Source organism: Bradyrhizobium sp. NBAIM18 (genome assembly GCF_020193825.1).
GTDB classification, from domain to species: Bacteria; Pseudomonadota; Alphaproteobacteria; order Rhizobiales; family Xanthobacteraceae; genus Bradyrhizobium; species Bradyrhizobium yuanmingense.
This window is the reverse complement of sequence record NZ_JADYVO010000026.1, coordinates 1-57,205: the sequence shown is the minus strand read 5'-3', so window position 1 is coordinate 57,205 and position 57,205 is coordinate 1. Positions and strand designations below refer to the sequence as shown.

The window sequence follows — 57,205 nt, the reverse complement described above, 5'->3', positions numbered from 1 at the left end:
CCATAATGCTCGATCGCGGCGATCTTCTCCGCCGAGGTCGTGCGCGGCATCACGGCGTAGAAGGGCACGCCGATCATCTCTGCGAAATAAGCCTCCGACACCGCGGTCGATCCCGACGAGGCCTCGACCACAGGCGTGCCTTCGCGGATGTGGCCGTTGCAGAGCGCATAGAGGAACAGCGAGCGCGCGAGGCGATGCTTCAGGCTGCCGGTCGGATGCGTCGACTCATCCTTCAGGTAGATGTCGATGCCCGATAGCGCCGGCACGATCAGCCGGATCAGATGCGTGTCGGCGGTGCGGCATTGGTCGGCCTCGATGGCGGCCACGGCCTCGTCGACCCAGCCGCGCCGATAGGCCGGCCCGGCCGGATTGTGCTGGCGGAAGGGGAATGTCTGCATCGCACGAATCTCTCATGATGCGGATGGCGCATCAAGAGCTGACGCCTAGAACTCCAGCGGCGCGTTGTCGACGACTTCCTTCATCACGAAGAAGGTCCGGGTCTGGCGCACGCCGGGGAGCGCGATCAGCTGCTCGCCGTGGATGCGGTTGAAATCCTCCATGTCGCCGACGCGGATCTTGAGGAAGTAATCGAAATCGCCGGCGACGAGATGGCAGTCGAGCACGAATTTCAGTTTTGCAACGGCCTGCTCGAAGGTGGCAAAGCTTTCCGGCGTCGAGCGGTCGAGCACGACCCCGACCATCACCAGCGTGCCCTTTGCCACCTTCTTCGGCGCCACCATGGCGCGGACATTGGCGATGAAGCCGTCCTCGAACAGGCGCTGGGTGCGACGATGGCAGGTGGCGGGGCTGATCGCGACGGTTTCGGCCAGCTCGGCGTTGCTGAGCCGACCGTTATTCTGAAGCAATCTCAATATCTTGAGGTCGGTGCGGTCGAGCCGAGCAGCCATGAAAGAAGCTTCCGCAAATAGGTGTTGTTCTGGAAGGAATATTAGCAATCATCAAGACTTCCGCAAGAAGTCGTGCAATATGGCCGCAATATTCGAGAGCACATTTTTCCGACGCGATGCTAGGGAGCCGCCAACATCAACGCGAATCGGGATGACCCATGAATCTGGACAAATTTCCGCGCTATCCTTTGACCTTCGGCCCGACGCCCATCGAGAAGCTGGAGCGCTTGTCAAAACATCTCGGCGGCCAAGTCGAGGTCTATGCCAAGCGCGAGGACTGCAATTCCGGCCTCGCCTATGGCGGCAACAAGCTGCGCAAGCTCGAATACATTATCCCCGATGCGATCGCCTCCAACGCCGATACGCTGGTCTCGATTGGCGGCGTGCAATCCAACCACACCCGCATGATCGCGGCCGTTGCGGCCAAGCTCGGCATGAAATGCCGCCTGGTGCAGGAAGCCTGGGTGCCGCACGAGGACGCCGTCTATGACCGCGTCGGCAACATCATGCTCTCGCGCATCATGGGCGCCGACGTGCGCCTGGTCGACGACGGCTTCGATATCGGCATCCGCAAGAGCTGGGAGCAGGCGATCGAGGAAGTGAAGGCCGCAGGCGGCAAGCCTTACGCGATTCCCGCCGGTGCCTCCGTGCACAAGTTTGGCGGCCTCGGCTATGTCGGCTTTGCCGAGGAGGTGCGCAAGCAGGAAGCCGAGCTTGGCTTCAAGTTCGACTACATCGTCGTCTGCACCGTCACCGGCTCCACCCATGCCGGCATGCTGGTCGGGTTTGCGGCGGACGGCCGTGCGCGAAAGGTGATCGGCATCGATGCCTCCTTCACGCCCGCCCAGACCAAGGCCCAGGTGCTCGAAATCGCGCAGAACACGGCAAAGCTCGTCGAGCTCGGCAAGGACCTCGTCACTGACGACGTCGTGCTGATCGAGGACTACGCCTATCCCGCCTATGGCGTGCCATCGGAGGAGACCAAGGAGGCGATCCGCCTCACCGCGCGCCTCGAAGGTATGATCACCGACCCCGTCTACGAGGGCAAGTCGATGCAGGGCCTGATCGATCTCGCGAAAAAGGGCTATTTCGAGAGGGGCGCGAAGATCCTCTACGCCCATCTCGGCGGCGCGCCGGCCCTGAACGGATATGCGTATGCGTTCAGGAATGGGTGAGTGAGGGCGTAGCGCTCGCGTCTTGCATCGCTGTCGTCCCGGGGCGCGACGAAGTCGCGAGCCCGGGACCCATACGCCGCAGCAATCGTTTTGCGAGGACTGGCAGTTGCCAGCCTGCCGTCATCACACCGGCCTGTGGTTATGGATCCCGGATCTGCGCTTCGCTTGTCCGGGATGACAGGGGAGTTTTTGGCTCGCCCTACCTCGTCCTCACGATCTGCAGCAGCTCGTCGCCGTAGTGCTCGAGCTTCTTGTCGCCGATCCCCGGCACGTTGCGCAGCTCGTCCAGCGTGGTCGGCCAGGCCCGGACGATGCCGTCGATGGTGGCATCGTGCAGCACCACATAGGCCGGCACGCCGCGTTCGCGCGCGACCTCTGACCGCCAGGCGCGCAGGCGCGCGCGCAATTCGGGATCGACGTCGCCTTGCGGCGCGCTCGCCGCGGGCGCGAGGTCACCGCGGCGTGACGTGGCCCGGCTGGCGCGAACCCGTGTGCCGGGCGCCTCCTCGCGCAGCCAGACCTCGGTCTCGCCGCGCAGCACGCCGCGCGAAGACTCCGTCAGCTTGAGCGCGCCGTAGGCTTCGCTGTCGCTGCGCAAATGGCCCGTCGCCACCAATTGCCGCAGCACCGTGCGCCACTGCTTCTCGTTGAGCTCGCGGCCAATGCCGAACACCGACAGCTTGTCGTGACCGAACTGCGTGACCTTCTCGGTCAGGCGTCCGACCAGCACGTCGATCAAATGCATGGCGCCGAAACGCTGCCCGGTGCGATAGACGCAGGACAGCAGCTTCTGCGCCAGCACCTTGCCGTCGCGCATCTTCGGCGGCGTCAGGCAATTGTCGCAATTGCCGCAGCTCTCGCCCATCACGATCTCGCCGAAATAGGCGAGCAGGCGCCGGCGTCGGCAATGCGGCGTCTCGGCGAGGCCGACCAGCGCGTCGAGCTTGCCGATCGAGACCCGCTTGAAATCCTCCGATCCGGCCGATTCGTCGATCATGCGGCGCTGCTGCACGATGTCGGAGAGGCCGTAGGTCATCCACGCCGCCGACGGCTTGCCGTCACGGCCGGCGCGTCCGGTCCCCTGGTAATAGGCTTCGATGCTCTTGGGCAGGTCGAGATGGGCGACGAAGCGCACGTCGGGCTTGTCGATGCCCATGCCGAAGGCGATGGTCGCGACGATCACGATGCCGTCCTCGTTGAGGAAGCGATCCTGGTTGCGCGAGCGCAACGCCCCGTCGAGCCCGGCGTGGTAGGGCAGCGCCGCAATGCCGGCCTGGGCAAGCGCGGCGGCGACCTCCTCGACGCGGTTGCGCGACAGGCAATAGACCACGCCGGCATCGCCCATGTGGCGCTCGCGGATGAATTCTTTCAGCTGCGACACCGCATTGCGCTTGTCGACGATCTCATAGCGGATGTTGGGCCGGTCGAAGCTGGAGACGAACTGCGGCGCGCCCGTCAGCTGCAGCCGCTCGACGATCTCCTTGCGCGTCAGCTCGTCGGCGGTCGCGGTCAACGCGATGCGCGGCACGTCGGGAAAGCGCTCGGCGATGACGGAAAGGCCGACATATTCGGGCCGGAAATCGTGGCCCCATTGCGAGACGCAATGCGCCTCGTCGATCGCGAACAGCGCCACTTTCGCCTGCGCCAGCAGCGATAGGCAGCGCGGCGTGACCAGCCGTTCCGGCGCGACATAGAGCAGATCGAGATCGCCGGCGAGCAGGCGGCGTTCGATGTCGGAGGCCTCCTGCGGCGTCAGCGACGAGTTCAGCGCGGCGGCATTGACACCGGCCTCGATCAGGCCGGCGACCTGGTCGCGCATCAAGGCGATCAACGGCGAGACCACGATGCCGCAGCCTTCGCGCAGCAAGGACGGAAGCTGATAGCACAGCGACTTGCCACCGCCGGTCGGCATCAAGACCAGGCAATTGCCGCCGTTTGTGACGTGCCGGACGATCTCTCCCTGGGCGCCGCGAAAGCCCGGCAGGCCGAACACCGAATGCAGCACCGACAGCGCGTCGCGGCCGTTGGCCGGCGCAGGCAGTGGGGCGTTGGAGGGAGCGGACATGGGCGGAGCAGATCAGGCCGTGGGATTCGTCACAAGGCCAGTCGCATGCTGGTGTGGCTGTGGCAAGTCCATCCGCCCCCCTCTCCCCCCAAGCGATGGAGGTTTCGAAAATGGGGGGCGCGGAGAGGACCCACAGCGTCATGGCCGGGCTTGTCCCGGCCATTCACGCCTCCACGCACCACAAAGAACGTGGATGCCCGGGACAAGCCCGGGCATAACGACTTCTGCTGAATGGTCGAATACGACTGCCGCCCGCAAGCGAAGAGGCGTGAGAAAGAGCTACGCCCCGATCCGTCGCAGCGCTTCTGCGACGGTCACGATCGGCATGTTGCGTCTGCCGGCCGCCTCAAGCGCATGAAGCATCAGATGCGGCGTGCAGCCATAGGGGCTCGGCCTGTCGCTGACGTCGTGGCCGTAGAAGATCAGCCAGCCGCCGCTCGCGACCGCCTCGTCGAAATAGCGATCGACCCCGGCCTCGTCGATCTCGCAATCGACCAAGGGCGAGGCGCGCAGAAATTGGAGGTCGATGACGCCGCTGTTGACGCCGGGAAGAATGCCGCGCGCGGAACGGAAGGCTTTTGTCAGCTGCGGCTTGCGCCACACCGAGGCGATGCCGTAGGGATAGGCGAAATTCTCCAGCGTGATCGAGGCATCGATGCCGCGGAGATGGCTGCGGTTTCGTTCGATCTCGCGCGCCATGGCGGCTTCGTCGAGCGTCGCCGAGCTCTGATGCGAGAAGGTGTGGCAGGCGATCTCGTGCCCGGCGCGGTGAAGCCGGACGATGGCGTCATCCGAGAGGCCATGCCAATGCTCCGACGGCCGACCGATCAGGCTGCCGGCGAGGTAATAGGTGCCGCGGCCGCCATGCCGCTCCAGTAGCTCGGCGCCCTCGCCCGCGGCGCTATCGGGGGCATCGTCGAACGTGAAGCTCACCATCGCCGCATGTGCGGCCAGCCGGTGCGGCGCGGCGCGGAAATGCCGGGCCAACCGATTGCTCACGCGTCCCTGGAGTGCCGACCACACGACTGCGTTTCCTGTGATGCCTTCTTGCTCTACTGAAACATTCGTGCGCAGGTCGAGGCAAGCCTAACGCCCGGGTAATCCTAATGCCGAACCAAGACCGCTTCGGCTAGCGCACCGACATCGACGCGTCGGCGTCCGCGCCGAGATAGCGCAGCCAATTGCGGAAGAGCACCGCCGCCGCGTCGCCAGCGCCGATATCGGCGCGCAGGTTCAGCGCGGGCAGCTCGTTGCTGAGCGCCGGATGGCGCTGGTGCGCCGCCTTCCTCTCGAAGCGCGCCAGCTTCTCTTCCGTCGCTGCGTCAAAATAGCTCACCGGCAGGCGCGGATAGGTCTCCCGCTCCCGCGCGAGGTAGCGGCCGATGTCACGCAGATATTCGCGCTGCAGCGACAGCGCGTCATATTCGGGGTGACCCTGGAAGAACACGAAGCGGCTGGCGTATTGGCGAACGAAGACGTCGACGCCAGCCTCCTGTGAGCGTGTCAGCACCTGATAACCGGCGTGCACGAGGTCGCTCTCGGCGATCTCGTTCAGACGTGAATGCGAGACCTTGAGCGGTGCGGGCGCAGAGCGGGTCAGCAAATCGTCCGTGACGACGCCGCAATCGAAAATGCCGTGACATTTGGCCGGCAGCCGCCGCCGTTCAATATTGTCGAGGTGCAGCACCGCGGCATGCGCGGCAAGGCAAGACCAGATCGTCGAACGCGTGTTGATCTTGGCCCAGTCGATCAGGTTCGTGAGGTCGCGCCAGTACGGCTCCCCGTCGAGCTCGGGCGCGATCGGCTCTGCGCCCGTCACGATCAGCCCATCGAACTTGCCGTGCTCGAGATCGGAAAGGTTGGAATACTCGCTCTCGACGTGCCACTTGGCTTCCGGCGACCGCTTCACGCTGGGAAGCGAGAAGCAGTGGAAGCGGATACGGTGCGAGCCCGCCGCGGCCTGAAGCAGCTTCATGAACTGCCGCTCGGTCGCCTTCAACGCGGCATCCGGCATGTTGTTGACGAGGCCGATGGTGAGCTCGGCGCCAGCATCGCGTGCGAGATCGTGCGCGGCCGGCACCAGCGTCGGGCCCGCGATAACCTGATCCCTGTCGATCAAGATCGTCATGGCCGGCGCCGCCTACTCTGCGGCCTCGCGGCGCGCCGACGGGCAGGCCTTTTCCAGCGCCTGGTCGATGTCCTCGATGATATCAGAGACATGCTCGATGCCGATCGACAGACGGATCGTCTCCGGCAGCACGCCAGCGGCGCGCTGCTGCTCCGCCGACATCTGGCGATGGGTGGTCGATGCCGGATGGCAGGCGAGCGACTTGGCATCGCCGATATTGACGAGGCGCGTGATCAGCTTCAGCGCATCGTAAAACGCCTTGCCGGCCTCCATGCCGCCTTTGATGCCGAAGGTGAATAGCGAGGAGGCGTTGCCGTTCAGGTACTTCTGCACGAGGGGATAATAGGGGCTGGCCGGGAAGCCGGTGTAATTGACCCAGGCCACGCGCTGATCGCCGCGCAGGAATTCGGCGACCTTGCGGGCGTTCTCGACATGGCGCTCCATGCGCAGCGCCACGGTCTCGATACCCTGAAGCAGCAGGAAGGCGTTGAACGGCGACAGCACCGAGCCCATTGTGCGCTGATAGACGCTGCGCGCGCGCTCGATATAGGCGGTCTTGCCGAAGCGCTCGGCATAGACCAGGCCGTGATAGGAGGCGTCGGGCTTGTTGTAGGCCGGGAAGCGATCGGCGTGCTCGGCCCAGGGAAAGTTTCCGGAATCGACGATGGCGCCGCCGAGCGTGGTGCCGTGACCGCCCAAGAACTTGGTCAGAGAATGCACCGCGATATCGGCCCCATAGTCGAACGGCTTGAAGAGGATCGGGGTGGCGACGGTGTTGTCGACGATCAGCGGCACGCCATGCGCGTGCGCGACCTTCGCCAGCGCCTCGATGTCGCAGACATTGCCGGCGGGATTGCCGATGGTCTCGGCGAACACCGCACGGGTGTTCTCGTCGATCAGCTTCTCGACCGCCTCGGGCTTGTCGCTCTCGGCGAAACGGCCGGTAATGCCTTGGCGCGGCAGGATGTGGGAGAGCAGCGTATGCGTGGTGCCGTAGAGCTGCGGCACGGAGACGATGTTGCCGCCGTGATCGGCGACGTTGACGAAGGCGAAATGCAGCGCTGCCTGCCCGGTCGCGACCGCGAGCGCGCCGACGCCGCCTTCGAGCTGGGCGATGCGTTTCTCAAGCACTGCGCTGGTCGGATTGGCGATGCGGCTGTAACGAAAGCCTTCGGTCTCCAGATTGAACAGGGCGGCGCCATGATCGGCGCTGTCGAAGGCGTAGGCCGCGGTCTGGTAGATCGGCACGGCCACTGCGTGCGTGGTGGCTTCAGGCTCGTAGCCGGCGTGAATAGCGATCGTCTCGTTGCGCATCGTGCCACCTCCGCGTGGAGCGGGCCGCACTTATTGGCCTAAAAGAGGCATGTGCGTTGTCCGCCGTCCCTCTGTTAGAGGCGGGTGGTAAAGCGGACAATAATTCGCTTAGAGATCGAGGAAGTAACCCTAATGCTTGCTCGCGGATTGGCTGAAAACCGAGTTAAAGTCGATTAACGAACGCGCGGCGCCACCCTCGCCCACGAGGACGAGGGGCTGCCGTCAGCGCTGCGGTAGCTCGCAGCGTCAACCCATCTGCTCCCACAGCCGATGTGCCAGCACGCCGACGCGTTTCTCGATTGCGGCCGCGGCATCGAGTGCGAGATCCTCGCGATAGCGCCCGGCGATCAGTTGCACGCCGATCGGCTTGCCGTCATGCAGCGCCACCGGCACCACCGCGCCGGGCAGGCCCAGCACGTTGATGGCGGAGATGAAGCGGATCTCGCCCCAGAAGATCTCGCGCACGCGCTCGGAGCTGATGGTGTCCTCGCGCGGGCCCGGCGTCGGCTTCACCGTGGTCGGCGCCAGCACCACCGGATACTCCTCGAAGAACAATTGCCAGGCGCGGATGTGGCCGTTGCGCGCGGCGGTCGCCTGCATCCAGCCCTTGAGATCGAGCACGTTGGCCTTGGCCTTCATGCCGCCCCAGGACTTGTGAAAATCCTCGGATGTGACCTTCAGCATGGCGGCCTCCTGCATCATCACAGTCTCGTTGGTGATGATGTCGCACCAGGTCTGCCAGACCCCGTTGATATCGGGCACCTCGACCTCGCTGACGCGGTAGCCGGACCGCTCGAGATGATCGGCAGCCTGGCGCAGCGCCGCGGCGACAGAGGGATCGACGTCCATGTCCTCGGGGATCTTTGCCAGCGCAACCTTGATCGGCCGCTTCGGCCGCTCGCCGATCAGCGGCGCCGGCACCCACCAGGGGTCGCGCGGATCGCGCTGGCTCATCACCTCCAAAGCGAGGCGCACGTCGGCGACATGGCGCGCGAGCGGCCCCTGCGCCGACATCAGATGCGCCAGCATCGGCCGCTCCGACGTTGCGCTTCCGTTGAAGGCAGGGATGCGGCCCTGCGTCGGCTTGATGGTGGCAACGCCGTTGCAATGCGCCGGCCAGCGCAGCGAGCCGCCGATGTCGTTGCCGTGGGCGATAGTGCCGATGCCCGCAGCGACCGCCGAGCCCGCGCCCCCGGAGGAGCCGCCGCAGGTGATGTCGGGATCCCAGGGGTTGAGCGTCAGCCCGTGCAGGGGATTGTCGGTGAAGCCGCGAAAGGAGAATTCGGGCGTGTTGGTGAGACCGATGACGATCGCGCCTGATTTCTTCAGGTTGCGCACCACGGGCGAGTCGGAGGGTGCAATGAGGTCCTTGTTGGCGGGCACGCCGTTGAAATTCGGCCGGCCCTCGTAGTCGACATTTTCCTTGATCGTAATCGGCACGCCGTGCAGGAGGCCGAGCTCGCCGCCTTTGGCGCGCTGCTTGTCGGCCGCGTGCGCCGCTTTGAGTGCTTCCTCCGAGAGATCGACGACGACCGCATTCAGCTTCGGATTGACGGTGCGCATTCGTTCGAGATGCGCTTCCACCGCCTCGACCGCGGAGATGGCGCCGGAGCGGATCGCAGCCGCGGTCTCGACCGCCGACCATTGCCAGGCCGGCCCCTTCGGGCGCCGCGGCTTCGCCGATTTGCCGGCAGCGACCTTTCTGGCCGGCTTGGCGACGGCGCTCTTGCGGCCGGAGCCCACCTTCTTCAAAGTCTTCGCCGTCTTCTTCAACACACTTTTCTTCTTGGTCGCCGTCTTCTTCGCCACGCCGCATCTCCTAAATTTGCGCGGCGGAGGTTAGGGATGACATGGGACCCTGTACAGGCGCGATTCTGCATGGCGCATTGTCGCGACGCTCTGTCGCAATCGCAGCCTTCCGTGAGCAAGCTCCTACACCAACGGTGGATTGAGCCGCGCAAAGCCCTCCTGGACGCGATAGGGATAGTACGGATAAGGCGGCATCACCCCGCTGACCTCATCGAGCCGCTTGATCTGGTCCGCGCTCAGCGACCAGCCGACGGCGCCGAGATTGTCGCGCAGCTGGGCTTCGTCGCGCGCCCCGATGATCACGGAGGAGACCGTGGGACGCGACAGCAGCCAGGCAATCGCGACCTGCGGCACGGTCCGACCGGTCTCCGCAGCAATCGCATCCAGCACGTCAACGACGGCGTAGAGGCGCGCATCGTCCACGGGCGGACCGAACTGTGCGGTGGCATGCAGGCGGCTTCCTTGCGGCAGCGGCTGGCCGCGCCGGATCTTTCCGGTGAGCCGGCCCCAGCCCAGCGGGCTCCAGACCAGTGCGCCGACGCCCTGATCGCGCGCGAGCGGCATCAGCTCCCATTCATAGTCGCGCCCCAGCAGGGAGTAATAGACCTGGTGCGCGACATAGCGCGGCCAGCCATGCCGCTCCGCGATCGCGAGCGACTTCATCAGCTGCCAGCCGGCGAAATTCGAGACGCCGACATAGCGCAGCTTGCCGGCGCGCACCAGAGTATCGAGCGTGGACAGCACCTCCTCCATCGGCGTGAACGCGTCGAAGGCGTGGAGCTGAAGCAGATCGATATGGTCGGTGCCGAGCCGTCGCAGCGCAGCATCGACCGAGGCGAGCAGTCGCTGCCGTGACGAGCCGACATCGAGCGGACCGTCGCCCATTGGCAGGCTCATCTTGGTCGAGATCAGCACCTTGTCGCGGCGCCCCTTGATCGCAGAACCGAGGATCTCCTCGGAGGCGCCGTTCGAATAGACATCGGCGCTGTCGAACAGATTGACGCCGGCATCGAGGCAGACATCGACGAGCCTGCGGGCTTCATCAGTGCCGCTGCGGCCCCAGGCGGAGAACAGCGGACCTTGTCCGCCGAACGTGCCGGTGCCGAAGCTGAGGACGGGGACTTTGAGCCCGGAAGCGCCGAGATTGCGGTATTCCATGATCGCTCTCCTATTCCGCCGGGCACGCCGCGGCGGTGGCCGGCGCGCGATCGAGCCGGAGACTCCACAGCGCCAGAACGAGACCGATGGCCGTGATCCCGGCCGCGACCAGCGGCAGCGCCGAGAGACCGAGCCCGCGATCGATGGTGACGCCGCCGGCCCAGGCGCCGAGTGCGTTGCCGAGATTGAACGCGGCGATGTTGAGGCTGGAGGCGAGCGTCCGGCCGCTGGGACCTGCGGCTTCCAGCACGCGAAGCTGAAGCGGCGCGACGGTTGCGAAGGCGGCGGTGCCGAGTAGAAGGATTAGCGCGACGGTGAGGATCTTGATCGGCAGCACGGCCGCCAGGCCGAGCAGCACGATCGCAAGCGCGGCAAGCGTGCCGGTCAGGGCCCGTGCGAGGCCGCGGTCCGCAAGCTTGCCGCCGGCGATATTGCCGATCCCAAGGCCGACGCCGAACACCAGCAGGATCGGCGAGACGGCAGCCTCCGAAAAGCCGGTGAAGCGCGTCAGGATCGGCTGGATATAGGTGAAGACGACGAACAGTCCGGCGAAGCCGAACACGGTCATGGCAAGACCGAGCAGCACCTGCGGACGGCCGAGCACGGCCACTTCCTCGGCAAGCGAAATCGGCTTGTCGCCATCGCCGACATGGCCGGGGACGAGCGCGGCGACGACCGAAAACGCGATCACGCCGATGACAGTCACCGCCCAGAACGCCGCGCGCCAGCCGAGCATCAGGCCGAGCCAAGCACCGAAGGGCACGCCGAGGAGCGTTGCGACCGTCAGGCCGATGAACATGGTGGCGATCGCAGACGCACGCTTGTCCTCGGCGACGAGGCTGGTGGCCACCACCGAGCCGACGCCGAAGAACGTGCCGTGCGCGAGGGAGGTCAGCACCCGCGCGGCCATCAGCAATTCGTAAGTGGGTGCGAGCGCGCAAGCCGCATTGCCGAGCGTGAAGATCGCCATCAGCGCCAGCAGCACGGTTTTCCGCGGCATCCGCCGCGTCGCCAGCGTCAGCACCGGCGCGCCGACGAACACGCCGAGCGCATAGCCTGATATCAGGAGGCCCGCGACCGGCACCGAGACGTGCATGTCGGCGGCGACCTGCAGCAGCAAGCCCATGATGATGAATTCGGTGGTGCCGATGCCGAAGGCACCGGCGGTGAGCGCGAGGACGGCAGGAGGCATGCGTTGCTCCAAGGGATGAGACGAGCCACGCAGATAGCGGCGCTGCCGCCAAACCATTAGAATGTCCGCAATCCAATCATTTGTGACGTGAATTCAACATGGCCCGTTTCGACACCAACCGCTCGGCCGAGATGGAGGTCTTCGTCCGCGTCGTGGACCTCGGCGGCTTCACCCAGGCCGCGCGAAAGCTGCGCCTGACGCCATCGGGCGTCAGCAAGCTGATCTCGCGTCTGGAGGCGCGCCTCGGCGCGCGGCTCGTCAACCGCACCACGCGCAAGCTGACGCTGACGGCGGAAGGCCAGGCCTTCTACGAGCGATCGTTGCGCATCCTCGCCGAGATGGAGGAGGCCGAGCGCGAGGCGGCCTCGGGCGCGGCGCCGCGCGGCCGCCTCACGGTCAACTGCAACATCCCCTTCGGCATGCTGCATGTGATGCCTTTGATCCCGCGGTTTCTGGCGCAGCATCCCGACGTCACGCTCGATCTCGTGCTGACCGATACGGTGATCGACCTGATGCAGGAGCGCGCGGACGTCGCCATCCGCGTCGGTCCGCTGCGCGCCTCGCGGCTGGTCGCGCGAAAGCTCGGCAGCAGCCGCATGGTCGTGGTCGGCGCGCCGGATTATCTCGCCCGTTGTGGCATGCCGAAGATTCCGGCCGATCTCGCCGACCACCGCGGCATCGGCTGGACCTTTCCACGCAGCATCCGCGGCTGGCCGTTCAGGCGTGGCGACCACGCCGAGGAGGCCCTGCCGCCGCCGGTCGCGCGCGCCAGCGACGGCGAGGCCGCCCGCCGCCTCTGCCTCGGCAGTGTCGGTCTCGCGCGCCTCGCGCTCTTCCACATCGGTCCCGACATCGAATCCGGCCGCCTCGTCCCGGTGCTGCAAAGCTACAATCCCGGCGATCGCGAAGACATCCACGCCGTCTATGTCGGCCACACCGCCCCACTCCCGGCACGCGTGCGCGCGTTCATCGACTTCCTCGCCGACCACGTGCAGGTGAGCGACCCCGCGTTGAAGCGGACCGGGGATGGGAAGTGGAAGCTGGTGGGGTGAAGCGGCCGCGCAGGGCGCAGGAGAAGCTTGCCCCCGACAGGCTTGCCGAGCCGAAGCAAACGGCACCGAGTCCACCTTCGCCTTGCAGGCTCCGGCGCGCCAGCCTTGCGCAAACGTCGTTTGCGAAGGCTGGCGAGGAGAGTGTCAGTCCAGGGATGCCGGGCGAGCCAACGCCGGCGAAATAAATTGCTTCAGCATTGTGGCCGCGCTTCCTAGGGTCGGCCTGTGCTTGGCCAATTCCAGCGTCCGCACGAGCACGGTCAAGTGTGCGATTCCGAAAAAGAGGCGACCACGATCATGAGCAATGCCATCACTGCCACCGGAGAGAAACCGCTGCCTCCGGCCATGCTGCGCGAGTTGTCGGTGCGGTCCGATTGGCAGGGTCTGGCCCGCGCGGCCAGCCACTACGGCGTCATCGTCGTTGTCGGCGCGCTGATCTGGCTGGTCTCATCGCAATACGGAATCGTTTGGGCGTTGCCGCTGGTGGTCGTCCAAGGCTACTTTGTCGCATTCCTGTTCATGGTGGTCCACGAGACGGCCCACAAGACGGCGTTTCGCAGCCGGGCGCTTAATCTCGCCTTCGGTCATATCTCCTCGTTCGCGGTCGGCTTGCCTTACGAATATTACTGCTTATTCCACTGGGATCATCATCGGTATACGCAGGATCCAAAGAGGGATCCGGAACTGCTGTCGGTTCCGATCCCGACCTCGGACGCGCAATTGGTGATCGTCTACAGCGGCTTGCGGCAGGTTGCCTTCCGGGTGGGGCTGATGCTTCGCCATGCGTTGACCGGCAACGCCACGTCACCCTGGATTCCCGAAAGCAAACGCCACATTGTCGTGACAGAAGCGCGTCTCCATCTGGCAGGCTACGTCACGCTGTTGCTGGCATCGATCGCGTTGCACACCTTGATCCTGTTGTGGGTCTGGGTGGTCCCCGTGATCGTCGGTCAATTGTTTCTGCGTCCGTATCTGCTTGCCGAACACACCGGCTGCGATCGCACGCGCAGCGCCTTCCAGAACACCCGCACCACCTATACCGCCAGGTTCGTGCGCTGGTTCGCATGGAACATGCCCTATCATGTCGAACACCATGCCTATCCTTCGATTCCTTTCCATGCGCTGCCGAAATTGAACCGGATCGTCGCCGATCGGATCGTCTATCGGGGCCCGGGCTACATCGCAGTGACGCGGCAGACGTGGGCCTGGTTTCGCCGCGCACGCAACGGTACCGAACGCCCGATCGGTTCTGATTGAGTCGAGATCAGGACTTGGCGGAAGCCAGCAGATTGCCGTTGCCGCAGGCCATGCTGCGCCCAAGGTGTGAGCAGCTTGATGAATTTATTGCCCCAATCACGGTTGGAAGCTGTTTGCTTGCGCAAAAAGTGGACAGCAGGACCTTGTCGATTAATTGCTTCATGGTCTTCGATCTTCAGACGATCCTGTCGTTAAGGCCGATCACCTCCGGTCGCCGGCATCACAGGAGTTTGGCATGCGATCAACAACTGCTCTTCGCTTCGCCGTGTTCGTGCTATCTGCGTCCTTCCTGTTTGCGCCGTCCGAGCGTGCGACAGCCGAGGAATTGCTAAAGGCGCGGCTCGCCCAGAATCTTGGGCCGATCTCGGGACTGGCGATCGTTGCCCATGCGAAAGGCATTTTCGCCAAGCAGGGGCTCGACATCTCGGTCTCCAATTTCACCAGCGGGAAGCAGTGCCTCGATACGGTGCTTGGGGGAGGGGCGGATTTCGCGACAACAGCCGAGGCGCCGGTCACGGCGGCCGCGATGGCGCAACAGCCGATCGCCTTCGTGGCGGGAATGGAATATTCGGATCTCAAGACCATGACCGCAGCTTCTGCCGGGATCAAGACGAAGGCCGATCTGCGTGGAAAGCGAATCGCCTTCACGGCCGGAACCGGCAGCGAGGTCTACACCTCGGTTCTGTTGAAAGCGGCGGGCCTGACGTCGAAGGACGTGACGCTCGTCAACCTGCGACCGCAGGAGATGCTCCCTGCCATGGCGGCCGGCAGCATAGACGCATTCGACACCTGGGAGCCGCACGTCGCGAATGCGAAGAAGGCTCTCGGCGAAGGCGCGATCCCGCTTGATACCAAAGGTCTCTACTCGGAGACTTTCAATATCGTCGTGACGCAGTCTTACCTCGCCGCCAACCCCGCGATCGTCAGCAAGTTCCTGGCGTCCCTCATCGAAGCCGAGGGCTGGCTCAAGGCGAATCCGGGTGAAGCAATCGACGTCATCGCAGCGGCGACGGGGATGAAGCGCGATGAATTGGCGTCGATCTGGACGGACTACGTCTACCATGTGCGCCTCGACGACAGGATTCTCACGACTCTGAAAACCCATGCCGCCTGGCGCCTCGAGACCGGCAATCATCCCCCTGGAGCGAGCATGCCCGATTTCACGAAAGTCCTGGTGACGGCGCCACTGAAGGCGCTCGATCCAGCTCGCGTCACGCTGGAGGCGCGCCCGTGAGCGTCGGCAGACGCAGCAGCGCGACCGAACGGCTGAGCGTACTGGTCGCCGTCCTCTCCGTGCCCGCCTTCACAGGCATGTGGGAACTGGTTGCGCGCTCCGGCATCGTGAACACCGTGCTGTTTCCGCCGCCATCGACCGTCGCCGTCGCCGTTCTCGAATGGATTCGCAGCGGACAATTCTTCGCCGACCTGATGGCGAGCCTCGCGCGCGTGGCCGCGGGATTTGCCATCGGGGCCGCGGGCGGAATCGTGCTCGGCATCCTGACCGGCCGGTTTCGGCTGGTGTCCAGCCTGCTTTCGCCCTTATTTCACATCCTTCGCCCAATTCCTCCCATCGCCTTCGTGCCGATCGTCATCCTTTGGTTTGGCCTCTCGGAAACAGGCAAGCTTTTCCTCGTCGTTTGGGGCGTGTTCTTCACGGTATGGCTCGCGACCCACATCGGGGTGCAGAAAGTCGACCACGGACTTATCCGAGCCGCCCAGATGCTCGGCACGCCGCAACCGCAGATGCTGTGGGAGATCGTCCTTCTTGGCGCGCTGCCCTATATCACGGTCGGTCTTCGGACCGCGGTGAGCATCTCCTTCTACACGCTGGTCGCCGCCGAACTGGCGGGAGCGTTCGCCGGTATCGTTTATCGTATCGAAATTGCGCAACAGAACATGCAAACGGGTCAGGTCATGGGCGGGCTGGCGGCTCTCGGGCTGCTTTCCTTCGTCGCCGACCGTTCCTTCGCAATTCTTGCCGAACGTGCCGTGTGGTGGCGATGATCCCGAGCCTGCTTCGTCCAGACCAGCCGCTCAGGCTCGTGGATACGTACCCGCCGTCCGCCGCGGCGCGTCAGGCGATCATCCGGGTCGAGGATTTGAGCATCGTCTTCGATGCGCCGAGCGGGCAGGTCATCGCGGTCGACCGCGTATCCCTGGCAGTAGCCCAGGGGGAATTCGTCTCGATCGTCGGTCCATCCGGCTGCGGCAAGTCCACGCTGCTGAATGCAATGGCCGGCCTCGAGCGGCCGTTCGGAGGCCAGGTGCTCATGGCCGGCGAAGCAATGCGCAAGCCACGGCCCGAGATCGGAATGGTCTTCCAGCAGTCACATCTGTTTCCGTGGAAATCGGTGCGCCGGAATATCGCGCACGGGCCCCGCGCCCTCGGCAAGCCGAAAGCGGAGGCGCTGCGGATTGCCGACGGCCTCATCGAGATGATCGGCCTGACCAGATTTGCGTCGGCATATCCGCACACGCTATCCGGGGGCATGCAGCAGCGGGTTGCGATTGCCCGTGCCCTTGCCAATCAGCCGAGTGTCCTGTTGATGGACGAGCCGTTCGGAGCGCTGGATGCGCAGACCCGGGCGGTCATGCAGGACAATCTGCTCGAGCTCCGTGAGCGGATCAACGCAACAATCGTCTTCGTCACACACGACATCGATGAAGCGATCCTTCTCTCTGACCGTGTGCTGATCATGAGCGCCGGACCTGGCCGCATCCTCAGGGATCTTCAGGTGAGCCTGCCGCGGCCGCGCTCCAGCGCCATCGTCGCGGAGGCCGCCTATCTCGCCCTCAAGCGGGATTGCCTTGACCTGATCCGCTCGGAAGGCCGCAGGGCCTTCGAGCAGATGGAAATCACGACGTAGGCGTTTGACGACAGGTCTGGCATGGCTCTTGAATGGTTTTCCCCTGCGGCGGCAGGGGAGCGAGCAGATGTCAGCGGCAAGTCTCAGGAATGCGACCGGCATCATGCTGGCGGGATCGGATGCTCTGGTCGGGTCGCTGCCGAGCTTGTTGGATCCGTTGTGTGAGGCTGACCGGCGTCGTGTCCTCGCCATCGGCCGCGAGGAGGTTCTACAGGCAGGCAAGCATGTCTGGCGTCAGGGCGATCTGCAGAACGGCATTTATCTGATCGAAGAGGGGCGTATTCGCAGCTACTACGCGGCGCCTTCCGGACGCGAGGTGACGCTGGCCTACTGGTTCGCCGGCAATTTCGTCGGCGGCCCCGATCTGTTCGGTACTGGTGCCCACGTATGGTCTTCGGTTGCAGTGGAACGAAGCCGAGTGACGTTCTTGCCCGGCCCAGCCCTGCGCGCGCTGGCGCTTCAATCGGCAAGTATCGCAGTCGCGCTGCTGGATGCGCTCGCCTTCAAGGCACGGTGCTACTCGGCCATGGCGCAAATGCTGGGGACCCGCTCGGTGACCGAGCGGCTGCATCGTCTGTTGGTCTTCCTCTCGAAGATCTACGGTTCGCAGCAGGGCCGCGAGATCGTGATCGGGATCCCGTTCACGCATGGTGATCTCGCCAATCTGATCGGCTCAACCCGCCAATGGGTGACAGTGCAGCTTTCCCGCATGCAGGCAAGAGGCGTCATTCGTTATCACCGGGGCCTGATTGTGATCCTCAATCTGCGCGCTCTCGATCTCGAAGTGGTCTAGGAGGCGGCCTTCGGATATTCCTTTAGATCGAACAGTCTAGCCTTCGCATCGGGCAGCCATCGTTCGGCAAGGTCGAGAACAACATGGTCGCGCCACGCAGGTGCCAGCAAAGTGATACCCATCGGCATGCCGTTGCCGAGCGTTGCATTGGGAACCGACACCGCGCACAAGTCCACGAGATTGGCAAAATAGGAGTAGTAACCGAGGCGGTTGTTGAGCGTGATGGGATCTTCCATCATCTCCGCAATCGTGAAGGGGCGTGGCGCGGTCGGTACCACCAGAACATCGATCTCCTCGAAAAGCGTTTGGATCTGGCGTCGCAGCTTCCAAAGTCGATGTTGCGCGGCGAATGCATCTGTTGCGGAAAACCGGGCAGCTCCGCTCAGAACGTTGCGGATGACGTCAAGCAGGTCTCCATGATCGATGTTCAGGAGCTTGCTGATCGCCGCATGACGCTCGGCAATCCAGGGCCCTGAAAAGAGCATTTCACCGGCTTCGGCGAAAGGCGCGAAGTCAATGTTCCTGGCTTGACCTCCCAGTCCCGAAAGCCTCGTGCAGGCCTGCCTGTAAAGGTCATCGCATTCCGGCATGCCGAATGAATTGAGATGACCGACAGGGACCTGGCCGAACCGGAATTTGCGAGGAGATGGGAAGGACGAGGCAATCCGTTGGCGGCTAAAGGGATCACTGTCGTCGAATCCTTCGATCAACCCGAGCAGAATTCGACCTTCGGCAATGGAATTGCAGAAGATCGAGGGACAATCGAGCGTCGGACAGTTCGGCACAAGTCCCCGGGACGAGACGAGGCCGACGGTTGGCTTGATCCCGACGATTCCGTTGAAACCCGCGGGAATCCGGCCTGAGCCGCCGGTATCTGTGCCGAGAGCGAAGGCAACATGGCCGGATGCTACGGCAGCAGCCGAGCCGGAGCTCGAACCACCGGAGACATACTGATCGTCCGCCGCACTGGAACAGGCGCCGTAGGGGGAGCGGGCGCCGGACAGTCCGGTTGCGAACTGATCCAGGTTGGTTTTGCCAAGACAGATCGCACCCGCGGCCGCCAATTTCTCGACGCATCTAGCCGATTGCGCAGCCCTATATTCGAATGACGGACAGGCTGCTGTCGTTGGCATGGCCTCAACGTCAATATTGTCCTTGACGCCGAATGGCACGCCAAGGAGCGGCAGGACTTCACCCTCTTCCGCTCGTTGCACAAGGGCATCAACCTCAGCCAGCGCTTCCTCCATGGGCCGCACATAGATCCAGCAATTGCGGTGCCGGTCCCGCTCGATGCGCTCATAGGCGCTTATGATGATGGAGGCTAACTCGGCACGGGAACGGAGGGGTCGGCTCTGCGCGGATAGGATCGCTTGCGGCACGGAATAAGCTCCTGAGGGCATGACCCCACGAATATGAAGCCGCTGCCCAGCAATTAAAGCAACTAAGCGCCTCAACCGCACCGGCGGGACTCGAGCCTGCAACCAAACCGTTGTGAGCGGCAGCAAATGGCGGAGAGAGTGTCAGTCAATCCTGATTGACGTATAAGCTGTTTTCATTCCGAAGGGGTGGCAATCAACGGTCCTGGCTACTGGGCGCTTAGACACGCCTCGTAACATGACGAGGTAATGAAGATGGCGACGAAACGGCTCTTTGACGACTTCGACTTCGAAGGCTTCTGGGACGACTGTCCGTATTCCCTGGAGAACTATGTCGAGCCTCCGCCGACCGACGAGCTGATCGCCTCCATTGAGCATGAAATCGGTGGGTATCGGCTGCCGGCGGCCTATGTTGACCTCGCACGGCGCCACAATGGCGGAATGGTCAAGCGCAACTGCCACCCGATGAAGGAGCGTACAGGCTGGGCGGAGGACCACGTGGCGATCGAGGGGCTGTTCGCTCTTGGCCGCACGTCCACATATTCGCTCGCCGGGAAGTTTGGCGCCAAGTTCATGATCGAGGAATGGGGCTACCCGCCGATTGGCGTCGGAATCGCCGACACGCCGGCCGGGGGCCACGAACTGATCATGCTGGACTACCGGACCTGCGGAAAGCGGGGCGAGCCGCAGGTCGTGTACGTCGACCAGGAGGATGACTACCGTATCGTCGTCGTCGCGCCGGACTTCGAGACCTTCATTCGCGGCTTGGTCGAGGAGTCCGAGTACGACACTGCTGAGGAGGATCGGGCCGCTGCGATCGCGACCGCCGAGCGGGGAACGTTATCGCCAATCGTGGTGCGAGCCTTGGCCGCCGTCGGCGACCGTCTGCCGCACGGCGAGCGAATGTTGCGCACCTTGGCCCGGCAGATCGTGGACGAGAAGGGTTTCTTTGCCCTGCACGACGACGAGCGCTCGCACCTGATGTATGGACTGATATTCTGGCTTTATTCGAGCCTCTGTACGGCCAGATCCTTCGAAGCTTTCTTGGGCCGTCCCGAGACCGGCACCTCCTACGACTCGCCTTGTTACGAGCTGATGATCGCTTTCGACCTTGTCACCGAACCTTACGGCTTCAAGACGCGCGGGTACGCCGAGGGCTTCGTGAGGGATTGGTGGGACGGATGCGTCGCCCGCGGCGACATGGTCGAGATGGCGGAAGGCTACCGTCTGACTTCCAGGACCGAGGCGGCCCTGCTCGGACGCTTGGCGACGATTGCTGGCCCCGAAGGCAAATAAGCCGGCGCGATTGATTTGAGTGGGTGGCGGAGAGAGTGGGATTCGAACCCACGGTACGGTTTCCCGCACACACGCTTTCCAAGCGTGCGCCTTAAGCCACTCGGCCATCTCTCCGGAGCGCCCTCTCTTGAAGGGGCGCCGACGATTTTGCAAGGGATCGCGGAGATATCGGGCGATTTTTCCGCAACTTATTGTATTTACAGCACAATATCCGGCTTCACAGGTGCCTGGAGCGGCTGCGGGGCTGAACCGCGGGCGGCTCTGGCGCGACGATTCACGGCAAGCCGCCACGCACGACCGGGGACGCCATGACCATCCGCAACACCATCGCCGCCCTTGGCCTGATTTCGACCCTCGGCTCCGCCCTTGCCGCGCCGGCCCTGGCACAGGTCTGCACCCGGCAGGGGGTCGACGTCAGCTGCGACGACGGACGGCGCGGGGTGCTTTCAGGCGATGCCATCCTCTGGCCGGACGGCACGCGCTCCAGCTCGGCGCCGCATCAGAGTGTGATCATCGGCAACAAGAGCTCGGTGCAAGTCGGGCCCGGCGTGTTCGTCGGCCAGGGCAAGGGCGTGGTGCCGCTGGATAATCCGAACGCGCCGAACAAGCGGCAATGCGCGATCCTGGACGGCGTGTCATATTGCTATTGAGGGGCGCTCTTGCCTTCTCCCTTGCGGGAGAAGGTGGCGCGAAGCGCCGGATGAGGGATTGCATCCACGAATCTTGCTGCGAGACGTCCACGCGTGGAGAGACCCCCCCCACCCGTCTCGCCGCTGTCGCCATAGCCGATGCAAAGCATCGGCGTTCTTAAGAACGGCGGCCAGAGGCCGCCTATGCCACCCCCTCCCACAACAAGGGGAGAGGGTGAGATCGAGCCAAGCTGAGATTAGATCAACCGCACGCCTGAGATCGCCGACTTCAACCAGCGCAGCGCCTGCGGCGGCTGGGCCGCGAGCGGCGCCACGGCGGCCTTCTCGGTGCGGCACTTCTCGAGCTCGGCGACGAAATCGGCGGACCATTGCTGGATGGTGTGGCCGCGCAGCTTCTTCATCATCGCGTCCCAGCGCATCTTGCGCTCGGTGAGCGGCATCGAGGCCGCGACCGCAATCGCGCGGGCCATGCCGTCGACGTCGTGCGGATTGACCAGCAGCGCGGCATCGAGCTCGTTGGCGGCGCCGGCGAACTTCGACAGCACCAGCACGCCGGGATCGGCGGGGTTTTGCGCGGCGACGTATTCCTTGGCGACGAGGTTCATGCCGTCGTGCAGCGGCGTCACCACGCCGACCTGCGCGGTGCGGTAGAGACCGGCGAGCACGGCCTGGCTGAAGCCTTTGTTCAAATAGCGGATCGGCGTCCAGTCGACCTCGCCGTGGCGGCCGTTGACGTCGGTGACGAGGCGCGCGACCTCGTTCTGGAGATTGCCATAGGCCTCGATGCCGCCGCGCGAGGGATTGGCGATCTGGAGCAGCGAGATGCTGCGCGCAAACTGCGGCTGCTCGGTCCAGAGCCGGTCGAATGCGCTGATTCGGTTGACGAGACCCTTGGAATAGTCGAGCCGGTCGACGCCGATCGCGAGGCGCTCGCCGTTGAGGCTGCGGCGCAGGCGCGACACATCCGGATGCGCGGCCGACTTCGCGGCATAGGCGGCGAACTTCTCCGCATCGATGCCGATCGGGAAAACTTCACAGCGCGTGCGCCCATGCTGCGAGACCACGACCCCGTCCTCGATGGTGAGGCCGAGCTCGGCGCCGACATAGCCGAGGAAGTTCTGCCGATCTTCCTCGGTCTGGAAGCCGAGCAGATCATAGGCCAGCATCGCGGTGATCAGCTCGCGATGGTTGGGTACGCCCTGCATCACAGCAGTGACGGGCCACGGCGTATGCAGGAAGAAGCCGATGGGATCATCGACGCCGAGCTCGCGCAGCTCGGCACCAAGCGCGAGGAAATGATAGTCCTGAACCCAGAACGCAGTCCGGGCTTTGCGGAAACGCATCAAGGCGCGCGCCATGAAGGCGTTGACCTCGCGATAGCTGACATAGTCCTCGCGCGAGACGCGGATCAGGTCGCTGCGCGAATGCAGCGCCGGCCACAGCGCCGAATTGGCAAAGCCTTCGTAGTATCCGCCGTAATGGGCCGCCGGCAGATCCAGCGTCGCAATCGCGCCTGTCCCGAGCGCCTCGATCTCGGCGAACGGCTCCTTCTGGTGGCCATCACGCACCCGGCCGGAGGAACCGACCCAGATCGCACCAGAATGTTCCACAACGGGAAGCAATGCCGCCGCAAGGCCGCCCGTCATGGGCTCGTTGGGTTTGCCGCGGGCGACGCGATTTGAAACGACGATCAAGTTCACAGGTCGTCCCCTCCTGTTCATTCCGCCCCATTTAACTGCCGTTCATCAATATGGTTCCTGATCATCGTTTCAACCAATTGAAACCAAAATCGGGCGTGCGCGTTGGAACTGGTTTCGCTCGTGGAACCCAGTCATTTCGCTGCAAAGACAGCGTTTCCGGTCCTGTTGCGCAGCATGCATTGCAGCGCGCAATGGCGCTGCGATGGAAGCCTTTGTGTCTGCGAGATGACGCTGCCTTGGTTTCACCTGGGATCGAGCAGATGTGCAAGGAACGCACGCACATCCGCCGGCGCATCGAAGTGGCCATTCACGCCCATGGCGCGGCGGCCGACCGAGAACGCCAGCCCGTCCATGTCGGGCATGATCGCGAACACGGTCTCATCGGTGACGTCGTCACCGATGAACAGCGGACGACGTCCTTTGAACGGCGCGCGCTTCATCAACTCGCGCACGCCGCTCGCCTTGGTGAATCCGGAATGCTTGATCTCGCAGACGAACTTGCCCGGCAGCACCTCGATCGGCGCATTGGGCAGATCGGCGCGGATCAGTGAGACGGATTCGTAGATCGCCTTCTCCGCATGCGGCGCCAGGCGGTAATGCAGCGCGAGCGAATAGCCCTTGTCCTCGAGCAGGATTCCAGGGCTGAGCTTGGCGATGGCGGCGAGGCGCCGCTTCAGCTCCTTGTCGAGCGGCGGCGCGTGCAGGGCATCCGCTTCACTGTCCACCGCCAGCCGCATCTCCGCGCCATGACCGGCGACGGCGCGGAACACGTCGGGCGCGAAGATCAGGTCGATGTCGTTGAGCGAGCGGCCGCTGACCAGCGCCAGCGCCCCCGAGGTGCGCTCGGTCAAAGCTTTCAGCGTTTCCGACAGGCCCGGCGGCACCCACACCTCGCGCGGCGTCGGCATCAGCTCAAGCAGCGTGCCATCGATGTCGAGCAGAATGGCGATTTCATCGAGATGCGGCACCAACGCATGCGGCACCGGCACCGTTTCCGGCGTCTCGTCGTCCTCAGGTATGGTGAGCTTCTGGTCCAACGCCATTTCCGCAAGTTCCGATTTCATCAGTCTACTCCATAAAGGCGAGCGGCCGCGCGATGTGTTCGAGCGATTTGCGCTCGGCGGCGACGGCATAGCGCCACGCCACGATCGCAGCCGCGATCATCAGGACGGCCCCCAGCAGATAGCCGGCGAATACGCTGGTGCGCGATCCCGTGTCGATCAGCGCGCCGAACAGCGCCGGCCCGATCACGCCGCCGATGCCGGTGCCGACCGCATAGAACACCGCGATCGCCAGCGCGCGAACCTCGAGGGGAAAGGTCTCGCTGACGGTGAGATAGGCCGCGCTCGCGGCGGGCGAGGCGAAGAAGAAGATCACCATCCAGGCGATGGTCTGCCCCTGCGCGCTCAGGACACCGATCGAGAACAGATAGCCTGATAGCGCCAGCAACAGGCCCGATGCGCCATAGGTGAACGTGATCATGGTGCGGCGTCCCAGCGTATCGAACAGGCGGCCGAGCAGCAGCGGCCCGAGGAAATTGCCGGCCGCGAACGGCAGCAAGTACCAGCCGACGTGGTCGGCCTTGATGCCGTAGAAATCGGTCAGCACCAGCGCGAAGGTGAAGAAGATGGCGTTGTAGAAGAATGCCTGCGCGCTCATCAGAACGAGGCCGACCAATGCGCGCCGGCGATAGACCGAAAACAAGGTGTGGACCACCTCGGGGATCGGCGTGTGATCGCGCATCTTCAGGCGGATCTTGGTGAAGCGTCCGTCGCTCGTATCCTGGTCGTGCCCGATCACCGACCGCTCGATCCCGTCGACGATGGCATGGGCCTCGTCGGGACGACCATGAATCATCAGCCAGCGCGGACTTTCCGGGATCCACATCCGCATCAAGAGAACGACGAGGCCGAGGGCGGCGCCGATCAGATAGGCCAGGCGCCAGCCGAGATCGGGAGCGAATACTGCGGGATCGAGCAGCACGATGGCCGCCACTGCGCCCATCGCAGCCCCGATCCAGAAGCTGCCGTTGATCACGAGATCGGTCCAGCCGCGATAGCGTGCGGGCACCAACTCCTGGATCGTCGAGTTGATCGCTGTGTACTCGCCGCCGATGCCGGCGCCGGTGAGAAAGCGGAACAGCGCGTAGCTCGCGACATCCCATGACAGCGCGGTTGCGGCCGTTGCCGAGAGGTAGAGCGCCAGCGTGATGAAGAACAGCTTCTTGCGGCCGATACGGTCGGTCAGCCAGCCGAAGCCGAGCGCACCGAGCACGGCGCCCGCGAGGTAGGCGGAGTTGGCGATGCCGAGATCGAGATTGGAGAACTGCATCGATGGGCTTTGCTTCAGCGCACCGGAGAGCGCACCCGCAAGCGTCACCTCGAGGCCGTCGAGAATCCAGGTGATGCCCAGCGCGAGCACGACGCGGGTGTGAAAACCGCTCCACGGCAGCGCATCGAGCCGCGAGGGAATGCTGGTCTCGACGATGCGGTCGGTCACGGCCGCCGCCGAGACTACAGGTGCATAGTTCAGCGCTGGGCTCTGCTGCAGTTCCATCGGATTGTTGCGTCTGATCAATGGAAGCGGCCCCGGCTCACATGACGTGGACGGGGTCGATCCGATCATCGGGGTGCGGCATTCTGCCTGCCACCTGCGACAACGTTTGCGAGGGGGCCGGGTTCCCGCGGGAACGCCAGCGAGCACCGCTCGTTTCCGCTGGACCCGCAAGGAGTTGGCGCATGGCTCAGGTCAGAAAGACGACACATTCTCGAAACAGCAGCCCGCGCAAGACGGCACGCAAGGCAAACACCCGGCGGAGCGGGACCGCGCACAAGAGCACCAAACGCGCCACAAGGCGCTGGTCGCAGCGCGTGACGGAGGAGAGCGATGCGCTCGACCTCAAGCAAGGGGTGTTCAAGCTGACCAGCGCGAAGAGGATTGCGGCCTCGCTGAAGCGCTCGGCCGAGCACAGCTCGCGACGCAAGACCGGCGCCTATCGGTCGGCGCTGTCGATGCTGACCTTCTACATCAACCGCGCCGGCAAGACGCTGCCCAAGACGCAGCGCACGCGACTGGAGCGCGCGAAGGTCGAGCTGAAGCGGGCGTTCGGAAGGGAATGAACTCACTCCGCTGTCGTTCCGGACAGCGGAGTGTAAGGCGATAGCGCGGCCCTTCGGGGCCGCGAGCTACAGGAGCAGCGAACCTACGCCGCGCGGATATTCTCCATGAAGCGGTCGAGCTCGGCGCGAAGGCGGGTGCTTTCGCTCGATAGTGTCTTGGCCGAGTTCAGCACCTCTTCCGAGGCCGAGCCGGTCTCGGCGGCGCCGCGGTTGACCTCGCCGATATCGGTGGCCGCGGTCTGGGTGCCCTGCGCCACGGTCTGGACGCTGCGGGCGATCTCCTGCGTGGCCGCGCCCTGCTGCTCCACCGCGCTCGCGATCGAGGTCGAGATCGACGAGATCTGGCCGATCGTCGCGCCGATCTCCTTGATCGCGGCAACCGATTCGGCGGTGGCGCCCTGCATGCCCGTGATGTGCGAAGAGATCTCGTCGGTCGCCTTCGCGGTCTGGCTCGCCAGCGATTTCACCTCGCTCGCCACGACGGCGAAGCCGCGGCCGGCTTCACCGGCGCGGGCGGCCTCGATGGTGGCGTTGAGCGCGAGCAGATTGGTCTGCTCGGCGATGGCGGTGATCAGCTTGACCACCTCGCCGATCTGCTGTGCCGCGTGCGACAGCTTGCCGATGCGGCCGTCGGTCTCCTTGGCCTGCATGACGGCAGCCTCCGCGATGCGGCTGGAATCGCGCACCTGGCGGCCGATCTCCTCGACCGAGGCCGAGAGCTCTTCGGTCGCGGTCGCCACCGACTGCATGTTGGAGGAGGCCTGCTCGGAGACGCCAGCGACCTGGCTCGACAGGCTCTGCGTGGTCTCGGCGGTGCGGGTCAGCGTCGAGGCGGCCGATTCCAGCTGCACGGCCGAGGCCGAGACGTTGGAGACGATGGCGCCGACCGCGCTCTCGAAATCGTCGGCAAAGCGGATCAGTTCGGCGCGGCGGCTTGCGGCCTGCTCGCGGTTCTGCACTTCGCTGGCGGCGGCATCGCGCTCGGCCTTAGCGACGGCCTGGATCTTGAACTCCTCGACCGCGCCGGCCATCTCGCCGATCTCGTCCTTGCGCCCCAGGCCCGGCAGCACGACATCGAAATTGCCCGAGGCCAGCTCGCGCATCGCCTTGCACATCGCGATCATCGGCCGCGAGATGCCGTTGCCGAGCCACAAGGCCAGCACGATGCCGATGGCCAGCCCGCCGAGCGCCATCATCAGCATCAGCTGCTGGGTCTCTACGATCGTCGCATTGGCGCTCGCCTCGATGCGTTGCTGGTCCGCGGTGAGATCCGAACGCAGCTCGGCCGAGAGCTTGAGGATGGTCGCCGCCGTCTTGGTCATCTCGCCGTTCAGCTTGACGATGACCTTCACGTTCTCGGTCAGCTTTGCGAACGAGGTGCGATACTGTTTCAAGAGATCGCCGATCTCCTTGACGCGATCGGTGATCTTCTGGTCGTTCGCGTAGACGGAGACCAGCAGCGTCTCGAGGAACTTGATGCGGGCGATCACGCCGTCGGCGGTCTTCGGCTCCGGCTTGGCGACGAAAGCGCTGACCGAGGTCGAGACCGCCAGATATTGCGAGGTGATGTCCTTGGCCGTGGTCTGCACCGAGGAGAGACCCGCCAGCGCCGCGGTGTCGGCGAGATCGTCGAATTTGAAGCGGATCTTGTTGCCGACACTGTTGAGCTCGTCGGCCGCGATCTTGTTGTTCTCGCGCGTCAGCGTGATGATCTCGCTGAAGACTTTCGTAAAGCTCTGGAACTCGGCCTCGAGCTTGCCGACCTGCTCGCGGCGAGCCGCGCCCGTGGTGGCGGCCATCGACTTGGCGATCGCGCTCTTCAGATTTCCTTCAGCGGCCTTGGCCGCGGTCTCGTCATCGGCCGCGCCGGTCAGGGTATAGGCCCGTGCCAGCCCCTGATAGGCGATCAGCTCGCGATCGACCGTCCGCGCCAGATCGGCTTCCGCTACGCTGGTGCGGTAGGAGGCCACAGCGCCTGCGATCCGCTCGAAGCCGAAATAGGAGAACGCCATGCTGACGGCGAGGATGGCGAGCACCGCCACGAAGCCGAGGATGATTTTTGCGCGAAAACGCAGCGTTGGCAGCTTCGATTGGCGCGACTTCGATTGGCTCGATTTGGACGTGACCGACATTCCCCCACCCCATTCCATTCGCGGAAAACCAGGCGCAGCCGGGAAGCAGCCCGCTTCCCGACTCGTGTGCACGGTAACCGGCAAAGGATAAGCTGCGGTAAACTTTGTGGCGCCGCAACTGGCGGTTAAGTGACGTAGGGATTTGTTAAGCTGCGCTTTACTACGCCGCCCTGATGTTCGCCATGAAGCGGTCGAGCTCGGCGCGAAGGCGGGTGCTTTCGCTCGATAGCGTCTTGGCCGAGTTCAGCACCTCTTCGGAGGCCGAGCCGGTCTCGGCGGCGCCGCGGTTGACCTCGCCGATATCGGTGGCCGCAGTCTGGGTGCCTTGGGCGACGGTCTGGACGCTGCGGGCGATCTCCTGCGTGGCCGCGCCCTGCTGCTCCACCGCGCTCGCAATCGAGGTCGAGATCGACGAGATCTGGCCGATCGTCGCGCCGATCTCCTTGATCGCGGCGACCGATTCGGCGGTGGCGCCCTGCATACCCGTGATGTGCGAGGAGATCTCGTCGGTCGCCTTCGCGGTCTGGCTCGCCAGCGATTTCACCTCGCTCGCAACCACCGCGAAGCCGCGGCCGGCTTCACCCGCGCGGGCGGCCTCGATGGTGGCGTTCAGCGCGAGCAGATTGGTCTGCTCGGCGATGGCGGTGATCAGCTTGACCACCTCGCCGATCTGCTGGGCGGCATGCGACAGCTTGCCGATGCGGCCGTCGGTTTCCTTGGCCTGCATGACGGCAGCCTCTGCGATGCGGCTGGAATCGCGCACCTGGCGGCCGATCTCCTCGACCGAGGCCGAGAGCTCTTCGGTCGCGGTCGCGACCGACTGCATGTTGGAGGAGGCTTGCTCGGAGACGCCAGCGACCTGGCTCGACAGGCTCTGCGTGGTCTCGGCGGTGCGGGTCAGCGTGGAGGCGGCCGATTCCAGCTGCACGGCCGAGGCCGAGACGTTGGAGACGATGGCACCCACCGCGCTCTCGAAATCGTCGGCAAAACGGATCAGCTCGGCGCGGCGGCTTGCGGCCTGCTCGCGGCTCTGCACTTCGCTGGCGGCGGCGTCGCGCTCGGCCTTTGCAACGGCCTGGATCTTGAACTCCTCGACCGCGCTGGCCATCTCGCCGATCTCGTCCTTGCGGCCAAGACCCGGCAGCACGACGTCGAAATTGCCCGAGGCGAGCTCGCGCATCGCCTTGCACATCGCGATCATCGGCCGCGAGATGCCGGTGCCGAGCAGGAAGGCGAGGACCGCGCCTAACAGCGTGCCGCCGACGGCCAGCATCAGCACCAGCTGCTCGGTCTGCCCGATGGTCGCCGCCGACTCCGAATCCAGCCGCTGCTGCTCGGCGACGAGGTCCGCCTTCATGGCGGTGGCGCCTTGCTGGATGGCGCCAGCCGAGCCGCTCATCTCGGTGACGAGGTCATCGACCAGCTTGGCGTTGGCGATCAGCTTCTCCAGCGCCTCGCGATAGGCGCCGAGGATGGACTTGGCCTCTTTCAGGCCAGCGACAATCTTGTCGTCCATGGAATAGACCGCGCCCAGCGAGTTCTCGACGAATTTCAGCCGCGCCAGGGCGCTGTTCGCGATCGCCTGATCGGAGGTCAGCACGAACTGGGTGGCTGCAGCGCTTGCGGTCTGGAATTGGGCGTTGACCTGCTTGGTGCCAAACTCGATTGCCTGCGCTTCGGCGTCGGAGGCGTTGTTGCCGATGTCGTCGAGCTTGTACTTCAGAAGATTGGCTTGGCGCTGGAGCTGGTTCTGCACCAGCAGCGCGCTGTCGCGCTTGGCCTGGAGCACCTTAGCGAAGGTTGCGGAGAAGTTGGAAAACTCCTTGGCGAGCTTGCCGAGGCTTTCCTGCCGCGCGGGCTTGGTGGCGGCCTTGACGGCCTGGTCGATGGCGTTCTTCAGGCTGGCCTCGGCATCGAGCGCCGCCTTGGCGTCGTCTTCCTTACCGGTGACGACGAAATATTTGGCGGCCGAACGATAGGCGAGCAGCTCACGGTCGATATTGCGGGCGAGATCGGCCTCCGACACGCTGCTGCGGTAGGATCCGACCCCGGCGGCGACCCGCTCGAAGCCGAAATAGGAAAACGCCATGCTGCCGGCGGAGATCACCAGCACGGCGGCGAAGCCGAGGATGATCTTTGCGCGGAACTTGAGGGTCGAAAATGGTGAACGCTTAGACGGCGATGCGGTACGCCCGGACATTCCCAACCCCCAGCTCATGTTCTTGCAGCATTCTGCGGCCCGGAAGCAGCCCGCTCCGAACCATGCGCAAAATTAGGGCAGAATCCTCAAGGGGTGGTAAATCCGTCCGGGCCTGCGGGGAGCGGGTGCCGTGTTGCGGCGACCTGCAAAACGCCCTACTCTCGAATACTTATCAGGCACTTGTCAGGTACTTGGCGTTAGACCAAGCCTCGAGGGAGAAACGGAGTGGGGCAAACCGATTTCCGGTTTGGCGGTGCGTCGGGCGTTGCCGTGGCCAAGTCGAAGGCCGCGAGCGTCGATGAGGCCGTGGCCGAGCTGGCCGCCCGGCTCCCGTCCGACGGGCTGGCGCTGATCCTGGTGTTCGTCTCCCCCAGCTACGATCCCGATCGCTTCATCGCGGAGATCAGCCGCCAATTCGACGACACCCAAGTCTGCGGCTGTACCACCGCGGGCGAGCTTGCTCCTGACGGCTGGGACGAGAACAGCGTCGTGGCGCTGGCGTTCAGCCGCGCCGACTTTTCCGCGGTGGTGCGCCCCATCTTCAACCTCGACAGCTTCCGCGTCGAGGACGGCCGCAGGATCGGCGGCGAGCTCCGGCACGAGCTGTTGCGGGCGACGCCGCAGGTCGAGCGCGGCAGTCCCTTCGGCCTGGTGCTGATCGACGGCCTGTGCCGCCGTGAAGAAGCGGTGATGTCCGCGATTTATGCATCGCTGGACGATATTCCGGTCGTCGGCGGGTCGGCGGGCGACGGGCTGCGCTTCGAGAAGACGTTCGTGTTCTGCGACGGCAAGGCCCACAGCAATGCCGCCCTCTTGATCCTGCTGAACACCTCGTTGCCGTTCCGCGTCTTCAAGTGCGACAATTTCGAGCCGCAGGCGCAGAAGATGGTGGTGACCGAGGCCGACATCGAAAACCGCACGGTCCGGGAGCTGAACGCAGAGCCTGCTGCGCAGGAATATTCGCGCGTGGTCGGCATCATGGACGCCAAGCTCGATCCGTTCTCCTTCGCCTCGCATCCGGTCCTGGTCCGCGTCGGCGGCGCCTATTACGCGCGCTCGATCCAGCGCGTCGAGCCGGACGGCTCCTTGCATTTCTTCTGCGCCATCGACGAAGGCATGGTGCTGACCGCCGCGACCTCGCGCAGCCTGGTCGGCGCGGCCCGCGAGACGTTCGCCGACATCCGCGACCAGATCGGAGACGTCTCGCTCTATATCGGCTTCGAATGCCTGCTCCGCCGGCTCGATGCCGAGCAGCATCAGCTCGCCCGCGACATGTCGGAACTGTACCGGCAGAACCGCGTCGTCGGCTTTCACACCTACGGCGAGCAGTTCGGTTCCATGCATGTGAACCAGACCTTCACGGGGGTTGCGATCGGAAGGCGCCCGTCGTGACGGACATGGGGCAGGGCCCCGAGGCGGTCGACCAGCTCAGGCGCGAAGCCGCCAAGCTAAGGAAGATCAATGCCGCACTGATGTCGCGCGTCGAGCGCTCGATGGACCAGCAGCTCAACGCCTTTTCATTGTTCGAAACCGCCATCGCGCTCGACCACAAGGTTCGCGACCGGACGCACCAATTGCGCGAGGCGCTGCATTCGGTCGAGCGCGCCAATGAGGGACTCTACCGCGCCAAGCAGCAGGCGGAGGCGGCGAGCTCGCTGAAATCCTCGGTGCTGATCTCGGTCACCCACGATCTGTTGCAGCCGCTCAACGCGGCGCGCCTGACCCTGTCCGCACTGACGGAGATGATGGAGTCGCAGGAAGCGGGCGTGCTGATCGACCAGGCGAGCCGCTCGCTGGTGATGCTGGAGGACCTGCTGCGCTCGCTGCTGGAGATCGCCAAGCTCGATTCCGGCGCGCTCAAGCCCGACGTGCGCGCGATCGCGCTGGCCCCCCTGTTCGAGCAGCTCCGCAACGAGTTCGAGCCGATCGCCGCGCGGCAAGGCCTGTCCTTGCGCATCCGCACCTCTCGGCTCGCGGTGATGTCGGATGCGATGATGCTGCGGCGGATCCTGCAGAACCTTCTCGCCAATGCCATTCGCTATACCCGCAGCGGCGGCGTCGTGATGGGATGCCGGCCGCGCGGCGGACGGATCTGCGTCCAGGTCTCCGACACCGGACCCGGGATTGCGCAGGCGCAGCAGGAGGCGATCTTCCGCGAATTCCAGCGCGGCGATGCCAATGCGGCCGACCAGGCCGGCTTCGGGCTCGGCCTCTCCATCGTTCGCCGCTTCGCCAGCGAGCTCGGGCACGAGGTGTGGCTGTCGTCGCAGCTCGGCAGGGGATCGACCTTCACCCTGGAGCTGGAGCCGGCCGACCTCGCTGAAGTCGCCGACGAGGTGCAGGAGGTCGAGCCCGCCGCGCGTCACTACGATTACAGCGGGCTCGAAGGCGCCAAGATCCTGCTGATCGAGAACGATCCGAACGGCTCGGAGGCGATGGCCGCGCTGCTGGAGGGATGGGGCTGCGACGTCGCGACCACGCGATCGGGTGCGGACGCGCTCGTGCGCCTCAGCGAGCTCGGCGGCGCGCCCGATGTCGTGATCGCGGACCTCCATCTCGACCACGGCGAAAGCGGCCTGTCGGCCATCGCCGACGTGCGGGAGCATTTGGAGCTCGACACGCCCGCCATGATCATCACCGCCGACTATTCCGAACAGGCGGCGAAGCAGGCGAGCCTGCAGGGCCTCGAAGTGCTGAAGAAGCCGATCAAGCCGGCCGAGATGCGGGCGCTGCTGTCGTTCCTGCTGAGCTGAAGCGCGGATGATCTTCGCCTCGTCTTCCTCGCGGCGGGGCTATCGGACGTAGCCAAGACAAAAATGTCGAAAACAACCCCATGCAAAGTAGACAGGGGCCTGTCACTCCTCCTTCATCGCCTTGATTAGATTGTCGCGGAGCTTGACGACGCTTTTCTGCAGCCGCGCGAACTCATCGGGCTTTAGTCCGCTCGACTTCACGAGATTCATGTGCATGCCTTTCTCGCGGAGGCGTCGGCCGGCGTCGGTGAGACTGACGCGCACCTGCCGCTCGTCGGCGGGATCGCGCTGGCGGCGCAAATAGCCCGCCGCCTCGAGCTTTTTGAGGATCGGCGTCAGGGTGTTGGATTCCAGGAACATCTTGTCGCCGAGTTCGCTGACGGTTTGGTCGTCCTGCTCCCACAGCGCCACGATCGCGATCCACTGGGGGTAGGTTAGGCCGAGCTCATCGAGGCCCGGCTTGTACGCTCGTCCGTAGGCGAGGTTGGCCGAATAGATCGCGAAGCACAGGAAATCGTCGAGGCGCCGGTCGCCCTCGGCCGGTTTCGGCTGATTGGTCGTTGAATCATCTCTGGAATCGTCTCTGAATTCGGCTCTGGGACCGTTCTTCAGACTCATGGGGGGCCCTCTCCAACACGGACATGTGAAACTCCGCGTGCATATATATCGTGTCCGATTAAATCGGAAGGTTGACATTGAGGCTCCAAGGTCCTTTATATCGCGTACACGATTATATCGTAAACGCTATAATTCAGGAGAGAAGCAATGCCTGCCCCTGATGCAAATGAGACCACCCAAGCGCCAACGATCGACATGAAGCTCGAAGTCGTCGTCATCCCTGTTTCGGACGTCGATCGCGCCAAGAAGTTCTATGCGAACCTCGGATGGCGGCTCGATGCCGATTTCGCCGGGCCTGACGACTACCGCGTCATCCAGTTCACACCTCCCGGCTCCCCCTCCTCGGTCATTTTCGGCAAGAACGTGACCGCGGCGGAGCCCGGCTCCGCCCAGGGTCTGTACCTGATCGTCTCCGACATTGAAGCCGCGCGAGACGATCTGCGCGGTCGCGGCGTCGAGGTCAGCGAAATCTTCCACGCTGAAGGCGACGTGCACACCGGACCCGACGAGCCTTATCTGTTCGGGCGCCGTCGGATTGCTGGTCTGGATCCCGCACGCGCCAGCTATCGCTCGTACGTCTCGTTCAACGATCCCGATGGCAACGGCTGGCTGTTCCAGGAGATCACCACGCGATTGCCGGGACGCGTAGAGGCAGCAGGAACAACATTCACCTCCTCGTCCGAGTTCGCGAGCGCGCTCCGACGTGCGGCTGCGGCACACGGCGAGCACGAGAAGCGGAACGGCGGTCAGTACGATGCGAACTGGCCGGACTGGTACGCCGACTACATCGCTCGCGAGCAAGCCGGCCAGCCGCTACCGGCTTGAACCGCGGCTCGCCTCGTTCCGACGACTGACGCCGGACTATCCTGAGGGCGGATCGGCCTGCGAACGCTCCCCCTTCAGGCCGGCGCCTTCGCCGGCCAGGGTCGCGAAATCGATCCGAGACATTTCGACGATGGCCTTGGTGCGGCTGAGCACGTTGAGCTTGCGCAGGATGTCGGAGACGTGGACCTTCACCGTGGTCTCGGAGATGTTCAGCTCGAAGGCGATCTGCTTGTTCTGCAGGCCGCGCTTGAGCATTTCGAGCACGCGCAATTGCTGCGGCGTCAGCTCGTGCAGGCGTTTCAGCAGATCCTGCGCGGGGCCGGCGGCGCGTTGCGGGCGGACCAGGGCGCGATAGGCGGCAGGGACACAGACCGCGCCGCGCAGCACCTCGCCGATCGAATGCGCCAGCTCCTGCTTGGAGGACGATTTGAGGATGTAGCCGGAGACGCCGAGCGACAAGGCGCCGGCCACAATCTGCGGATCCTGATGCCCTGATACGATGACGACGGGAATCCTGGGGAAAGCCTTGCGGATGCGGATGATGCCTGAAAGGCCCGTGGTGCCCGGCATCGACAGATCGAGCAGAATAAGGTCGAGCTCGGCAGCCGCCGCGGCCTGCTCGAGCGCACCGTCGATCGACGTCGCCTGAAGGATCTCGGCCGCCGGCGCCGCCATCTGGAGCGCGCCCTCGAGGGCCTCGCGAAACAACGGATGGTCTTCGACGATCAGAAATCGCATCACGCGTGAGCCATTCCTGGTTGATTGGCCAGATGATCGACGGGTTCGACGCCGAAACGAGAATGTCGCAGCCGGACCAGACCGGCTTGATTCAGATCAAGCGGGACATTGCGCGTCATTGCGGCCGCCCGCGGTCGGCCCGCGCATAAGGCCGGGCCTTGGGATCCGGCAGGTCCACCTTGCCGATCTCGATGATCGCCTTGTTGCGGCTGAACAGGCCGAGCTTGCGCAGAATTTCGGTGATATGCGCCTTCACCGTGGATTCGGCGAGTTGAAGCTCCTGGCCGATCTGCCGGTTCGGATAGCCGCGCCGCAGCAGATCGAGCACGCGAAGCTGCTGCGGCGTGAGCTCGCGCAGCTTGACCTCGAGCGCCTTGCTGGCCTCGGCCCGGCGCCGCTGCGACGTTGCCACGAAATCCTTCGGCACCGACACCGATCCGTTCAGCACGCCCTCGATCGACTGCGCCAGCTCGCGCTTCGACAGCGACTTCGGCAGAAAACCCGCGGCCCCGAGCTCCAGCGCCTCGCGGACGACGCGCTGGTCCTCCTCGCTCGACACGATGGCGACGGGCAGGCGCGGATGGGCCTCGCGCAAGCGCAGAAAGCCGGAGAAGCCGGTCGCATCCGGCAGCAGGAGGTCGAGCAGGGCGAGGTCGATGCCCTCGCCCTGCTCGGCCGTCAGGATGTGAAGGGCGTCCTCGATCGACATCGCTTCGACAATCCGCGCCTCCGGCAAGGCCAGCCGCACCGCATTACCGAGGGCCTCGCGAAACAGCGGATGATCGTCGATGATCAGGAAGCTGGTCATGGCGCCTTCACAGGACTGCACCGCCGAATGCTGCACCGTACGGGCATCCGCCGCCGTAGCGGAAGAGGCGGACCCATCCGGCATCAATCCGGCACCGGGATGGCGCCGGATGAACGCTACCACATCCTCCCGATCGGGTTCGGTCAAGACCGTTCAATCGTTCGATTCGACCTGGACCGTCAGCAGGTAGGAATAGATGCTGTTGAACTGGTCCTCGGTATAGACCTCCTTCCAGGCCGGCATGCCCTTGTTCGGCCGTCCCTCCTGCACGGTCGTCAAATATTTCTCGCGCATCTCGTCGCCGTAGCGGTGACGCAGCAGCCGCAGATCGATCTTGCGCTCGCTCTGGATCGCATCGGGACCGTGGCAGTGCGCGCAGGTTCCGTTGAAGATCTCCTTGCCCGCGCCGACGGCCTCAAGGCCCGGCGCGACCGCATCGCCCTTAGTCTCGGTCGCCACGACATTGGCGACCTGGGCGACACCGGCTCCGCTTCCCGTGCCGGTCGTCACCGGCGCCGGCGCCGCGCCGAAGCGAACCGGCGCGCCGCCCGGCAAACCGTATTTCACGGCGAGCTCGCCGATCTTGCCTTGAAGCTGCGGCAGCACCGCATTGACGCGGTCGCGCAGCTCGGTCGAGGCCTTGGCAAAGCCGATGGCGGCGTCCCATGACAGCCCCTCGCCCTCGGTGAGCTCGATCTGGTAGCGGCCGTTATAGCTGGTCTTGTTGAGCCAGCCGGCGACCGGTCCCCAGATGAAGGCGACGTCGGCCCGGCCCTGGTCGAGCGCCTGCATGCCTTCCTCGGGCGACAGCACCGTCACTTTCTGGATGTCGTCGCGGCTCGCGAGCAGATTTTGCGGCGTGCTGGCGAACTGCACGGCGACGCGCTTGCCCTTGAGGCCGTCGATGCCGCCGATCGCCGCGCCCTTCGCAGATTCCTTGGCGGCGACGAGCGCATAGCCTTCCTTGGCGAAAGTGTCGGAGAAGATCACGGCTGGACCCATGAAATCCTCGGACCTGGGCAACCCGATCATGGCGTCGCATTGCTTGCCGAGCAGCGTGACGCGCACGGTGCGCTTGCCGAAATAGGATTTGTACCAGTCATAGGCGATCGGCCGGCCGAGCGCCTGCGCCAGGGCTTGGCCGATCTCGACGTAGAAGCCCGGCTTCGACGAGCTGTCGCTCGAGAATGGAAGGTTGGTCGGATCGGCGCAGAGACGGAACGGCTGCGCCTCGTCGGCCTGCAGCGGCGAGGCCGGAACGATCAGCGCCGCGGCGGCACATGCGAGCAGGGCTGCGATGGCGCGATGTCGGCTCGCACCGGTGGCGGAATGATTCGAACGCATCCTCGTCTCCCTTGGCGTTGCGCTTGGCGTTGGCCTTGTTGCGCCGGAGCTTGTTGGGCCAGGCGCGGCGGCACCAGGCACCGCCCGATGCCGCAGCTAAAGTCCGGAGAAAGCGCGCGCGTATCCCGTCACCTCGAGGATACGCGCGCGAGTTGTCACTGGACGGAGAACACGAAGAGCGAACCGCCCTCGGGGGCTGCGGCTGTCATCTTCTTTCCTACCTCGCCCAGGAACGCAGGCAGCGCAGCGGTGCGGCCGACGACGATGGCGACATATTGCTTGCCGTCGACCTGATAGGTCACCGGGCCTGCGCCGATGCCGGAGCCGAGATTCTTGCTCCACAGGACCTTGCCGGACTTCGCATCGATGGCGCGGAAGTCGCCATGGATGTTGCCGGCAAACACGAGCCCGCCGCCGGTGGTCAGCGTGCCGCCGTTGAAGGGCAGGTCTTCCTTGATCGACCAGACCTTCTTCTGCGCGACCGGATCCCAGGCGACGAGCTCGCCGAGGAAGCCGCCGGGGCCTTCCTTGGTCGGGAATTCGGCGCCGAGATAGAACACGCCGCGCTTGTAGGTGACGTCGCTGACCGACCAGTCCATGCAGACGTTGTTGGACGGGATGTAGACCAGGCCGGTCTGCGGGTTGAACGACATCGGCTGCCAGTTCTTGCCGCCGATCAGGTTCGGGCAGATGTCCTTGGCGGGATGGTCCGGCCCGGGACGCTTGTCGGGATCCTCGACCGCGCGCATCGTGGCGACATCCCACTTCTTGGCCCAGTTGGAGAACACGTATTTCTCCGCCGACAACACCTTGCCGGTCTCACGGTTGGCGACGAAGAAGAAGCCGTTGCGGTCGGCCTTCATCAGCGCCGGAACGGTGCTGCCGCCGATCTTGAGATCCGCGAGCACGGCTTCGTTGACGCCGTCATAGTCCCAGGCGTCGGCCGGCGTGGTCTGGATGTGCCACTTGATCTTGCCGGTGTTGGGATCGAGCGCGAGCGTCGAGGCGGTGTAGAGGTTGGTCAGCTTTCCGAAATTGCCGTCGCCGGTCGAACGCACCGCCGTGTTCCACGGGGCGGGATTGCTGGTGCCCCAATAGACCGTGTCGGTCTTCTGATCGTAGGAGCCGACCAGCCAGGCCGCGCCGCCGCCATGCTGGGCGGAGTCGCCCTTCCAGGAATCGCCGCCGGGCTCGTCGGGCGAAGGAACGGTGTAGGTCTGCCACACCTGCTTGCCGGTGTTGATGTCGAAGGCCAGCAGCGCGCCGCGCACGCCGTATTCGCCGCCGCCGAAACCAGTGATGACCTTGTCGCGCACGACGAGCGGCGGCGAGGTGATGACCGAGCCCTGCTTGTAGTCGACCACCTTCGCCGTCCACAGCGACTTGCCGGCCGCGGCATCAAGCGCGGTCAGCTTGCCGTCGAGGCGGCCGACGAAGATCTTGCCGTCGGCGTAGGAGACGCCGCGGCTGTTCACGTCGCAGCAGGCGTATTGCAGCACGTCCTCGGGAATATCGGGCTCCCAAGTCCATTTGCGCTGCCCCGTCGCCGCATCGAGCGCATAGACGTATTTCGGACCCCACGAGCTCGAAACGTACAGCGTGTTGCCGATGACGATCGGCGAGGATTCGTTCGAACGCAATGACGCCAGCGAGAAGGAGTAAGCGAGCGTCAGCTTCCCGGCGTTCTCGGTGTTGATCTGCTTGAGCGGGCTGAAGCGCGTGTTGCCGTAATCGTGGCCGGCAACGGCCCATTGATTCGAATCGGATTGCGCCTTGAGCACCGAGTCGTTGGCGCGAACGCCCGATGTAACGGCGGCGAGCATCGCAATCATGGAGATGCCGGCCAAGAAGCCCTTCGTTCCAAAGGTCATGTATTCCCTCCGCGATGTTGTTGTGCACGCCTCGTTGGGCGCCTGAGCGCGTCTGCGCTCGTGATGCGCAGTTCACCTGCGAGCCATCGTTCGAAATTACAGCATCGGCTTTTCGCGCTTAGTATAGGCGGAAGGTAGTAGTGCAAATCATTGGCGGCTTTCGCCGCTCATCTCGTTGTCCGGACTTGCGTCTTGCCCTTGTTTTGCAGCTTGAAATGCGCATTCGAATGAAGGCGGCATCGCGCATCAATCACGATGATGGCGCTACCACGCCGGCAAAACTCTCGAAGAAGCTCGCGGCGAGTTTTCGCGACGTCGAGTCGATCAATCGCGAGCCGAGCTGCGCGAGCTTGCCGCCGATCTGCGCATCGGCCTCGTAGTGCAGGATGGTGACATCAGGGGCTTCTTCCTCCAGCCTGACCTTCGCGCCGCCCTTGGCAAAGCCGGCGACGCCGCCGGTGCCTTCGCCGACGATGCGATAGCCGTTGGGCGCATCGACATCGGTCAGCGTCACCTTGCCGCTGAACGTCGCCTTCACCGGACCGACCTTCAGCACCACGGTCGCCGTCATCTCGGTCGGCGACGCCATCTCGAGCGATTGGCAGCCGGGAATGCAGCGCCTGAGAATCTCGGGATCGTTGAGCGCAGCCCAGACCTTTGCCTTCGACGCCGGGATCCGCTGACTGTCGTTCATCTGCATCGCTTCCACCCTTGTTGCCGTTGCCTGTACGGCTCGACTAGGGGGACGGGCGGCTGCGTTCAATCGCCAGGAAGTACTAGGCGCGATTGGCCCGCCGGCCTCGCCCCGGAGCATGATTTCGCTGCATTGCCGTAAGCAAAATCAATGGCTTAAGTCGTCTCGTCCTACTACCAAGATCGCGATTACAAAGGCGGGGGCGCATGCTCCTATTCGCGCAACGAGCACGGCATTCAAGGGAGGAACGACGCACGACCGGGCCCAGGTCCAGGGGCAAGCGGCGAGATGACCACGGCACGCGCGACCAGCTCACGCGCCTATTGCGGCGGCAGCCGAGCACGCCATCGCAGATGCTAGCTGCGACTTTCCGTGTGTCTCCCACAATGTCGCAGCACGTGATGGCGGCGGCACGAGACGTCGTGGCCGAATCGCACATCGGCGACCGTCATCACGATGACCCTTCCATGACCGCGGTCAGCAAAAACCCAGTTGCAAAGTTTCGTTTGCGCTGTCTCTAATTAGAACCAATCAAAATCACTTTGGGAGGACTTCAAGTGTCTACAGTCAAACTGACGGTCAACGGCAAGGCCGTTGCTGTCGATGTCGAGGACCGCACGCTGCTGGTCCAGCTCCTGCGCGATCACCTCAACCTGACCGGGACCCATGTCGGCTGCGACACCAGCCAGTGCGGCGCCTGCGTCGTGCACATGGACGGCCGCGCGGTGAAATCCTGCACCATGCTGGCGGGGCAGGCCGACGGCACCAGCGTCACCACGATCGAGGGCATCGCCAAGGGCGACGAACTGCACCCGATGCAGGCCGCCTTCCGCGACAATCACGGCCTGCAGTGCGGCTATTGCACCCCGGGCATGATCATGTCGGCGATCGACATCGTGCACCGCCACAGTGGACAGCTCGACGAGGCGACCGTCCGCACCGAACTCGAAGGCAATATCTGCCGCTGCACCGGCTATCACAACATCGTCAAGGCGGTGCTGGACGCCGCCGGACGCATGAAGGTCTCGCAGGCGGCCGAGTAAGCGGCGCGCCTCGAAACAAGAACCACCATCGCAGCCGTCGATGGACGGCGCGGTCAAGCAAATTTCCGGTCGGGAGGACCAGACATGGGTGTTGAAGGCATCGGCGCACGCGTCGTGCGCAAGGAAGACAAGCGTTTCATTACCGGCAAGGGCCGTTACGTCGACGACATCAAGTTGACGGGCATGACCCATGCCTATTTCATCCGCAGCCCGCACGCGCACGCCAAGGTCAAGAAGATCGATTCGTCCGCGGCGCTGAAGATGCCGGGCGTGGTCGCGGTGCTCACCGGACAGCAGCTGGTCGACGACAAGGTCGGCAACCTGATCTGCGGCTGGGCCATCACCTCCAAGGACGGCACCCCGATGAAGATGGGCGCATGGCCGGCGATGGCGCCGGAGACGGTGCGCTTCGTCGGACAGGCAGTTGCCGTCGTGATCGCCGAAAGCAAAAATCTCGCGCGCGACGCGGCGGAAGCCGTCGTGGTCGACTACGAGGAGCTTCCCGCGGTCGCCGACATGCACGCCGCCATCAAGCCCGGCGCGCCGCAGCTTCATCCCGAGGCACCCGGCAACCAGGTCTATGACTGGGTGATCGGCGACGAGGGCGCGGTGAGTGCCGCCTTCTCGAAAGCCGCCAATGTGGTGAAGCTCGACGTCACCAACAACCGCCTTGCGCCGAATGCGATGGAGCCGCGCGCGGCGATCGCCGATTACGACACAGCCGAGGAGCACTTCACCCTCTACACGACGTCGCAGAACCCGCACGTCGCGCGTCTCGTGCTGTCGGCGTTCTACAACATCGCCCCCGAGCACAAGCTGCGCGTGATCGCGCCCGACGTCGGCGGCGGCTTCGGCTCCAAGATCTTCATCTATCCCGAGGAGATGGTGGCGCTGTGGGCCTCGAAGAAGGTCGGCCGTCCCGTCAAGTGGACCGGCGACCGCACCGAAGCCTTCCTCACCGACGCGCATGGCCGCGATCACATCACCCATGCCGAGATGGCCTTCGACGCCAACAACAAGATCATCGGCCTCAAGGTGAAGACCTACGCCAATTTCGGCGCCTACATGTCGCTGTTCTCGTCCTCGGTGCCGACCTATCTCTACGCGACGCTGCTGTCGGGCCAGTACAACATCCCGGCGATCCATGCCGAGGTGATCGGGGTCTACACCAACACCACGCCGGTCGACGCCTATCGCGGCGCGGGCCGGCCCGAGGCGAGCTATCTGATCGAACGGTTGATGGAGACGGCGGCGCGGCAGCTGAACGTCGATCCGGCCCAGTTGCGGCGGACCAACTTCATCACCCAGTTCCCGCACCAGACGCCTGTCATCATGGCCTACGACACTGGCGACTTCAACGCTTCGCTCGACGCGGCGATGAAGGCGATCGACTATGCCGGCTTCCCTGCCCGCAAGGCCAAGGCGAAGGCCGACGGCAAGCTGCGCGGCATCGGCGTGTCCTGCTACATCGAGGCCTGCGGCATCGCGCCGTCGAAGGCGGTCGGCAGCCTGGGCGCCGGCGTCGGCTTGTGGGAATCGGCCGAGGTGCGCGTCAACCCCGTCGGCACCATCGAGATCCTCACCGGCTCGCACAGCCACGGCCAGGGTCACGAGACCACGTTCTGCCAGCTCGTCGCGGAGCGCCTGGGCGTTCCGATCAGCCAGGTCTCGATCGTCCATGGCGACACCGACAAGGTGCAGTTCGGCATGGGCACCTACGGCTCGCGCTCGGCGGCCGTCGGCCTCACCGCGATCCTGAAGGCGATGGAGAAGATGGAATCCAAGGCCAAGAAGATCGCCGCGCATGCGCTGGAAGCGTCGGAGGCCGACATCGTCATCGAGAACGGCGAGTTCAAGGTGACAGGCACCGACAAGGCGATCGCCCTGCCGATGGTCGCGCTCGCGGCCTATACGGCGCACAACCTGCCTGACGGGATGGAGCCGGGCCTGAAGGAGAGCGCCTTCTACGACCCGACCAACTTCACCTTCCCGGCCGGCGCCTATATCTGCGAGCTCGAGGTCGATCCCGGCACCGGCAAGACCTCCTTCGTCAACTTCGTCGCGGCCGACGATTTCGGCCGGCTGATCAACCCGATGATCGTCGAGGGCCAGGTCCATGGCGGCCTCGTGCAGGGCATCGGGCAGGCGTTGCTCGAGCATGCGATCTATGATGCCAACGGCCAGCCGGTCACGGCCTCGTTCATGGATTACGCCATGCCGCGAGCCGACGACGTGCCGTCGTTCAACCTGTCCCACACCACGACGCTCTGCCCGGGCAATCCCTTGGGCATCAAGGGTTGCGGTGAGGCCGGCGCGATCGGCGCATCGGCGGCCGTGATCAACGCGATCACGGATGCGATCGGCAAGAACAACCTGGAAATGCCCGCAACCCCGGACCGGGTGTGGCGCACGATCCACGCGGCTTAAGGGAGGACCGAAGATGTACCAGACCACCTATCATCGCGCCTCCTCGGTCGACGAAGCCGCCAGCCTGTTCGCCAAGGGCAGCGAGTCGAAGTTCCTCGCTGGCGGTCAGACGCTGCTGCCGGTCATGAAGCAGCGCCTCGCAGGTCCCTCCGACGTCATCGACCTCGGCAGGATCAAGGAGCTGCAGGGCGTCGAGCTGTCGGGCGACACGCTGACCATCAAAGCGGCGACGACCTATTACGACATCATGACGAATGCCGATGTGAAGCAGGCGATCCCTGCGATCGCCTATCTCACCTCGGTGCTCGGCGACCCCGCCGTGCGTTATCGCGGCACGATCGGCGGCTCGATCGCCAACAACGATCCGGCTGCGGATTTCCCGGCAGCGCTGCTCGCGCTCGGCGCCACCGTGAAGACCAACAAGCGGTCGATTGCGGCGGATGATTTCTTTCAGGGCCTGTTCACGACGGCGCTGGAAGACGGCGAGATCATCACCGCCGTGTCATTCCCGGTGCCGGCGAAGGCAGGCTACGAGAAGATGCGGCATCCGGCCTCGCGCTTCGCGCTCACCGGCGTGTTCGTGGCGCAGACCAAATCGGGCGAGGTTCGGGTCGCCGCCACCGGCGCCTCGCAAACCGGCGTGATGCGGGTGGGCGCGATCGAAGCGGCGCTGAAGGCGAACTGGTCGCCATCGGCGATCGACAGCGTGACAATTTCGGCGAATGGATTGCTGGCCGACATCCACGGCACGGCGGAATATCGCGCCAATCTGATCAAGGTGATGGCACAACGCGCGGTCGCCGCCGCGGGCTGAACTTAGCGTCTCCACGCAAATTTTCCGCGGCGCGCACTTCGGTGCGCGCCGTTTTATTTTGGCCGTGCGGCATGAAAACCGCTTGCCTCGCTGGCGTGAAGGCGAGAAAAGTTAATCGGCCGATTAACTCGCTCAACAGAAGAAACGTCAGAGGCAATTGCCGACGCCGGCATGCGCCCGCGACCCGAGGAAACAACAACGTGCTCGACAAACCAGCCCCCACCTCCTCCGTCCGCGCTTCCGGCCCACTCTCGGGCTTCCGCATCGTCGAATTCGCCGGCATCGGACCCGGTCCGTTCGCCTGCATGATGCTGGCCGACATGGGCGCCGACGTCGTCACGCTCGACCGCGTCGGCGCGAAGAAGAGCATGAAGTCGGTGGCGGGGCGCGGCCGCAAGGTGATCGAGCTCGACCTCAAGGACAAGACCGCGATCGCGCAGGTGCTGGATCTGCTCGCGAGCGCCGACGCGCTGGTTGAGGGTTTTCGCCCCGGCGTGATGGAGCGGCTCGGGCTCGGGCCAGACGTCGTGCTCGCACGCAACCCGAAGCTGGTCTATGGCCGCATGACCGGCTGGGGCCAGGAAGGCCCGCTCGCCAACGCCGCCGGCCACGACATCAACTACATCTCCATCACCGGCGCGCTCGCCGCGATCGGCACGAAGGAGGCGCCGGTGCCGCCGCTCAATCTGGTCGGCGATTTCGGCGGCGGCGCGCTCTATCTCGTCGTCGGCGTGCTCGCAGCACTGCTGGAAGCGCAGAAGTCGGGCAAGGGCCAGGTCGTGGACGCGGCGATGTGCGACGGCGCGGCCTCGCTGATGTCGTTCTTCTTCGACATGGCCACGATGGGACGCTGGACCGAGGAGCGCAACCAGAACTTCCTCGATGGCGGCGCGCATTTCTACGGCGTCTACGAATGCGCCTGCGGGCACTTCGTCTCGATCGGCTCGATCGAGCCGCAATTCTACGCGCTGCTGCGCGAGCACGCCGGCCTCACCGACGCCGATTTCGACGCGCAGATGGACCGCAAGGCGTGGCCGGCGCTGAAGGAGAAGCTGAAGGCGGTGTTCAAGAGCAAGACGCGCGAGGACTGGTGCAAGATCATGGAAGGCACCGACATCTGCTTCGCGCCGGTGCTGACCATGTCGGAGGCGACGGAGCATCCGCACATGGTCGCCCGCAACGTCTTCATCGAGCGCCACGGCGTGAAGCAGCCGGCACCTGCGCCGCGATTCTCGCGCACGCCGTCGGCAGCGCGCGAGCCGGAGGCGGCGGAGATCGGGGCGGTGATGCAGGCGTGGCAGGCGCCGAAGTAATTTCCGCGGTCATCCCCGGGGCGCGCGGAGCGCGAGCCCGGGATCCATAACCACAGGAAGTCGTTTGGCGAAGACTCGGAGGTGTCACTTCGCGCGCCAACTCCTCCCTGTGGTTATGGGTCCCCACCCCCGTGCGCAATTGCGCACTAGGCGGGGACCACAGCCGTTGTGACGCGGCAGCTGTGTCCGCACGCGCCGCGCCCTACGCCGCGCTATCCACCTTCAACACGCCGCGGCGGATCTGATCCTCCTCGATCGATTCGAACAGGGCCTTGAAATTGCCCTCGCCAAAGCCGTCGTCGCCCTTGCGCTGGATGAACTCGAAGAAGATCGGGCCGATCGCGTTGGCCGAGAATATCTGCAGCAGCACCTTGGTCTGGCCGCCGTCGACCACGCCCTCGCCGTCGATCAGGATGCCGTTCTTCCGGAGACGCGCGACATCCTCGCCGTGCTTGGGCAGGCGCGTATCGATCTTCTCGAAATAAGTGTCGGGCGGCGACGGCATGAACGGCAGGCCGGCCTCGCGCAGGCCTTCGATGGTGCGGTAGATGTCGCGGCAGCCGCAGGCGATGTGCTGGATGCCCTCGCCGCGATAGGTCTGCAGATATTCCTCGATCTGGCCGGAATCGCCGGCGTCCTCGTTGATCGGAATGCGGATCTTGCCGTCGGGACTGGTCAGCGCGCGCGAGAACAGGCCGGAGGCGCGGCCCTCGATGTCGAAGAAGCGGATCTGGCGGAAGTTGAACAGTTTTTCGTAGAAGCCGGCCCAGACATTCATGCGGCCGCGATGGACGTTGTGGGTGAGATGGTCGAGATAGAACAGGCCGGCGCCATGCGGCTTGGGATCGCGCGCGCCCAGCCATTCGAACTCGGCGTCATAGGCCGAGCCCTTGGCACCATAGCAATCGACCAGATAAAGCAGGCTGCCGCCGATGCCCTTGATCGCGGGCACGTCGAGCGTCTTCTGCGCCGATGACACATCGGCCGGCTCGGCGCCGAGCGCAATCGCACGGTCATAGGCCGCCGTGGCATCGACGACGCGAAACGCCATCGACGGCGCACAGGGGCCGTGGGCGGCGACGAACTCATAGCCGTGAGTGCCGGGCTCCTCGTTGACGAGATAGTTGATGTCGCCCTGGCGATAGACCGTGATCTTCTTGGTCTTGTGCCGCGCGACGGGCGCATAGCCCATCAGCTTGAACAAAGCGTGCAACTCTTGCGGATTGGGGTGGGCGTATTCGACGAACTCGAATCCGTCGGTGCCCATCGGGTTGTCGGCAGTGATCGTGGCCGGCGGTGCATCGTGCGGAAACGGTCCCATGGTGTTCTCCCGAATGGCTGCTGACAGGAACTATCCTTCATGGGGCGCGCAAGGAGCGTGCAAAGGGGCCGCCGATTGGCTATCATACGCACGATCCGTGCATCAAATGGGCAGAATGCGCATGATTTCGGTGGATGCCTTCGATCTCAAGATCCTAGGTGCGCTGCAGGACGACGGTCGCCTCACCAACCAGGAGCTCGCCGAGCTCGCGGGCCTGTCAGCCTCGCAATGCTCGCGGCGGCGGATGCGGCTGGAGGAGGAGAAGGTGATCGCGGGCTACCACGCCGACCTTTCCAGCGAGGCGCTCGGCTTCGGCGTGATCGCCTTCATCCAGGTGGGACTGGCGACGCACTCGCCGGACAATTCCAAGCGTTTTCGCGCGCTGGTGAACCGGATCGACGAGATCCAAGAGGCGTATTCGCTGACGGGCGATGCCGACTATGTGCTCAAGGCCGTGCTGCGCGATCTCAAGGGCCTGTCGAACCTCGTCAATGACGTGCTGATGCCGCACCAGAGCGTGGCGCATGTGCGCTCCTCGATCGTGCTGGACCGCCTGAAGGAGAGCTCGAAGCTGCCGCTGAAGGAGATCAAGCCCGGCTGAAATCGAGGGAACTATGGCATTCGCGCTGACAACGCGATCTGCGATGATCGCAGCTCTAGTTGCGGAGGTTCAACATGGCGCTCCAGCTGCGACCGAATTGCGAATATTGCGATTGCGACCTGCCGCCCGACGCGACCAATGCGCGGATCTGCTCCTATGAATGCACGTTCTGCGCGGATTGCGTCGAGACCAAGCTGTTCAATGTCTGCCCGAACTGCGGCGGCGGCTTCGCCCCGCGTCCGATCAGACCGGCGCAGGAATGGCGGCCGGGCGTGTGCACGACGAAGCAGGCGCCGTCCGACAAGCGGGTGCACCTGAAGTACAGCGTCGAGGATGTCGCGGCGCATTGCGCGCGGGTGCGCGACGTGCCGCCGGAGAGGCGTTGATTTGACCCGTCACTCCTCAGCCACGATCGTCCCTTCGACCTCGCCGAACCCGACGCGATAGCCGTTGCCCTGGCACCAGCCGCGCATGACGAGGCTGTCGCCGTCCTCCAGGAACGAGCGCTTGGCGCCGCCGGGCAGCTCGACCGGCTCGGTGCCGTTCCAGCTGATCTCGAGCAGGCTGCCGCGCTGGTTCTTCTCCGGGCCGGAGATGGTGCCGCTCCCTAAGAGATCGCCAACATTCATGGCGCAGCCGCTTGAGGCGTGATGCATCAGCTGCTGCACCGACGACCAGTACATGTACTTGAAATTTGTGCGGCTGATGCTGGCGGGCGCATTGGTGCCGGCGGCGCGCAAGGAGACGTCGAGCTCGACATCGTAATTCTGCGGCTTGGTCTGCTTGAGATAATCGAGCGGCACCGGCTGCTGCTCCGGCCCGTTCAGGCGGAACGGCTCCAGCGCTTCGCGCGTCACCACCCAGGGGCTGATCGAGGTCGCGAACGCTTTTGCCAGGAACGGGCCGAGCGGCACATATTCCCATTGCTGGATGTCGCGCGCGCTCCAGTCGTTGAGCAGCACGAAGCCGAAGATCATCTCCTCGGCCTGGCTCTCGGTGAGCATGCTGCCCATCGGCGACGGCTGGCCGATCACGACGCCCATCTCCAGCTCGAAATCGAGCCGCTTGCACGGCGCAAAGCTCGGCAGCTCCGCATTCGGCGGCTTCAGCTGCCCGCGCGGCCGCTTCACCCTGGTGCCGGAGACCACGACGGTGGAGGCGCGGCCGTTATACGCGATCGGCATATGCAGCCAGTTCGGCTGCAGCGCATTGTCCTTGCCGCGGAACATCACGCCGACATTGGTGGCGTGCTCCTTCGACGAATAGAAATCGGTGTAGCCGGAGACGGCGAAGGGCAGATGCAGTCTAACATCGCGCATGGGCACCAGAGCCTGCTTGCGCAGCTCCTCGTTGTCACGCAGCTCCGGATGATCCGCACGCAACAGCTCGCTGATACGTGCGCGGGTCCTGGTCCAGACCTTCGGGCCCAGCGCCATGAAGGGATTGAGCGAGGGACCCGAGAACACGCCGAGTGGCCCGACCTCGAGACGGGACTCCTGCTCGAGTTCCCAGAGATCGAGCACGTAGTTTCCGATCGCGACGCCGACCCGCGGTGTCGGATTGGCCGCGGTCGAGAACACGCCGTAAGGCAGGTTCTGGATCGGGAAGTCCGAGGCCGGATCAACGTCGATGAAGGAGCGGAGGCTGGGGTCATTGGGATGGGGCATTGGTTTCCCGTGGGCGCAGCGGTGATGGTGTCATCCTCCCCTGGAGGGGGAGGGTCGGTTCGCATGAAGCGAAGCGTAATGCGAAGCGGGGTGGGGTGATCTCTCCAATTGGGCACCGCCTCAATGGAGAGACTGTCACCCCACCCCGCTCGCTGACGCGAGCGACCCTCCCCCTGGGAGGGTAAGCAAGACTACGGCCGGTTCGGATCGAAGCGCTTCTCCAGGCCGTTCCAGCAATCGGCGTAATCGTCCTGCAGCGTCGACGACTTCGCCGCATGCGCGGTGACGCGCTGCGGGTAGCGGGTCTCGAACATGAAGGCCATGGTGCCGGTCAGCTTCACCGGCTTCAATTCGCCGTTGCTGGCATGCTCGAAGGCGTCGCGGTCGGGGCCGTGCGGCAGCATGCAATTGTGCAGCGAGATGCCGCCGGGGACGAAGCCCTGCGGCTTGGCGTCGTAGACGCCGTAGATCAGGCCCATGAACTCGCTCATGATGTTCATGTGATACCAGGGCGGCCGGAAGGTGTTTTCGGCGACCATCCAGCGCTCCGGGAAGATTACGAAGTCGATATTGGCGGTGCCCGCCGTCTCCGACGGCGAGGTCAACACCGTGAAGATCGAGGGATCGGGATGGTCGAAGCCGATCGCGCCGACGGGAGAGAAGGTACGCAGATCATACTTGTACGGCGCGTAATTGCCGTGCCAGGCGACGACGTCGATCGGCGAATGCGGCAACGTGGTCTTGAACAGCGAGCCGCCCCATTTCACGTAGAGCTCGGTCGGCGTGTCCTTGTCCTCGTAGCTTGCGACCGGCGTCAGGAAGTCACGCGCATTGGCGAGGCAATTGGCGCCGATCGGCCCGCGCTCCGGCAGCGTGAAGGCGCCGCCATAATTTTCGCAGAGATAGCCGCGCGCCGGCCCGTTCGGAATCTCGACGCGAAACTTGACGCCGCGCGGGATCACCACGATCTCGCCAGGCTCGGCATCGATGCGGCCGAACTCGGTGACAAGGCGCAGATTGCCCTGCTGCAGCACGAACATCAGCTCGCCGTCGGCATCATAGAAATGCTGGTCCACCATCGACTTGGTGATGAGGTAGACATGCGCGGCCATGCCAGCCTGCGTATTCACATCCCCCGCCGTCGTCATGGTCTGCACGCCCTGAATGAAGGTGACCTCCTCCTTCGGCAGCGGCGTCGGATCCCAGCGCAGCTGCGCGATCGGCAGGTCGTATTCATGGCACGGCGCCGAACGCCACAGCCCGGCGTCGACCTTCTCGAAGCGGCCGGAATGCTTCACTGAGGGGCGGATGCGGTAGAGCCAGGAGCGCTCATTGCTGCCGCGCGGCGCGGTGAAGGGCGAGCCCGAGAGCTGCTCGGCATAGAGTCCGTAGGCGCAGCGCTGCGGCGAGTTGCGCCCGATCGGCAGCGCGCCCGGCAGCGCCTCGGTTTCGAAAGAGTTGCCGAAGCCGGACATGTAGCCCGGCGTCACCTGGGCCGAGCTGCGGATGATCTGATCAGGCGAGGTATTGATGTTCATGACTATCCTCCTCCTTGCAAAGCGGCCCACATTTCCTGGTCGCGCTTGTCGGTCCAGATCACGGGGTCGTCGATACCGGATGCTTCGTCGTAGGCGCGCGACACGTTGAACGGCAGGCAGTGCTCGTAAATGGCAAAGCTCGAGAATTTCGGATCCATCACCTCGCGCGTCGCCGCCATCGATTCCTTTAAGCTGCGGCCCCTGGCGACCGAGATTTCGGCCGCGCCATAGAGCGAGGTGACGAAGTCGCGCGTCATCGCGATGGCCTCGCGCACCGTGGCGGTGCCCTTCAGCGCATCGCCGCGGCCCGGCGCGATCGCCTTCGGATTGAAGTTGCGGATCTCGTTCAGCGTCATCGGCCATTCGCGCAAATGCGCATCGCCGCAATAGCAGGCCGAGTGATATTCGATGAGGTCGCCCGAGAACATCACCTCTGCATCCGGCACCCAGCCGACGATGTCGCCCGAGGTGTGGCCGGCGCCCAGCTGCATCAGGCGCACCTCGCGCTTGCCGAGATAGATCGTCATCTCGCCTTCGAAGGTCAGCGTCGGCCAGGTCAGGCCGGGAATGCTCTGCGCATCCTGGAACAGGCGCGGAAAGCGGCCGTACTCGGAATCCCAATCCTGCTGGCCGCGCTCCGCAATCAGCCGATGAGTCTCCTGCGAGGCGACGATACCTTGGGCGTGATAGGCGGAGGCGCCTAGCACGCGCACGGCGTGATAATGCGACAGCACGACATATTTAATCGGCTTGTCGGTCACCGTGCGGACCCGCTCGATCACCTTGTTCGCCATGGCCGGCGTCGCCTGCGCGTCGAACACGAGGCAGCCATCGTCGCCGACGATCACGCCGGTGTTGGGATCGCCCTCGGCGGTGAAGGCATAGAGATCGGTGCCGATCTCGGAGAAGGTGATCTTCTTCTCGGAGAGATCGCCGGTGGATGCGAAGTTCTTCGCCATCAATTCGTCCTTCAGGTCAGGGTTATTGTTGTTGCTGTTGCTGCTGCTGGCCGTCGATCATGCGGCGCTTGGCGAGTCCGATCGCCTCGCGCAGCACGTCGATGTCGCCGATATGGTTGGCGAGGATCAGAACCAGCGCCGCGTCGAAATCGGCGCTCTGCTCCTCGGTCAGGCCGCGATGCGCCTCGACGATGGCGCGGAAGGCATCGTCGGGGCGCGCGAAGTTCGAGCTGGTGGAGAGCGGCATGCCAGACCTCAATACAAACCTTCGGCCCGCGCCAGCGCCGCCGCGATCGCCGAACGCGTCGGATGACGGAAGCGCGCCGCGACATAACCGTCGGGCCTCAGCAGGTAGGCGGCCCCCGGCTCGGCGCCATAGCGCTTCGCGACCAGGCCCGAGGGATCGGCAAATTCACCGTCGGCACCAATGCGGATGCCCTTGATACCATCAGGCGCATCGATCGGCGCACCATTGCTGAACGACAGCAAGGTGAAGTCCGTTCCAGCCCTGCGGAAAGCGTCGGTCAGATAGATCTGCTCGCCGGCGCGCGTTGCGACGGGCGCGTCGAGCATCGAACCGCCGGGCGGGGGTCCACCGCGCCACGTATCCGCATCCAGCGAGGACAGCGGCGTATCGTAGCTGCACGGCACCGACAGCCGACCGCCATTGACCATGCGCTTGCCGAATTCGGTCTCCTTGGCCAGCGACAGCACCGCCTTGCGCAACCGCGCCTCCTGATGCGAGTTCGGTGCCATGAAGTCGGTCGAGCGCGTCGATTCGCGGATGTTCTCGTCGGCCGCTGCGCTGCGCTCGATGTGGTAGCTCTCCAGCAGGCTCGCAGGCGATTTACCGCGCAGCACCCGGTCGAGCTTCCAGGACAGATTCTCCGCGTCTTCGAGACCGGAGTTCGCGCCACGCGCGCCGAAGGGCGAGACCTGGTGCGCGGAATCGCCGGCAAAGATCACGCGGCCATGGATGAAGCGGTCCATCCGCCGGCACTGGAATTTGTAGAGCGAAATCCACTCGAACTCGAACTTGTCATGACCGAGCATGCGCGCGATCCGCGGCCGCACGTTTTCCGGCTTCTTCTCGAGGACCGGATCGGCATAGCGATTGAGCTGGAGATCGATGCGCCAGACATCGTCGGGCTGCCGGTGCAGCAGCGCCGAACGCCCGGCATGGAACGGCGGATCGAACCAGAACCAGCGCTCGGTCGGAAATTCCGCGGTCATCTTGACGTCGGCGATCAGGAACTGATCCTCGAAGACCTGGCCGGCGAATTCCGCCCCGACCATCTGCCGCAGCGAGGAGCGCGCGCCGTCGCAGGCGACGACATAGCGCGCATTCAGGCCATAGGCGCCCTCGGGCGTCTCGATCGTCAGCAGCGCGGAATCGTTGCGCTGCTCGAGCGCCGTCACCTTGTTGCGCCAGCGCAGGTCGATCTCCGGCAGCTCGTTGATGCGATCAACCAGATAGGCCTCGGCGTAATATTGCTGGAGATTGATGAAGGCCGGCCGCTTGTGACCGTCTTCGGGCAGGAGATTGAACTGGTAGAGCTGCGACTCGCCATGGAAGATCCGCCCCACACTCCACACCACGCCCTTCTCGACCATGCGGTCGCCGACGCCGAGCCGGTCCCAATATTCCAGCGAGCGTTTCGAGAAGCAGATCGCGCGCGAGCCCTCGCCGATGCGGTCGGCGTCATCGAGCAGCACGACGCGCTGGCCGCGCTGGGCAAGATCGATCGCCAGCGACAACCCGACCGGGCCCGCGCCGACGATCACGACCGGATGCGCCGCGGGGCTCGAGCCGGGGCGGTCCTGATCGGGGTGACGGCGGTAGCCGAACTGGGTCTTGGCTTGAGCGGTCTTGGCGTGAGGGGTATTGGCCGGCGCCATACACGAACCTCGGCTCTGGTCAGGACAGGATCGATCTGCTAGATAGTCTCACGTGCAACTATTTTGGACCGGAGCCGGCCGGCCGTCAACTGGAATTCGGAGGCGCTCTCCTTGGCGAGGACATCCAGCGACATCGCGCTCAAGGCGCGCACGGCCGACGAGGCCTCGGCGCGGCCAAAGCCCCGGCTCGATCTGTTCAAGTTCGTGCCGTTCCGCCTAAACCGGCTCGCAGCGGAGGTCAGTTCCGCGCTGTCGGTCGAGTATCAGGAACGCCACGGCCTCGACATTCCGGCCTGGCGCGTCATCGCCACGCTCGGCTTCCGCAATGATGCCTGCAGCGCGCAATACATTGCGCAATGCACCCGCACGCACAAATCCACCATCAGCCGCGCAGTGACGGCGCTGCTCAGCGACGGCCTGATCGAGCGGGTCGAGAACGCAGCCGACCGCCGCGAATTCCGCCTGCAACTGACGAAAAAGGGCCGCGCGCTCTACGAGGAGCTGTTCCCGCAATTGCTGCGGCGGGAGGACGAGATCCTCGCCTGTCTCTCCGCGCAGGAGCGCAAGCAGCTCTCGGCCCTGCTCGGCAAGATCGAGCAGAGCCTCGATCTGATCCAGACCAGCGAAGAGGCGGATGCGAAGCAGGCGTATTAGGGCGCCCACCCATAAAGGCGCAGACGTCAGCTTTTGGGAGTTCGGTTGAGAAAGCTTGGTAGGACCGTGACGGCAGCGACGTATATAGCGATGCTCCTTGTGGCGTTTGCCGCGACTCGCGCATACGCTGCTGACATAGGTTATCTGGCTCCTCCTGGAGTCGCGGCAAACGAGTTTCCCTCACCGCAGCGTCCTGTCGCACGGATCGTCAGCCCGCGCCGCTCCGCCGAAGAGCGCCGCGACGCCCTCAACGAGGCCGGTCAAATCGCACGCGCTCTTGAACTGAAGCCAGGGATGGTAGTCGGCGACATTGGAGCAGGCAGTGGCTACCACACGGTCAGGCTCTCGCACCTCGTCGGATCCGCCGGCTCTGTCGTTGCCCAGGACGTCACGCGGGATTACCTCGTCGAACTCGCCAGGCGAACAAAACTTCTGAAGTTGACAAACGTGCAATTCGCGCTCGGCGAACCACACGACCCGCGTCTGCCCGCTTCCTCGCTGGACGCCGCAATCCTTGTGCATATGTATCACGAGATAGCCCAGCCTTATGCCTTCCTCTACAATCTCGCGCCCGCCTTGAAGCAGGGTGCGCGGGTCGGAATTGTCGATCTTGAGCTTCCGACGGCGAAGCATGGCACGCCAATTGCGCTCTTGCGCTGCGAGTTGATCGCCGTCGACTATCGCGAGATCGCCACATATAAGCTCGCAGGGGGCGGAGGATACCTGGCGGTATTCTCTCCTCCGGAGCTAGCGGCTCGAAAATCTCCCCACGATATCGTTGCTTGCGGGGATCCTGCCGGTGTTCGTTGACATCACGCCCGCCTCCCGTCTCAACCCATCCTACGAACTCTACGAGGAGCTGTTCCCGCAATTGCTGCGGCGGGAGGACGAGATCCTCGCCTGCCTGTCGGCGCAGGAGCGCAAGCAGCTCTCGGCCCTGCTCGGCATGATCGAGCAGAGCCTCGATCTGATCCAGACCGGCGAAGAGGCGGATGCGAAGCAGGCGTATTAGCCACCGCTGTCATTCCGGGGCGCCGCGCAGCGGTGAGCCCGGAATCCATCGCGACATCAGCTGCGTCGACAGATGGATTCCGGGTTCGCGCTTCGCGCGCCCCGGAATGACGCTACGGTGTCACTTTACAAACGACCGCGTCGGCGGCAGATGCAGCGCCCAGGCATCGACCTCATCGCTGGCGCGCGGATAGATCTCCGTCACGATCGGATCATGGCCGGGGATGAACCTGTCGGGATGGCCGGCGAGGCGCTCGATCGTGTCCCAGCCCTGCGCCATGTCGCCGACATTATAAACGATCGGGAACGGACTCTTGCGCTGCAGATTGGCGTAGTAGTGCGCGGCATCGGAGGCCAGCACCACGGAGCCGCGCGCGGTCTCGACCTTCACCACCTGCAAGCCGTCGGAATGGCCGCCGACGCGGTGCACGGTCACGCCGGGAGCAACCTCGCCGTCGCCGGAATAGAAGGTGACGCGCTCGCCATAGACGTGGCGCACCATCAGCGTGACATGCTCGACCGAGAACGGGTGGCGCAGCAGGCCGTTGCACATGCAGCGCCCGGTCGCGTAGGCCATCTCGCGCTCCTGCAGATGGAAGCGCGCATTGGGAAAGCGGTCGAGATTGCCGGCATGGTCGTAGTGCAGATGCGTCACGATGACGTCACGAATGGCTGACGCCGCGACGCCGAAACGCTCCAGCGCATCGACGGGATTGAGCGTGAGCTTGCGCGCCCGCGCGCTCGCCTCCTCGGCGTTGAAGCCGGTATCGACCAGAATGTCGCGGCCGTGCCCTCGAATCAGCCAGACGAAATAATCGAGGTCCTGCGCCGCGCTGTCATGCGGGTCGGGCACGAGGAAGTTCATGTGGGGGGTGCGCGGCGACATCGTCGCATAGCGCAGGGCGTAGATTTCGTAGACGTTTCCCATGGGCTCGCTTTATTTTCGAGTTGGATCTTTTGGAGCGATCGCGCACACCAAGCCATCGTCGGCAGGAAAGGTCAAACGCGTGGCGTTGCGGCAGAGGCGGTCGGCAATGTGAGATCGATCACGTCTTCACCGCCATGGCCGGACTAAGGTCCGCCGACAGCATCGAGGTACCGAGGACCGTCATGACAACCCCATCCATTCCTCTCGCGGCATGCCCATCCGCTGCGGTCCATCATCGGGATAAGGTCGAATCTCCAAGCGGTTGACGCCCTCCGTCCCCGGTTTGATAATGAGGTAAGCGTAAGTTAAGGTCGCCGCGGCGCAAGCTGGAACGGCGCCTTTTGGCTGGACCGCGCTGATTATGAAAATTCGCTTCTTTTTTCTTCTGCCCTTGCTGATCTCGCTCGTCCCGACGGCCCCCTCGCTTGCGGCCGGCGACCGTTTTGCGCTGGTCATCGGCAACGCCAAATATCCGGATGCGGATGCCCCGCTGAAGGAACCGATCAACGATGCGCGCGCCGTCGCCGACGAGCTCAAGCGCGACGGCTTTTCGGTCGAGCTCGGCGAGAATCTGACCGGCGACGCCATGCGCCGCGCCTTCGACAAGCTCTACGGCAAGATCAAGCCGGGCTCGGTCGCGCTGGTGTTCTTCTCGGGTTTCGGCATCCAGTCCGCGCGCCAGAGCTATTTGCTGCCGGTGGATGCGCAGATCTGGACCGAGTCCGACGTGCGCCGCGATGGCTTCAGCCTCGAGACGGTCCTCGGCGAGCTCAACACCCGCGGCGCCGGCGTCAAGATCGCGCTGGTCGATGCGTCCAGGCGCAACCCGTTCGAGCGCCGGTTCCGCAGCTTCTCGGCGGGCCTGACCCCGGTGATCGCACCGAACGGCACGCTGGTGATGTACTCGGCGGCGCTGGCCTCGGTGGTCTCGGACGCCGGCGGCGATCGCAGCCTGTTCGTCCAGGAGCTGCTGAAGGAAATCCGCGTTCCCGACCTGATGGCCGAGGAGACGCTGAACCGCACCAAGATGGGCGTCACCCGCGCCTCGCGCGGCGAGCAGGTGCCGTGGATTTCCTCGTCATTGGCCGAAGATTTCTCGTTCATTCCGGGCGCCGGCGGATCGCGTCCGGCAACGCCGCCACCCGCGCCTCCCGCTGCGCCGGCTGTCGTCGCCAACAACCCGCCGCC

The 57,205-nt window shown here is 64.5% G+C and carries 51 protein-coding genes, 1 tRNA gene and 1 pseudogene (1 of these 53 cut by a window edge); 23 read left to right on the top strand and 30 right to left on the bottom strand.

What is annotated here, in order from left to right:
- Together I6F17_RS33460 and I6F17_RS33455 are read right to left on the bottom strand one after the other, a co-directional pair.
- On the bottom strand, positions 1-398 hold the beginning of the coding sequence (locus I6F17_RS33460) for a PLP-dependent cysteine synthase family protein (RefSeq protein WP_225131548.1). Its footprint begins 766 nt before the window's first position; the window shows 398 of its 1,164 coding nt (coding positions 1-398); it begins with the start codon at positions 396-398; its stop codon lies beyond the left edge, outside the window.
- Between the two features lie 45 nt (positions 399-443).
- The gene (locus I6F17_RS33455; protein ID WP_057030169.1) at positions 444-908 is read right to left on the bottom strand and encodes an Lrp/AsnC family transcriptional regulator; all 465 of its coding nucleotides are present in this window, start codon (positions 906-908) and stop codon (positions 444-446) included.
- 158 nt (positions 909-1,066) lie between these two features.
- On the opposite strand from I6F17_RS33455, the gene I6F17_RS33450 reads away from it, so the two are divergent.
- Positions 1,067-2,083 (top strand): 1-aminocyclopropane-1-carboxylate deaminase, encoded by a 1,017-nt coding sequence (locus I6F17_RS33450; protein WP_225131549.1) that lies wholly within the window; start codon positions 1,067-1,069, stop codon positions 2,081-2,083.
- 199 nt (positions 2,084-2,282) lie between these two features.
- Here the strand turns inward: I6F17_RS33450 and recQ are convergent, their stop codons facing one another.
- The 7 genes from recQ to I6F17_RS33415 form a co-directional block, all read right to left on the bottom strand.
- A complete protein-coding gene (recQ, locus tag I6F17_RS33445; RefSeq protein ID WP_225131550.1) occupies positions 2,283-4,148 on the bottom strand; it encodes a DNA helicase RecQ in 1,866 nt (621 codons plus the stop codon).
- Between the two features lie 279 nt (positions 4,149-4,427).
- Entirely contained in the window at positions 4,428-5,171 is a 744-nt protein-coding gene (locus I6F17_RS33440; protein ID WP_346657047.1) for a polysaccharide deacetylase family protein, read from the bottom strand.
- A gap of 106 nt (positions 5,172-5,277) precedes the next feature.
- The gene (locus I6F17_RS33435) at positions 5,278-6,276 is read right to left on the bottom strand and encodes a homoserine O-succinyltransferase (protein ID WP_225131552.1); all 999 of its coding nucleotides are present in this window, start codon (positions 6,274-6,276) and stop codon (positions 5,278-5,280) included.
- A gap of 12 nt (positions 6,277-6,288) precedes the next feature.
- A complete protein-coding gene (locus I6F17_RS33430) occupies positions 6,289-7,590 on the bottom strand; it encodes an O-acetylhomoserine aminocarboxypropyltransferase/cysteine synthase family protein (RefSeq protein ID WP_225131553.1) in 1,302 nt (433 codons plus the stop codon).
- A gap of 246 nt (positions 7,591-7,836) precedes the next feature.
- Entirely contained in the window at positions 7,837-9,399 is a 1,563-nt protein-coding gene (locus I6F17_RS33425) for an amidase family protein (RefSeq protein WP_225131554.1), read from the bottom strand.
- Between the two features lie 123 nt (positions 9,400-9,522).
- A complete protein-coding gene (locus tag I6F17_RS33420) occupies positions 9,523-10,557 on the bottom strand; it encodes an aldo/keto reductase (protein WP_225131556.1) in 1,035 nt (344 codons plus the stop codon).
- Between the two features lie 10 nt (positions 10,558-10,567).
- Positions 10,568-11,749, bottom strand: coding sequence for an MFS transporter (locus I6F17_RS33415; protein WP_225131557.1), 1,182 nt, complete (start codon positions 11,747-11,749; stop codon positions 10,568-10,570).
- A gap of 98 nt (positions 11,750-11,847) precedes the next feature.
- Between I6F17_RS33415 and I6F17_RS33410 the strand changes: the two genes are divergently transcribed.
- Positions 11,848-12,801: a LysR family transcriptional regulator gene (locus I6F17_RS33410; protein ID WP_225131558.1), complete on the top strand. Its 954-nt coding sequence runs from the start codon at positions 11,848-11,850 to the stop codon at positions 12,799-12,801.
- A gap of 297 nt (positions 12,802-13,098) precedes the next feature.
- The gene (locus I6F17_RS33405; RefSeq protein WP_036042674.1) at positions 13,099-14,058 is read left to right on the top strand and encodes a fatty acid desaturase; all 960 of its coding nucleotides are present in this window, start codon (positions 13,099-13,101) and stop codon (positions 14,056-14,058) included.
- Between the two features lie 7 nt (positions 14,059-14,065).
- Here I6F17_RS33405 and I6F17_RS33400 read toward each other — a convergent pair whose 3' ends face one another.
- Positions 14,066-14,221 (bottom strand): hypothetical protein, encoded by a 156-nt coding sequence (locus tag I6F17_RS33400; RefSeq protein WP_157785189.1) that lies wholly within the window; start codon positions 14,219-14,221, stop codon positions 14,066-14,068.
- Positions 14,222-14,293: 72 nt separating this feature from the next.
- On the opposite strand from I6F17_RS33400, the gene I6F17_RS33395 reads away from it, so the two are divergent.
- From I6F17_RS33395 to I6F17_RS33380, 4 genes are all read left to right on the top strand, one after another.
- Positions 14,294-15,292 (top strand): NrtA/SsuA/CpmA family ABC transporter substrate-binding protein, encoded by a 999-nt coding sequence (locus I6F17_RS33395; RefSeq protein WP_225131559.1) that lies wholly within the window; start codon positions 14,294-14,296, stop codon positions 15,290-15,292.
- Between the two features lie 107 nt (positions 15,293-15,399).
- Positions 15,400-16,062 (top strand): ABC transporter permease, encoded by a 663-nt coding sequence (locus I6F17_RS33390; protein ID WP_225131560.1) that lies wholly within the window; start codon positions 15,400-15,402, stop codon positions 16,060-16,062.
- A complete protein-coding gene (locus I6F17_RS33385; protein WP_225131561.1) occupies positions 16,050-16,925 on the top strand; it encodes an ABC transporter ATP-binding protein in 876 nt (291 codons plus the stop codon). Before I6F17_RS33390 ends, I6F17_RS33385 begins: the two co-directional genes overlap by 13 nt.
- Before the next feature lie 67 nt (positions 16,926-16,992).
- Positions 16,993-17,718 (top strand): Crp/Fnr family transcriptional regulator, encoded by a 726-nt coding sequence (locus tag I6F17_RS33380; protein WP_057030179.1) that lies wholly within the window; start codon positions 16,993-16,995, stop codon positions 17,716-17,718.
- Here the strand turns inward: I6F17_RS33380 and atzF are convergent.
- Positions 17,715-19,097 carry an allophanate hydrolase gene (atzF, locus tag I6F17_RS33375; RefSeq protein ID WP_225131562.1) on the bottom strand — a complete coding sequence of 461 codons (1,383 nt, stop codon included), beginning with the start codon at positions 19,095-19,097 and terminating at the stop codon, positions 17,715-17,717. The two genes, I6F17_RS33380 and atzF, sit on opposite strands and share 4 nt — an antisense overlap.
- Positions 19,098-19,343: 246 nt before the next feature.
- On the opposite strand from atzF, the gene I6F17_RS33370 reads away from it, so the two are divergent.
- Entirely contained in the window at positions 19,344-20,390 is a 1,047-nt protein-coding gene (locus tag I6F17_RS33370) for an SMI1/KNR4 family protein (RefSeq protein ID WP_225131563.1), read from the top strand.
- A 24-nt stretch (positions 20,391-20,414) separates the two neighbouring features.
- Here I6F17_RS33370 and I6F17_RS33365 read toward each other — a convergent pair.
- Positions 20,415-20,504: transfer RNA gene (locus tag I6F17_RS33365), tRNA-Ser, on the bottom strand.
- A 194-nt stretch (positions 20,505-20,698) separates the two neighbouring features.
- Between I6F17_RS33365 and I6F17_RS33360 the strand changes: the two genes are divergently transcribed.
- Positions 20,699-21,040 (top strand): hypothetical protein, encoded by a 342-nt coding sequence (locus I6F17_RS33360; protein ID WP_225131564.1) that lies wholly within the window; start codon positions 20,699-20,701, stop codon positions 21,038-21,040.
- 236 nt (positions 21,041-21,276) lie between these two features.
- On the opposite strand, the gene I6F17_RS33355 is transcribed toward I6F17_RS33360, so the two are convergent.
- The 3 genes from I6F17_RS33355 to I6F17_RS33345 all read right to left on the bottom strand — a co-directional run bounded on the left by I6F17_RS33355 (position 21,277) and on the right by I6F17_RS33345 (position 25,296).
- Positions 21,277-22,740: a trehalose-6-phosphate synthase gene (locus I6F17_RS33355; RefSeq protein WP_057030182.1), complete on the bottom strand. Its 1,464-nt coding sequence runs from the start codon at positions 22,738-22,740 to the stop codon at positions 21,277-21,279.
- A 242-nt stretch (positions 22,741-22,982) separates the two neighbouring features.
- Positions 22,983-23,804, bottom strand: a complete 822-nt coding sequence (gene otsB / locus I6F17_RS33350) for a trehalose-phosphatase (RefSeq protein WP_225131853.1) — start codon at positions 23,802-23,804, stop codon at positions 22,983-22,985.
- A 4-nt stretch (positions 23,805-23,808) separates the two neighbouring features.
- Positions 23,809-25,296, bottom strand: coding sequence for an MFS transporter (locus I6F17_RS33345; protein ID WP_036026149.1), 1,488 nt, complete (start codon positions 25,294-25,296; stop codon positions 23,809-23,811).
- A gap of 182 nt (positions 25,297-25,478) precedes the next feature.
- Here I6F17_RS33345 and I6F17_RS33340 point away from each other — a divergent pair, with 182 nt between their 5' ends.
- Entirely contained in the window at positions 25,479-25,859 is a 381-nt protein-coding gene (locus I6F17_RS33340; RefSeq protein WP_128265462.1) for a DUF3175 domain-containing protein, read from the top strand.
- A gap of 83 nt (positions 25,860-25,942) precedes the next feature.
- On the opposite strand, the gene I6F17_RS33335 is transcribed toward I6F17_RS33340, so the two are convergent.
- The gene (locus I6F17_RS33335) at positions 25,943-27,991 is read right to left on the bottom strand and encodes a HAMP domain-containing methyl-accepting chemotaxis protein (protein ID WP_225131854.1); all 2,049 of its coding nucleotides are present in this window, start codon (positions 27,989-27,991) and stop codon (positions 25,943-25,945) included.
- A gap of 160 nt (positions 27,992-28,151) precedes the next feature.
- A complete protein-coding gene (locus I6F17_RS33330) occupies positions 28,152-30,191 on the bottom strand; it encodes a methyl-accepting chemotaxis protein (RefSeq protein ID WP_225131855.1) in 2,040 nt (679 codons plus the stop codon).
- A gap of 225 nt (positions 30,192-30,416) precedes the next feature.
- Here I6F17_RS33330 and I6F17_RS33325 point away from each other — a divergent pair, with 225 nt between their 5' ends.
- Positions 30,417-31,583 carry an FIST N-terminal domain-containing protein gene (locus I6F17_RS33325; RefSeq protein WP_225131856.1) on the top strand — a complete coding sequence of 389 codons (1,167 nt, stop codon included), beginning with the start codon at positions 30,417-30,419 and terminating at the stop codon, positions 31,581-31,583.
- Between the two features lie 5 nt (positions 31,584-31,588).
- Positions 31,589-32,944, top strand: coding sequence for a hybrid sensor histidine kinase/response regulator (locus tag I6F17_RS33320; protein ID WP_225131869.1), 1,356 nt, complete (start codon positions 31,589-31,591; stop codon positions 32,942-32,944).
- 102 nt (positions 32,945-33,046) lie between these two features.
- Here I6F17_RS33320 and I6F17_RS33315 read toward each other — a convergent pair whose 3' ends face one another.
- Positions 33,047-33,562, bottom strand: a complete 516-nt coding sequence (locus tag I6F17_RS33315) for a MarR family transcriptional regulator (protein WP_225131857.1) — start codon at positions 33,560-33,562, stop codon at positions 33,047-33,049.
- Between the two features lie 147 nt (positions 33,563-33,709).
- On the opposite strand from I6F17_RS33315, the gene I6F17_RS33310 reads away from it, so the two are divergent.
- On the top strand, positions 33,710-34,387 hold the full coding sequence (locus I6F17_RS33310) for a VOC family protein (RefSeq protein WP_225131858.1): 678 nt from the start codon (positions 33,710-33,712) through the stop codon (positions 34,385-34,387).
- A 36-nt stretch (positions 34,388-34,423) separates the two neighbouring features.
- On the opposite strand, the gene I6F17_RS33305 is transcribed toward I6F17_RS33310, so the two are convergent.
- The 5 genes from I6F17_RS33305 to I6F17_RS33285 form a co-directional block, all read right to left on the bottom strand.
- Positions 34,424-35,125 carry a response regulator transcription factor gene (locus I6F17_RS33305; protein ID WP_225131870.1) on the bottom strand — a complete coding sequence of 234 codons (702 nt, stop codon included), beginning with the start codon at positions 35,123-35,125 and terminating at the stop codon, positions 34,424-34,426.
- 115 nt (positions 35,126-35,240) lie between these two features.
- A complete protein-coding gene (locus I6F17_RS33300) occupies positions 35,241-35,933 on the bottom strand; it encodes a response regulator transcription factor (RefSeq protein WP_036016149.1) in 693 nt (230 codons plus the stop codon).
- A 153-nt stretch (positions 35,934-36,086) separates the two neighbouring features.
- Complete coding sequence (locus I6F17_RS33295; RefSeq protein WP_225131859.1) at positions 36,087-37,277, bottom strand: transporter substrate-binding domain-containing protein; 1,191 nt, start codon at positions 37,275-37,277, stop codon at positions 36,087-36,089.
- Positions 37,278-37,432: 155 nt separating this feature from the next.
- The gene (locus tag I6F17_RS33290) at positions 37,433-39,148 is read right to left on the bottom strand and encodes a PQQ-dependent methanol/ethanol family dehydrogenase (RefSeq protein ID WP_225131860.1); all 1,716 of its coding nucleotides are present in this window, start codon (positions 39,146-39,148) and stop codon (positions 37,433-37,435) included.
- Between the two features lie 250 nt (positions 39,149-39,398).
- A complete protein-coding gene (locus I6F17_RS33285) occupies positions 39,399-39,842 on the bottom strand; it encodes a carbon monoxide dehydrogenase subunit G (protein WP_225131861.1) in 444 nt (147 codons plus the stop codon).
- A gap of 557 nt (positions 39,843-40,399) precedes the next feature.
- On the opposite strand from I6F17_RS33285, the gene I6F17_RS33280 reads away from it, so the two are divergent.
- From I6F17_RS33280 to I6F17_RS33265, 4 genes are all read left to right on the top strand, one after another.
- Positions 40,400-40,885 carry a (2Fe-2S)-binding protein gene (locus tag I6F17_RS33280; protein WP_225131862.1) on the top strand — a complete coding sequence of 162 codons (486 nt, stop codon included), beginning with the start codon at positions 40,400-40,402 and terminating at the stop codon, positions 40,883-40,885.
- An 84-nt stretch (positions 40,886-40,969) separates the two neighbouring features.
- Positions 40,970-43,312 (top strand): xanthine dehydrogenase family protein molybdopterin-binding subunit, encoded by a 2,343-nt coding sequence (locus tag I6F17_RS33275; RefSeq protein WP_225131863.1) that lies wholly within the window; start codon positions 40,970-40,972, stop codon positions 43,310-43,312.
- 13 nt (positions 43,313-43,325) lie between these two features.
- Positions 43,326-44,126: a xanthine dehydrogenase family protein subunit M gene (locus tag I6F17_RS33270; protein ID WP_225131864.1), complete on the top strand. Its 801-nt coding sequence runs from the start codon at positions 43,326-43,328 to the stop codon at positions 44,124-44,126.
- 200 nt (positions 44,127-44,326) lie between these two features.
- Complete coding sequence (locus I6F17_RS33265) at positions 44,327-45,439, top strand: CaiB/BaiF CoA-transferase family protein (protein WP_225131865.1); 1,113 nt, start codon at positions 44,327-44,329, stop codon at positions 45,437-45,439.
- A 202-nt stretch (positions 45,440-45,641) separates the two neighbouring features.
- Here I6F17_RS33265 and hppD read toward each other — a convergent pair whose 3' ends face one another.
- Positions 45,642-46,760 carry a 4-hydroxyphenylpyruvate dioxygenase gene (gene hppD, locus I6F17_RS33260; RefSeq protein WP_225131866.1) on the bottom strand — a complete coding sequence of 373 codons (1,119 nt, stop codon included), beginning with the start codon at positions 46,758-46,760 and terminating at the stop codon, positions 45,642-45,644.
- Between the two features lie 121 nt (positions 46,761-46,881).
- Between hppD and I6F17_RS33255 the strand changes: the two genes are divergently transcribed.
- Positions 46,882-47,361, top strand: a complete 480-nt coding sequence (locus I6F17_RS33255; protein WP_036045971.1) for an Lrp/AsnC family transcriptional regulator — start codon at positions 46,882-46,884, stop codon at positions 47,359-47,361.
- A gap of 74 nt (positions 47,362-47,435) precedes the next feature.
- Positions 47,436-47,747: a DUF1272 domain-containing protein gene (locus I6F17_RS33250; RefSeq protein WP_225131867.1), complete on the top strand. Its 312-nt coding sequence runs from the start codon at positions 47,436-47,438 to the stop codon at positions 47,745-47,747.
- A gap of 9 nt (positions 47,748-47,756) precedes the next feature.
- On the opposite strand, the gene fahA is transcribed toward I6F17_RS33250, so the two are convergent.
- From fahA to I6F17_RS33225, 5 genes are all read right to left on the bottom strand, one after another.
- Positions 47,757-49,028 (bottom strand): fumarylacetoacetase, encoded by a 1,272-nt coding sequence (gene fahA, locus I6F17_RS33245; protein ID WP_225131868.1) that lies wholly within the window; start codon positions 49,026-49,028, stop codon positions 47,757-47,759.
- Between the two features lie 191 nt (positions 49,029-49,219).
- A complete protein-coding gene (gene hmgA / locus I6F17_RS33240) occupies positions 49,220-50,566 on the bottom strand; it encodes a homogentisate 1,2-dioxygenase (protein ID WP_225132237.1) in 1,347 nt (448 codons plus the stop codon).
- Positions 50,567-50,568: 2 nt separating this feature from the next.
- Entirely contained in the window at positions 50,569-51,525 is a 957-nt protein-coding gene (locus tag I6F17_RS33235) for an MBL fold metallo-hydrolase (protein WP_057030266.1), read from the bottom strand.
- 22 nt (positions 51,526-51,547) lie between these two features.
- On the bottom strand, positions 51,548-51,772 hold the full coding sequence (locus tag I6F17_RS33230) for a DUF2783 domain-containing protein (RefSeq protein ID WP_025032749.1): 225 nt from the start codon (positions 51,770-51,772) through the stop codon (positions 51,548-51,550).
- Between the two features lie 8 nt (positions 51,773-51,780).
- Positions 51,781-53,424 (bottom strand): FAD-dependent oxidoreductase, encoded by a 1,644-nt coding sequence (locus I6F17_RS33225; RefSeq protein ID WP_225132236.1) that lies wholly within the window; start codon positions 53,422-53,424, stop codon positions 51,781-51,783.
- A gap of 111 nt (positions 53,425-53,535) precedes the next feature.
- Here I6F17_RS33225 and I6F17_RS33220 point away from each other — a divergent pair, with 111 nt between their 5' ends.
- From I6F17_RS33220 to I6F17_RS33210, 3 genes and pseudogenes are all read left to right on the top strand, one after another.
- The gene (locus I6F17_RS33220; RefSeq protein WP_225132235.1) at positions 53,536-54,078 is read left to right on the top strand and encodes a MarR family transcriptional regulator; all 543 of its coding nucleotides are present in this window, start codon (positions 53,536-53,538) and stop codon (positions 54,076-54,078) included.
- A 90-nt stretch (positions 54,079-54,168) separates the two neighbouring features.
- Entirely contained in the window at positions 54,169-54,888 is a 720-nt protein-coding gene (locus I6F17_RS33215; RefSeq protein ID WP_225190466.1) for a methyltransferase domain-containing protein, read from the top strand.
- A gap of 37 nt (positions 54,889-54,925) precedes the next feature.
- Positions 54,926-55,090, top strand: a pseudogene (locus I6F17_RS33210) (MarR family transcriptional regulator); the annotation flags it as partial.
- Between the two features lie 120 nt (positions 55,091-55,210).
- On the opposite strand, the gene I6F17_RS33205 reads toward I6F17_RS33210, so the two are convergent.
- Positions 55,211-56,017: an N-acyl homoserine lactonase family protein gene (locus tag I6F17_RS33205; RefSeq protein ID WP_225132233.1), complete on the bottom strand. Its 807-nt coding sequence runs from the start codon at positions 56,015-56,017 to the stop codon at positions 55,211-55,213.
- Positions 56,018-56,378: 361 nt separating this feature from the next.
- On the opposite strand from I6F17_RS33205, the gene I6F17_RS33200 reads away from it, so the two are divergent.
- Positions 56,379-57,205, top strand: an 827-nt coding sequence (locus I6F17_RS33200) for a caspase family protein (RefSeq protein WP_225190465.1), incomplete at its 3' end; no start/stop codon positions are given.

Excerpts from the sequence above, each read along its gene's own strand:
- I6F17_RS33455 (WP_057030169.1), bottom strand. The coding sequence starts at position 908 with ATGGCTGCTCGGCTCGACCGCACCGACCTCAAGATATTGAGATTGCTT.
- I6F17_RS33450 (WP_225131549.1), top strand. The coding sequence starts at position 1,067 with ATGAATCTGGACAAATTTCCGCGCTATCCTTTGACCTTCGGCCCGACG.
- recQ (WP_225131550.1), bottom strand. The coding sequence starts at position 4,148 with ATGTCCGCTCCCTCCAACGCCCCACTGCCTGCGCCGGCCAACGGCCGC.
- I6F17_RS33435 (WP_225131552.1), bottom strand. The coding sequence starts at position 6,276 with ATGACGATCTTGATCGACAGGGATCAGGTTATCGCGGGCCCGACGCTG.
- I6F17_RS33430 (WP_225131553.1), bottom strand. The coding sequence starts at position 7,590 with ATGCGCAACGAGACGATCGCTATTCACGCCGGCTACGAGCCTGAAGCC.
- I6F17_RS33420 (WP_225131556.1), bottom strand. The coding sequence starts at position 10,557 with ATGGAATACCGCAATCTCGGCGCTTCCGGGCTCAAAGTCCCCGTCCTC.
- I6F17_RS33415 (WP_225131557.1), bottom strand. The coding sequence starts at position 11,749 with ATGCCTCCTGCCGTCCTCGCGCTCACCGCCGGTGCCTTCGGCATCGGC.
- I6F17_RS33410 (WP_225131558.1), top strand. The coding sequence starts at position 11,848 with ATGGCCCGTTTCGACACCAACCGCTCGGCCGAGATGGAGGTCTTCGTC.
- I6F17_RS33405 (WP_036042674.1), top strand. The coding sequence starts at position 13,099 with ATGAGCAATGCCATCACTGCCACCGGAGAGAAACCGCTGCCTCCGGCC.
- I6F17_RS33400 (WP_157785189.1), bottom strand. The coding sequence starts at position 14,221 with ATGAAGCAATTAATCGACAAGGTCCTGCTGTCCACTTTTTGCGCAAGC.
- I6F17_RS33395 (WP_225131559.1), top strand. The coding sequence starts at position 14,294 with ATGCGATCAACAACTGCTCTTCGCTTCGCCGTGTTCGTGCTATCTGCG.
- I6F17_RS33380 (WP_057030179.1), top strand. The coding sequence starts at position 16,993 with ATGTCAGCGGCAAGTCTCAGGAATGCGACCGGCATCATGCTGGCGGGA.
- I6F17_RS33370 (WP_225131563.1), top strand. The coding sequence starts at position 19,344 with ATGAAGATGGCGACGAAACGGCTCTTTGACGACTTCGACTTCGAAGGC.
- I6F17_RS33360 (WP_225131564.1), top strand. The coding sequence starts at position 20,699 with ATGACCATCCGCAACACCATCGCCGCCCTTGGCCTGATTTCGACCCTC.
- otsB (WP_225131853.1), bottom strand. The coding sequence starts at position 23,804 with ATGAAATCGGAACTTGCGGAAATGGCGTTGGACCAGAAGCTCACCATA.
- I6F17_RS33345 (WP_036026149.1), bottom strand. The coding sequence starts at position 25,296 with ATGGAACTGCAGCAGAGCCCAGCGCTGAACTATGCACCTGTAGTCTCG.
- I6F17_RS33340 (WP_128265462.1), top strand. The coding sequence starts at position 25,479 with ATGGCTCAGGTCAGAAAGACGACACATTCTCGAAACAGCAGCCCGCGC.
- I6F17_RS33335 (WP_225131854.1), bottom strand. The coding sequence starts at position 27,991 with ATGTCGGTCACGTCCAAATCGAGCCAATCGAAGTCGCGCCAATCGAAG.
- I6F17_RS33330 (WP_225131855.1), bottom strand. The coding sequence starts at position 30,191 with ATGTCCGGGCGTACCGCATCGCCGTCTAAGCGTTCACCATTTTCGACC.
- I6F17_RS33320 (WP_225131869.1), top strand. The coding sequence starts at position 31,589 with ATGGGGCAGGGCCCCGAGGCGGTCGACCAGCTCAGGCGCGAAGCCGCC.
- I6F17_RS33315 (WP_225131857.1), bottom strand. The coding sequence starts at position 33,562 with ATGAGTCTGAAGAACGGTCCCAGAGCCGAATTCAGAGACGATTCCAGA.
- I6F17_RS33310 (WP_225131858.1), top strand. The coding sequence starts at position 33,710 with ATGCCTGCCCCTGATGCAAATGAGACCACCCAAGCGCCAACGATCGAC.
- I6F17_RS33305 (WP_225131870.1), bottom strand. The coding sequence starts at position 35,125 with ATGCGATTTCTGATCGTCGAAGACCATCCGTTGTTTCGCGAGGCCCTC.
- I6F17_RS33300 (WP_036016149.1), bottom strand. The coding sequence starts at position 35,933 with ATGACCAGCTTCCTGATCATCGACGATCATCCGCTGTTTCGCGAGGCC.
- I6F17_RS33295 (WP_225131859.1), bottom strand. The coding sequence starts at position 37,277 with ATGCGTTCGAATCATTCCGCCACCGGTGCGAGCCGACATCGCGCCATC.
- I6F17_RS33290 (WP_225131860.1), bottom strand. The coding sequence starts at position 39,148 with ATGACCTTTGGAACGAAGGGCTTCTTGGCCGGCATCTCCATGATTGCG.
- I6F17_RS33285 (WP_225131861.1), bottom strand. The coding sequence starts at position 39,842 with ATGAACGACAGTCAGCGGATCCCGGCGTCGAAGGCAAAGGTCTGGGCT.
- I6F17_RS33275 (WP_225131863.1), top strand. The coding sequence starts at position 40,970 with ATGGGTGTTGAAGGCATCGGCGCACGCGTCGTGCGCAAGGAAGACAAG.
- I6F17_RS33270 (WP_225131864.1), top strand. The coding sequence starts at position 43,326 with ATGTACCAGACCACCTATCATCGCGCCTCCTCGGTCGACGAAGCCGCC.
- hppD (WP_225131866.1), bottom strand. The coding sequence starts at position 46,760 with ATGGGACCGTTTCCGCACGATGCACCGCCGGCCACGATCACTGCCGAC.
- I6F17_RS33255 (WP_036045971.1), top strand. The coding sequence starts at position 46,882 with ATGATTTCGGTGGATGCCTTCGATCTCAAGATCCTAGGTGCGCTGCAG.
- I6F17_RS33250 (WP_225131867.1), top strand. The coding sequence starts at position 47,436 with ATGGCGCTCCAGCTGCGACCGAATTGCGAATATTGCGATTGCGACCTG.
- fahA (WP_225131868.1), bottom strand. The coding sequence starts at position 49,028 with ATGCCCCATCCCAATGACCCCAGCCTCCGCTCCTTCATCGACGTTGAT.
- hmgA (WP_225132237.1), bottom strand. The coding sequence starts at position 50,566 with ATGAACATCAATACCTCGCCTGATCAGATCATCCGCAGCTCGGCCCAG.
- I6F17_RS33235 (WP_057030266.1), bottom strand. The coding sequence starts at position 51,525 with ATGGCGAAGAACTTCGCATCCACCGGCGATCTCTCCGAGAAGAAGATC.
- I6F17_RS33230 (WP_025032749.1), bottom strand. The coding sequence starts at position 51,772 with ATGCCGCTCTCCACCAGCTCGAACTTCGCGCGCCCCGACGATGCCTTC.
- I6F17_RS33225 (WP_225132236.1), bottom strand. The coding sequence starts at position 53,424 with ATGGCGCCGGCCAATACCCCTCACGCCAAGACCGCTCAAGCCAAGACC.
- I6F17_RS33215 (WP_225190466.1), top strand. The coding sequence starts at position 54,169 with ATGCTCCTTGTGGCGTTTGCCGCGACTCGCGCATACGCTGCTGACATA.
- I6F17_RS33205 (WP_225132233.1), bottom strand. The coding sequence starts at position 56,017 with ATGGGAAACGTCTACGAAATCTACGCCCTGCGCTATGCGACGATGTCG.